Source organism: Wolbachia endosymbiont (group B) of Limnophora tigrina, from assembly GCF_964263235.1.
Taxonomy (GTDB): domain Bacteria; phylum Pseudomonadota; class Alphaproteobacteria; order Rickettsiales; family Anaplasmataceae; genus Wolbachia.
The window spans coordinates 690,466-748,136 of the sequence record NZ_OZ181655.1; the positions used below are offsets into that span (position 1 = coordinate 690,466).

46 protein-coding genes, 4 tRNA genes and 6 pseudogenes (1 of these 56 running past the window's edge) are annotated in these 57,671 nt (G+C 36.0%); 27 read left to right on the forward strand and 29 right to left on the reverse strand.

The genetic code is table 11. The annotated features are described in order from the left end of the window. On the forward strand, positions 1-1,222 hold the 3' portion of the coding sequence (gene mutS / locus ACE38O_RS03500; protein WP_374698253.1) for a DNA mismatch repair protein MutS. It extends 1,289 nt beyond the left edge of the window; only the last 1,222 of its 2,511 coding nucleotides appear in the window; the start codon falls outside the window, past its left edge; its stop codon occupies positions 1,220-1,222. A gap of 165 nt (positions 1,223-1,387) precedes the next feature. Here mutS and ACE38O_RS03505 read toward each other — a convergent pair whose 3' ends face one another. Then, positions 1,388-2,551 (reverse strand): porin, encoded by a 1,164-nt coding sequence (locus ACE38O_RS03505; RefSeq protein WP_374698254.1) that lies wholly within the window; start codon positions 2,549-2,551, stop codon positions 1,388-1,390. 62 nt (positions 2,552-2,613) lie between these two features. Beyond that, the gene (locus ACE38O_RS03510) at positions 2,614-3,429 is read right to left on the reverse strand and encodes a hypothetical protein (RefSeq protein WP_374698255.1); all 816 of its coding nucleotides are present in this window, start codon (positions 3,427-3,429) and stop codon (positions 2,614-2,616) included. 863 nt (positions 3,430-4,292) lie between these two features. Here ACE38O_RS03510 and ACE38O_RS03515 point away from each other — a divergent pair. The 4 genes from ACE38O_RS03515 (at position 4,293) to ACE38O_RS03530 (ending at position 8,695) form a co-directional block, all read left to right on the forward strand. After that, a tRNA-Arg gene (locus ACE38O_RS03515) sits at positions 4,293-4,370 on the forward strand. Between the two features lie 82 nt (positions 4,371-4,452). Continuing rightward, on the forward strand, positions 4,453-5,571 hold the full coding sequence (gene dnaJ / locus ACE38O_RS03520; RefSeq protein WP_374698256.1) for a molecular chaperone DnaJ: 1,119 nt from the start codon (positions 4,453-4,455) through the stop codon (positions 5,569-5,571). Positions 5,572-5,788: 217 nt separating this feature from the next. Then, positions 5,789-7,423 carry a ribonuclease J gene (locus ACE38O_RS03525; RefSeq protein WP_374699076.1) on the forward strand — a complete coding sequence of 545 codons (1,635 nt, stop codon included), beginning with the start codon at positions 5,789-5,791 and terminating at the stop codon, positions 7,421-7,423. Positions 7,424-7,432: 9 nt separating this feature from the next. Next, the gene (locus ACE38O_RS03530) at positions 7,433-8,695 is read left to right on the forward strand and encodes a protein TolB (RefSeq protein WP_374698257.1); all 1,263 of its coding nucleotides are present in this window, start codon (positions 7,433-7,435) and stop codon (positions 8,693-8,695) included. Here ACE38O_RS03530 and ACE38O_RS03535 read toward each other — a convergent pair. Beyond that, entirely contained in the window at positions 8,686-8,874 is a 189-nt protein-coding gene (locus tag ACE38O_RS03535; protein ID WP_374698258.1) for a hypothetical protein, read from the reverse strand. The two genes, ACE38O_RS03530 and ACE38O_RS03535, sit on opposite strands and share 10 nt — an antisense overlap. A 239-nt stretch (positions 8,875-9,113) precedes the next feature. After that, positions 9,114-10,202, reverse strand: a pseudogene (locus ACE38O_RS03540) (IS481 family transposase). A gap of 231 nt (positions 10,203-10,433) precedes the next feature. On the opposite strand from ACE38O_RS03540, the gene ACE38O_RS03545 reads away from it, so the two are divergent. Then, a complete protein-coding gene (locus ACE38O_RS03545) occupies positions 10,434-11,219 on the forward strand; it encodes a hypothetical protein (RefSeq protein WP_374698259.1) in 786 nt (261 codons plus the stop codon). Between the two features lie 327 nt (positions 11,220-11,546). Further along, positions 11,547-11,753: a transposase DNA-binding-containing protein gene (locus ACE38O_RS03550; RefSeq protein WP_374698260.1), complete on the forward strand. Its 207-nt coding sequence runs from the start codon at positions 11,547-11,549 to the stop codon at positions 11,751-11,753. Positions 11,754-11,900: 147 nt separating this feature from the next. Here ACE38O_RS03550 and ACE38O_RS03555 read toward each other — a convergent pair whose 3' ends face one another. Beyond that, positions 11,901-13,139: an IS256-like element ISWpi15 family transposase gene (locus ACE38O_RS03555; RefSeq protein ID WP_374698228.1), complete on the reverse strand. Its 1,239-nt coding sequence runs from the start codon at positions 13,137-13,139 to the stop codon at positions 11,901-11,903. Between the two features lie 301 nt (positions 13,140-13,440). Here ACE38O_RS03555 and ACE38O_RS03560 point away from each other — a divergent pair, with 301 nt between their 5' ends. From ACE38O_RS03560 to ACE38O_RS03570, 3 genes and pseudogenes are all read left to right on the forward strand, one after another. Beyond that, complete coding sequence (locus tag ACE38O_RS03560; RefSeq protein ID WP_374698261.1) at positions 13,441-14,337, forward strand: Rpn family recombination-promoting nuclease/putative transposase; 897 nt, start codon at positions 13,441-13,443, stop codon at positions 14,335-14,337. Between the two features lie 20 nt (positions 14,338-14,357). After that, positions 14,358-15,083 (forward strand): pyrimidine dimer DNA glycosylase/endonuclease V, encoded by a 726-nt coding sequence (locus ACE38O_RS03565; RefSeq protein ID WP_374698262.1) that lies wholly within the window; start codon positions 14,358-14,360, stop codon positions 15,081-15,083. 140 nt (positions 15,084-15,223) lie between these two features. Then, positions 15,224-16,132, forward strand: a pseudogene (locus tag ACE38O_RS03570) (IS481 family transposase); the annotation flags it as partial. A gap of 29 nt (positions 16,133-16,161) precedes the next feature. Here ACE38O_RS03570 and ACE38O_RS03575 read toward each other — a convergent pair. Next, positions 16,162-17,400, reverse strand: a complete 1,239-nt coding sequence (locus ACE38O_RS03575; protein WP_374698228.1) for an IS256-like element ISWpi15 family transposase — start codon at positions 17,398-17,400, stop codon at positions 16,162-16,164. Between the two features lie 208 nt (positions 17,401-17,608). Then, complete coding sequence (locus tag ACE38O_RS03580; RefSeq protein WP_374698263.1) at positions 17,609-18,136, reverse strand: hypothetical protein; 528 nt, start codon at positions 18,134-18,136, stop codon at positions 17,609-17,611. A 428-nt stretch (positions 18,137-18,564) separates the two neighbouring features. Here ACE38O_RS03580 and nuoF point away from each other — a divergent pair, with 428 nt between their 5' ends. Further along, positions 18,565-19,827 carry an NADH-quinone oxidoreductase subunit NuoF gene (nuoF, locus tag ACE38O_RS03585; RefSeq protein WP_374698264.1) on the forward strand — a complete coding sequence of 421 codons (1,263 nt, stop codon included), beginning with the start codon at positions 18,565-18,567 and terminating at the stop codon, positions 19,825-19,827. Between the two features lie 29 nt (positions 19,828-19,856). On the opposite strand, the gene infC is transcribed toward nuoF, so the two are convergent. From infC to nuoI, 4 genes are read right to left on the reverse strand one after another with little or no spacing between them, the layout of a single operon-like run. After that, positions 19,857-20,375 carry a translation initiation factor IF-3 gene (gene infC, locus ACE38O_RS03590; protein ID WP_374698265.1) on the reverse strand — a complete coding sequence of 173 codons (519 nt, stop codon included), beginning with the start codon at positions 20,373-20,375 and terminating at the stop codon, positions 19,857-19,859. A 12-nt stretch (positions 20,376-20,387) separates the two neighbouring features. Then, positions 20,388-22,289 carry a threonine--tRNA ligase gene (thrS, locus tag ACE38O_RS03595; protein WP_374698266.1) on the reverse strand — a complete coding sequence of 634 codons (1,902 nt, stop codon included), beginning with the start codon at positions 22,287-22,289 and terminating at the stop codon, positions 20,388-20,390. Then, the gene (locus ACE38O_RS03600) at positions 22,286-22,468 is read right to left on the reverse strand and encodes a hypothetical protein (RefSeq protein WP_264328416.1); all 183 of its coding nucleotides are present in this window, start codon (positions 22,466-22,468) and stop codon (positions 22,286-22,288) included. Before ACE38O_RS03600 ends, thrS begins: the two co-directional genes overlap by 4 nt. Positions 22,469-22,474: 6 nt before the next feature. Continuing rightward, the gene (nuoI, locus tag ACE38O_RS03605) at positions 22,475-22,957 is read right to left on the reverse strand and encodes an NADH-quinone oxidoreductase subunit NuoI (RefSeq protein WP_038199316.1); all 483 of its coding nucleotides are present in this window, start codon (positions 22,955-22,957) and stop codon (positions 22,475-22,477) included. A 212-nt stretch (positions 22,958-23,169) separates the two neighbouring features. On the opposite strand from nuoI, the gene mnmE reads away from it, so the two are divergent. From mnmE to ACE38O_RS03620, 3 genes are all read left to right on the forward strand, one after another. Continuing rightward, a complete protein-coding gene (mnmE, locus tag ACE38O_RS03610) occupies positions 23,170-24,498 on the forward strand; it encodes a tRNA uridine-5-carboxymethylaminomethyl(34) synthesis GTPase MnmE (RefSeq protein ID WP_374698267.1) in 1,329 nt (442 codons plus the stop codon). Between the two features lie 47 nt (positions 24,499-24,545). Next, positions 24,546-24,633: transfer RNA gene (locus ACE38O_RS03615), tRNA-Ser, on the forward strand. 168 nt (positions 24,634-24,801) lie between these two features. Beyond that, a complete protein-coding gene (locus ACE38O_RS03620) occupies positions 24,802-25,818 on the forward strand; it encodes an NAD(P)/FAD-dependent oxidoreductase (RefSeq protein WP_374698268.1) in 1,017 nt (338 codons plus the stop codon). Positions 25,819-26,378: 560 nt separating this feature from the next. Here ACE38O_RS03620 and ACE38O_RS03625 read toward each other — a convergent pair. From ACE38O_RS03625 to rpmE, 3 genes are all read right to left on the reverse strand, one after another. Beyond that, positions 26,379-27,725 (reverse strand): hypothetical protein, encoded by a 1,347-nt coding sequence (locus ACE38O_RS03625; protein WP_374698269.1) that lies wholly within the window; start codon positions 27,723-27,725, stop codon positions 26,379-26,381. Between the two features lie 92 nt (positions 27,726-27,817). Continuing rightward, a complete protein-coding gene (locus tag ACE38O_RS03630) occupies positions 27,818-28,603 on the reverse strand; it encodes an NAD kinase (protein ID WP_374698270.1) in 786 nt (261 codons plus the stop codon). Positions 28,604-28,641: 38 nt separating this feature from the next. Continuing rightward, on the reverse strand, positions 28,642-28,854 hold the full coding sequence (rpmE, locus tag ACE38O_RS03635) for a 50S ribosomal protein L31 (RefSeq protein ID WP_265032789.1): 213 nt from the start codon (positions 28,852-28,854) through the stop codon (positions 28,642-28,644). Between the two features lie 128 nt (positions 28,855-28,982). On the opposite strand from rpmE, the gene fabD reads away from it, so the two are divergent. After that, a complete protein-coding gene (fabD, locus tag ACE38O_RS03640) occupies positions 28,983-29,966 on the forward strand; it encodes an ACP S-malonyltransferase (RefSeq protein WP_374698271.1) in 984 nt (327 codons plus the stop codon). A 52-nt stretch (positions 29,967-30,018) separates the two neighbouring features. Then, positions 30,019-30,774, forward strand: coding sequence for a hypothetical protein (locus tag ACE38O_RS03645; protein ID WP_374698272.1), 756 nt, complete (start codon positions 30,019-30,021; stop codon positions 30,772-30,774). Positions 30,775-30,788: 14 nt separating this feature from the next. Here ACE38O_RS03645 and gpmI read toward each other — a convergent pair whose 3' ends face one another. From gpmI to ACE38O_RS03660, 3 genes and pseudogenes are all read right to left on the reverse strand, one after another. Continuing rightward, the gene (gene gpmI, locus ACE38O_RS03650) at positions 30,789-32,285 is read right to left on the reverse strand and encodes a 2,3-bisphosphoglycerate-independent phosphoglycerate mutase (protein ID WP_374698273.1); all 1,497 of its coding nucleotides are present in this window, start codon (positions 32,283-32,285) and stop codon (positions 30,789-30,791) included. 33 nt (positions 32,286-32,318) lie between these two features. Beyond that, positions 32,319-32,390 (reverse strand) — tRNA-Asn (locus ACE38O_RS03655). A 127-nt stretch (positions 32,391-32,517) separates the two neighbouring features. Continuing rightward, positions 32,518-33,072: pseudogene (locus tag ACE38O_RS03660) on the reverse strand (IS5 family transposase); the annotation flags it as partial. A 150-nt stretch (positions 33,073-33,222) separates the two neighbouring features. Between ACE38O_RS03660 and gatA the strand changes: the two are divergent. Then, positions 33,223-34,692, forward strand: a complete 1,470-nt coding sequence (gene gatA / locus ACE38O_RS03665) for an Asp-tRNA(Asn)/Glu-tRNA(Gln) amidotransferase subunit GatA (protein ID WP_374699077.1) — start codon at positions 33,223-33,225, stop codon at positions 34,690-34,692. A 552-nt stretch (positions 34,693-35,244) separates the two neighbouring features. On the opposite strand, the gene alaS is transcribed toward gatA, so the two are convergent. Beyond that, positions 35,245-37,854 (reverse strand): alanine--tRNA ligase, encoded by a 2,610-nt coding sequence (gene alaS / locus ACE38O_RS03670; protein WP_374698274.1) that lies wholly within the window; start codon positions 37,852-37,854, stop codon positions 35,245-35,247. 174 nt (positions 37,855-38,028) lie between these two features. Here alaS and ACE38O_RS03675 point away from each other — a divergent pair, with 174 nt between their 5' ends. The 8 genes and pseudogenes from ACE38O_RS03675 to ACE38O_RS03710 all read left to right on the forward strand — a co-directional run. Next, positions 38,029-38,472 carry a PAS domain-containing protein gene (locus ACE38O_RS03675; RefSeq protein WP_374698275.1) on the forward strand — a complete coding sequence of 148 codons (444 nt, stop codon included), beginning with the start codon at positions 38,029-38,031 and terminating at the stop codon, positions 38,470-38,472. Between the two features lie 98 nt (positions 38,473-38,570). After that, positions 38,571-38,777: a 50S ribosomal protein L35 gene (gene rpmI, locus ACE38O_RS03680; RefSeq protein ID WP_015589253.1), complete on the forward strand. Its 207-nt coding sequence runs from the start codon at positions 38,571-38,573 to the stop codon at positions 38,775-38,777. A gap of 20 nt (positions 38,778-38,797) precedes the next feature. Then, positions 38,798-39,163: a 50S ribosomal protein L20 gene (gene rplT / locus ACE38O_RS03685; protein ID WP_374698276.1), complete on the forward strand. Its 366-nt coding sequence runs from the start codon at positions 38,798-38,800 to the stop codon at positions 39,161-39,163. 19 nt (positions 39,164-39,182) lie between these two features. After that, positions 39,183-40,082, forward strand: coding sequence for a methionyl-tRNA formyltransferase (gene fmt / locus ACE38O_RS03690; protein WP_374698277.1), 900 nt, complete (start codon positions 39,183-39,185; stop codon positions 40,080-40,082). 80 nt (positions 40,083-40,162) lie between these two features. Beyond that, entirely contained in the window at positions 40,163-41,674 is a 1,512-nt protein-coding gene (gene purH / locus ACE38O_RS03695; protein WP_374698278.1) for a bifunctional phosphoribosylaminoimidazolecarboxamide formyltransferase/IMP cyclohydrolase, read from the forward strand. Positions 41,675-42,136: 462 nt separating this feature from the next. After that, a pseudogene (locus ACE38O_RS03700) lies at positions 42,137-42,845 on the forward strand (transposase); the annotation flags it as partial. Between the two features lie 72 nt (positions 42,846-42,917). Beyond that, positions 42,918-44,006 (forward strand): annotated as a pseudogene (locus ACE38O_RS03705) (IS481 family transposase). A gap of 30 nt (positions 44,007-44,036) precedes the next feature. Then, positions 44,037-44,466: pseudogene (locus ACE38O_RS03710) on the forward strand (IS4 family transposase); the annotation flags it as partial. Between the two features lie 35 nt (positions 44,467-44,501). On the opposite strand, the gene ACE38O_RS03715 reads toward ACE38O_RS03710, so the two are convergent. From ACE38O_RS03715 to dapE, 5 genes are all read right to left on the reverse strand, one after another. After that, a complete protein-coding gene (locus tag ACE38O_RS03715) occupies positions 44,502-45,251 on the reverse strand; it encodes an alpha/beta hydrolase (RefSeq protein ID WP_374698279.1) in 750 nt (249 codons plus the stop codon). A gap of 1 nt (position 45,252) precedes the next feature. Beyond that, positions 45,253-45,771: a c-type cytochrome gene (locus tag ACE38O_RS03720; protein WP_374698280.1), complete on the reverse strand. Its 519-nt coding sequence runs from the start codon at positions 45,769-45,771 to the stop codon at positions 45,253-45,255. A gap of 125 nt (positions 45,772-45,896) precedes the next feature. After that, a complete protein-coding gene (locus ACE38O_RS03725; RefSeq protein WP_374698281.1) occupies positions 45,897-46,445 on the reverse strand; it encodes a hypothetical protein in 549 nt (182 codons plus the stop codon). A gap of 341 nt (positions 46,446-46,786) precedes the next feature. Further along, on the reverse strand, positions 46,787-46,927 hold the full coding sequence (locus tag ACE38O_RS03730) for a hypothetical protein (protein WP_374698282.1): 141 nt from the start codon (positions 46,925-46,927) through the stop codon (positions 46,787-46,789). A gap of 634 nt (positions 46,928-47,561) precedes the next feature. After that, the gene (dapE, locus tag ACE38O_RS03735) at positions 47,562-48,758 is read right to left on the reverse strand and encodes a succinyl-diaminopimelate desuccinylase (protein WP_374698283.1); all 1,197 of its coding nucleotides are present in this window, start codon (positions 48,756-48,758) and stop codon (positions 47,562-47,564) included. Between the two features lie 42 nt (positions 48,759-48,800). Between dapE and ACE38O_RS03740 the strand changes: the two genes are divergently transcribed. Next, a complete protein-coding gene (locus ACE38O_RS03740) occupies positions 48,801-50,000 on the forward strand; it encodes an iron-containing alcohol dehydrogenase (protein WP_374699078.1) in 1,200 nt (399 codons plus the stop codon). A gap of 178 nt (positions 50,001-50,178) precedes the next feature. On the opposite strand, the gene ACE38O_RS03745 is transcribed toward ACE38O_RS03740, so the two are convergent. The 6 genes from ACE38O_RS03745 to dnaE form a co-directional block, all read right to left on the reverse strand. Further along, a tRNA-Met gene (locus ACE38O_RS03745) sits at positions 50,179-50,251 on the reverse strand. Further along, the gene (gene purB, locus ACE38O_RS03750) at positions 50,251-51,543 is read right to left on the reverse strand and encodes an adenylosuccinate lyase (RefSeq protein WP_374698284.1); all 1,293 of its coding nucleotides are present in this window, start codon (positions 51,541-51,543) and stop codon (positions 50,251-50,253) included. Before purB ends, ACE38O_RS03745 begins: the two co-directional genes overlap by 1 nt. Positions 51,544-51,655: 112 nt before the next feature. Further along, positions 51,656-52,213 (reverse strand): 50S ribosomal protein L9, encoded by a 558-nt coding sequence (gene rplI, locus ACE38O_RS03755; RefSeq protein ID WP_374698285.1) that lies wholly within the window; start codon positions 52,211-52,213, stop codon positions 51,656-51,658. A gap of 7 nt (positions 52,214-52,220) precedes the next feature. Continuing rightward, positions 52,221-52,496, reverse strand: coding sequence for a 30S ribosomal protein S18 (gene rpsR / locus ACE38O_RS03760; protein WP_374698286.1), 276 nt, complete (start codon positions 52,494-52,496; stop codon positions 52,221-52,223). Then, positions 52,496-53,278: a 30S ribosomal protein S6 gene (gene rpsF / locus ACE38O_RS03765; RefSeq protein ID WP_374698287.1), complete on the reverse strand. Its 783-nt coding sequence runs from the start codon at positions 53,276-53,278 to the stop codon at positions 52,496-52,498. Before rpsF ends, rpsR begins: the two co-directional genes overlap by 1 nt. 48 nt (positions 53,279-53,326) lie before the next feature. Continuing rightward, a complete protein-coding gene (gene dnaE, locus ACE38O_RS03770; protein ID WP_374699079.1) occupies positions 53,327-56,737 on the reverse strand; it encodes a DNA polymerase III subunit alpha in 3,411 nt (1,136 codons plus the stop codon). 547 nt (positions 56,738-57,284) lie between these two features. Here dnaE and ACE38O_RS06100 point away from each other — a divergent pair. Then, a complete protein-coding gene (locus ACE38O_RS06100) occupies positions 57,285-57,509 on the forward strand; it encodes a hypothetical protein (RefSeq protein WP_410541998.1) in 225 nt (74 codons plus the stop codon). Positions 57,510-57,671 lie beyond the last annotated feature (162 nt).

The following is a 57,671-nucleotide window of genomic DNA, read 5'->3' on the forward strand; positions in this document are numbered from 1 at the left end:
CGAGAGTGAACTAAGCACAATACATAAAAGTCTTGGTAATCATAAAGACCTGTTTGAGCTTTTAGATAGTGCTGTGCTTAATAACAACCTTAGTTCCTTAAAAGAAGGAGGGTTTATCAATCCAAAATATAACCAGGAACTATCTGAGTTATCCTACATACTAAATAATAGTAATAAACTGATAACCAAACTCCGTGAGTCTTATCGCGACCTAACTGGCATTGCCGCACTCAAAATATTACACAACAATATACTTGGTTATTACGTTGAAGTGTCAGCAAATCACAAAATAACTTCGGACATATTTATTCATAGACAAAGCTTAGCAAATAGCATGCGCTACACTACTAATGAATTGAAAGAACTAGAAAATAAAATTCTTACGGCACGTGATGCTGCAATCGGCTTAGAAGTGAAAATTTTTAGTGAACTGTGTAGTGAAGTCGCTAAAGAATCTGAAAAAATTGCTCTTGCTGCAAATGCTTTGGCAAAACTTGATATTAGAGCCACGTTTGCGGAGCTTGCAGTGCAAAATAATTACGTAAAACCCATTATCGATGACAGTAAAGAGTTCAATATCTGTAGTGGAAGACATCCAGTGGTTGAAGTTAACGATAAATTCATTGCAAATAGCATCAATTTAGCTGGTATACATCTAATTACTGGTCCTAATATGGCTGGAAAAAGCACTTTCTTGAGGCAAAACGCTCTCATTGCAGTTTTAGCTCACATGGGGTCATTTGTGCCAGCAGAGAGTGCGCATATTGGAGTGATTGATAAGATATTTAGCAGGGTTGGTGCAACAGATAATATAACAGCTGGTTATTCTACCTTCATGGTAGAGATGATCGAAACAGCAACGATAGTAAATCAGGCAACAGATCGTTCCTTGGTGATACTTGATGAAATTGGTAGGGGCACAGGAGTGTATGATGGATTATCTATTGCACAGGCAGTGATTGAACATATTCACAATGTAAATAAGTGCCGCGCCATTTTTGCAACTCATTATCATGAATTAACTAAAGTAAGCAAATACTTGAAGAACGTGAAATGTTTTTGTGTAAAAATAAGAGAGTGGAACGGAGAGGTTATCTTTCTACATGAAGTAATTGAAGGCATTGCAGATGAGTCATATGGAATACATGTAGCAAAACTTGCTGGTTTTCCTGATTCTGTTTTAAATAGAGCAAGTGAAGTATTTGAGGAGCTAAAGGCTTAAGAGGAAATTCTGACCTTACCCAGAAAAAGTGGAGAGAACCCTATGATATTATTTTTTGTAACATTGTTATACACGTCATGATAAGGGGGCTGGCAAAATGTGTCAAGTAAGTTTTTCGTTTCTATGTTATCCGCTACTTGGATGACAGGAGGCAATGTAACCTCATTAAAAACTTAATTTCAGTCCAGTCAAAAGCACATAACCAGAGTTGCTATTTTCTACTTCAGGCTCTTTGGTACTAAATTTTACAATATCGAAATAGTATGAAGTGCCCATAAAAAATGGATATTCAAGGCTTAAAGCATATGATGTTAACTCGTTTGCTGCAATATCCCTACCACTATTGAAATATGTTAAGCTCAATTTACGAGAATCAGAATGGTAAGCAATACCTGCATTCATATAATACGTATTATTTATTTCAGGATTACGCTTCTCACCAGATTTACCGCCATTACCATACGAAAAAATGCAATCAAGATCGAACAATTTTAGCTTCAAACCAAAATTCCAGTGCAGTAATTGATTACGACATTCATAATTTTTAGAAGTTCCATCTGAGCAATCAGTTAAATTTTCTCTTGCAAATTCACCAGTTAAGGCAGTAGTAAAATTTATATCGTCTGATAGGCCATTTTTATAGGAAAGGCCAGCAGCAATTAAATTGCTGTACTGTAAGTTATTTTTTCCTGGGACATAACTGAACCCGAGTTGAAAGTTATAGATTTTAGGGGAGATGTAGTTAATTGATGATTGTTTTAACCCTAGTTCGAGTCCATTATAATTACTGTAAATGTTGGGTTTTACCCAAAATACCTTGTCTTTATCATATCCAGGGCCATTATCTCTGTTTTCGTTACCACGCAAATTTGCATAGTTTGTCCAATGATCATTTACTCCTCCAGCAGCTGTATAAATTTTTGAAGTGTTAATTAACATGCTCTGACTAACTAAACTTCTTTTACCATATTCAATTGATCCAAGCACCTGATTTTTAATGATGAAATACCATTCCTCCATGTCTAACTTTTCTATGTCTAACGCTTTTAGGTTTGCAATACCAGAAACTCCTGCCTTAACATTAAACCCCATTTGAGTATTTGGATAAACTTGCTGTAAATAAAGAAAGCGCAAGTATGAATAACTTGAAGTTTTATCCTTAGCCTTAGCATTGAAAGAACCTCTGTTGAAGGCATAGCCGAATCTCAAATCTATTTTTCCGTCTAGTTCTACATAAAATATTTCCTTATCCAAAATTGTTCTAGAGCTAGCACTACTCTGCAAAAATAATGATGAAAGCAGTGCTACCAGGTAGTACCTTAACTTCATAAATAAACTTAAATTTTTATAAAAATTTAAGTTTAAACTCAATATAAATAAAAAACAACTTTTCAGAAGGAGCCGCTGGTAGATTTTGCTGCCCGTTTTTGAGCTATATTCCCATAAATTATTGATACACTTGGTAATTTTCGCTTTAATAACTGCTTATTAATGGCAGAATGTATACGATTAATTATTTTAGACGTACTTTTTACATCGCAGTTAATCAAAACAAAAAGCACTTTATTCTCATCAATATACCCTAGAAAATCATCACTACGGCAATTTTTATAAAAATGTTCTATGATAACTTTCAGTGCATCATTTGTCTCACTACAGCTACTATTTAAGCCAATCACTCCTATAGCTGCATTAATTTGATGTTGAAAGGCAAAATTTAATATAACGTATAACTCTAGAATAGTAGACTCATTGTTTGGTATATCGAATAAGTCATGGTTTTTATATTTTTTACCCATTAGATATTCATCTCTAAAGATTCCTAATTTATGAGACAAGCTGATATCACGTATCAATAGCTCATAATTTATTTTATTACTAGCAAATTGTGCAGTGCGGAAAACTTTTACTTTTGTCTTTATATCTTCTCCCTTAGCATCAGTTAAGGAAAAACCTATCACTTTAGGTAATACATCAAGTAAATCGTATCCATTTTCGGTATACTCTAAATAATTCTTCATGTCGTCAGCTGCTCTTGCACTTAAAATATTGATTAACGGCTTATTAAGTAAATTCCCTTCCTCGTATTTTAACAAATTCCTTGCGGCTTGATTGAGCCCTAAAATTAATACGTTTTTTTTCTTATTATCCTGACAAACAGATACCACAGCATCATCTTTCCTTCTTGCAGTTATGAAATCATCCATACTTTTATTCTATACAGCATATTTATAAGTATAATAAGATTATATTAAAATTTACTTACTTATTAATATGCTTGATTAGATATAGATAAAATGTCACACGGGATGGCTTTGTTAGCTATTTTAGGCGGTAATAAATGGATAGTCAAGCAAAATTACATTTGTAACTTTGCTTGACTTATCCGTTTTTTTTATATCTTTATTACAATCATAACTTCTAGCTCTGAGTTATACCCCTTTGTTACATTGTATTAGATGGAAGTAGAACAAATCACGTTTAGTTGTTCTGAAAGATCTACTATAGCTAACTGAAAAAAGGTTACCCCAGAAGGGATAAAAAGGTATAAAATGGCTTTAGATAAGGTAGAATGATACCAAAGTGAGAATCTGAGGGGACGTGTTTTGAAAGTAGGTAGCTTGTGCTGTTTACCCAGTCTTACCAGTGTGGGGTTTAGCTATCCTTGGCGTTAATTCTCTCGTATGCTTTGCTGGTGGTTTAGCTTTTCATATGAAGCATGAGAAAGAATCAGACAATATTGAGGAGGCTGAAGCAGCAGTTAGGAATTATGCCTCCTTACTCTCTTCCAAGCGCTCCTCCTTATAGTGAATTTAATAATTCTAATGCGGAACAGCAGTTTGAGAATTGTGAGGGGTTCTAAACCCATAACTATACGAACATTGCAATTTCAGATCCCAGTGCCTTGACTACAAATGTTCGTATAGTTGTGAGCTTGACCATAAAATGATTCTTAAGAAAACAAATGCAATTTTTTGCAGGTTTCACGTATGATAAAAATTAACAGTTTTATTTTTAGCCAAATTAATTGAATCAAGCTACAAAACCTGCTAAAGTTAACTTTATAAAAGCACCCTTAGCTCAGTTGGATTAGAGCATTTGACTACGGATCAAAAGGTCGGGCGTTCAAGTCGCTCAGGGTGCACCACATTTTATAGGAAACAGAAGTCACACTTGAAATTAATATATGCAATACCTATTTTTAAAAGTTAAACACTAAACTATTATATATGAGCAAAAAAGACTACTATGATCTACTGGAAGTAGGAAGAAATGCCAGTATTGATGAGATAAAAAAAGCGTATAAAAAATTAGCGTTAAAATATCATCCTGATAGAAATCCTGGCAATCAAGAAGCAGAGGAAAAATTTAAAGAAGTAACAGCTGCATATGAAGTTCTATCTGACTCTGAGAAAAGGGCAAGCTATGACCGTTATGGCCACGAAGGTGCTTCTGGTGGGTTTCAAGGCTTTAGCTCTGCAGGAGATTTTAGCGACATATTCAATGACTTCTTTGGTGGAGGATTCGGTGGTGGTGCAAGTAGATCAAGAGCAAAGAGGAGCACAACAGGAGTGTCTGGAGCAGACCTACGTTATGATCTTGAAATTACCTTAGAAGATGCATTTAAAGGAATACAAGCGCCTATACATTATGTGACAAATGTAAAATGTGACACATGCCAAGGCACAGGTAGCGAAGGAGCAATTAAACCAGTTCAGTGCCCCACATGCCAGGGAAGCGGTAGGATTAGAACTCAACAAGGCTTTTTTACCATCGAAAGAACATGTACTACATGCTATGGGGAAGGAGAAATAATACAAAATAAATGTAAGAAATGTGGTGGAAGTGGACGTAGAAGAGATGAAGTAAATATATCCGTTTCAATTCCAAAAGGCATAGAAGAAGGAGCTAAGGTAAGGATAAGTGGTAAAGGAGAAACTGGAACAAGAGGTGGAGAAAGTGGAGATTTATACGTATACGTGAAAATAATTTCCCATAAAATCTTTGCTAGAAATAAAGCAGATTTACACTGTAAAGTGCCTATAAGAATGACACTAGCAGTGCTTGGTGGCGAAATCGATGTCCAATCAATTGATGGAGCTAAAATAAAAGTAAAGGTCCCTGAAGGCACTCAAACTGGTACCAAACTACGTTGTAGGGAAAAGGGTATGCCATATATGAACTCACATGTTCGTGGTGATTTATATGTACAGGTAATAGTTGAGACTTTAAATCCAAAAAATTTAACTAAAAAGCAAATTGAACTATTAAAAGCACTTGAAGAAGAGGAAAATGCAAGTGTACAACAGCAATCTGAAGGGTTTTTTAGTAAAGTAAAAAAAAAATAAGAAATCTGCTAAATGACATGAAGGAGTAACTGTTTACGGGTTTTCATTTAATCCTGCAATTCTTTGACCTTATTAATGGAAAACTTAACAATAGTGTTGATATCAACATTATTAGCCAACAGAAACTTCTTAGTTCCTTAAAATTATGTAAAAGCAATAAATTTCTTTATTTAAGGTCGAAGTTTTGCTATTCTCAGGTTTTAATAATTTAAATTTAATGAATATAAACAAAAATGAGTTTTTATTTCTTCCGCTTGGGGGAGTAGGAAGAATCGGGATGAATGTTAGCCTATATCATTATCAAGGTAAGTGGATTATGATCGACCTTGGTGTTGGTTTTGCAGATGAAACTATGCCAGGTGTTGAGCTGCTCATTGCTGATGTAGATTTTATTGCTCAAAGAAAAAAAGATTTGCTTGGAATAATAATTACACATGCACATGAGGACCACTGCGGTGCAGTGCCCCACTTGTGGGAAGAGTTGCAGTGCCCCATATATACAACAAAGTTTACGGTTAATTTTCTTAAGGAGAAACTAAAGGAGTTTCGATTAGAAGGTACAGTACCTGTGAAAGAGGTGGACATAAATGGCAGCACAAATTTGGGTCCTTTTACCGTCGAGTTTATAAATATAACTCATTCAATTCCTGAGGCAAATTCAATATTAATTAGCACTGAAATGGGTAGTGCACTCCATACCGGAGACTGGAAATTTGATCCAAAACCTGTTGTTGGATTAATTTCTAATATAGAGCGTCTAAAAGAAATTGGCGATAAAGGTGACCTGCTTGCAGCAATTTGCGATTCAACCAATATATTAAGCAAGCATCACCCTGAGTCAGAAGGTGAAATTTATAATAACATTTATAACATAATAAAGCGGTCTAAAAAATTAGTTGCTGTTTCGCTATTTGCTTCAAATGTGGCACGAATTGAAACGATAAGCCAAGCTGCAAAAGCACTAAATAGAAAAGTAGTTTTACTTGGTAGATCTTTATGGAGAATAGTGAAAGTTGCGCAAGATAGTGGTTATTTAACTGATTCTCCTCAGTTTCTTGAAGTAAAGGAAGCAGTAAATTTTCCAAGGGAAAAACTGGTGCTACTTTGCACAGGTTGTCAAGGTGAGCCACTGGCAGCAACTTCAAGGCTTGCTAATAAGAGTCATCAAGCATTTAAAATGCAGCAAGGTGATACCATGATCTTTTCGTCAAAAATCATTCCTGGAAATGAAACTCGTGCGCACAACATGCTCAATGCCTTTATTGAGATGGGGGTAGAAGTTGTTACTGAAAAAACAGAGCATGTTCATGCTTCTGGGCATCCAACAAGAGAAGAGTTAAAGGAAATGTATTCTTTAATAAAACCGAAGATGTCTATTCCAGTTCACGGCGAATATATTCACACGCATGCACATGTAAAATTTGCTAAAGAGTGCGGTGTGGCAAAAGCAATAATGATTGCACCAGGTGATATTGTTAATTTGGAGAACGGAGAAAAAGTTGATTCAATCAGTGTTGACTACTTTGGTATTGATGGTATGCTGCTACGTCATCCGGAGAGCGGTGTTATAAAAATGCGTAAAAGAATGAGAGATGCCGGAGTTATTGTGGTAACAGCAGTTGTAAACAAGAAAAATAAATTGCTTACTAAACCGAAAGTATTTGTACCTGGTGTTTTTGAAGTGCTAGAAGATGCAGCTATTATACAGAAAATTGTCAAGAAAGTTGAGTCGTTGTTTAGTTTGCAGCCAACAAAAAAAATTAAAAATAAGATTGAAAGTTCAATATTGAGTATCTTAAAGGAATATTTACTAAAAAGACCTATAATTGAAGTACAGATAGAACAGGTATGAAATGAAAGAATGAAGTTATTCGTTCAATTAATATTGCTTGTTTCGTTATTTATTCCTTATTTTACAAAAGCTGCTTTATATGTTGATATAAAAAAAAGCAGTGTTGGTAACATTAGTCTTGTTGTATCTAAATGTACATGTAAAACAGCGCTGGAAAGCGAATTAAGCGAAAATATTGCAAAGGTAATAGGAACAAATTTATCTAATTGTGACTTATTTAATGTAAAACGTGGCGCGGAAGCTGAATTTAAATCTTGGAAAAGCGATACTGTAGTCACAGTAAGTTTAAGCGAAGTATCTGGTAGTGCATTAGAGCTATCATTTCGTTTATTTGACACTTTTACAAAAAGAGAATTACTTACTCAGTCAGTTGTTTTTCCAGCAAAAGACTGGAGAAAAATTGGTCACCTCGTTTCGGATGTGATACATGATAGATTGATTGGTGAGAAAGGGCACTTCAACACAAAAATCACGTATATTGCTGAAGAAAAAGATAGCAATTATAAATCCGTACGTAAAATTGCTGTGATGAATCAAGATGGAAGTAATATAAAATACTTAACAAATGGCGATAGATTTGTGTCAACACCGAGATTCTCACCAAATGGAAAGGGTATTGTTTATATCTCATACGCAAATGGTAAAAGTTATATAGTATTAAAAAATTTAAAAGACCACACTGAATCAATAATCAGCGCATTTGAAGGAGTTATTTCTGCACCAAGATTTTCTCCTGATGGTAAATCTCTTTTAATTTCCCACTCATTGGGTGGTGAAACGAATATATTATCTTTGGATTTAAGTAGTAAACGGACAAAAAAAATTACTAAAGGTTCAGCTATAAGCACTTCTCCCTCTTTTTCTCCAGATCAAAAGTATATGGTTTTTAGTTCCGATATGAGTGGAAGTCAGCAGCTGTATGTTATCGATTTTACTAACAAAAGTAAAAAACCTAAAAGAATTAGTTTTGGAAGTGGAAGATATGCTACGCCTGTTTGGTCGCCAAAAGGAGATCTGATAGCTTTCACAAAGATTCAGTCAGGAAAATTTTACATAGGAGTTATGAAGCCAGATGGCAAAGAAGAACGTCTACTTTCAGAAGGGCATAAAATTGAATCTCCGGCATGGCTACCAAATGGTAGAGAAATCATTTTCACAAGAACAGAATCACCAAGCAACTCTAAACTATATTTAGTAGACTTAGTAAAGAAAAATCAAAAAATGGTTTCCACTCCCACAAATGCTTCTTTACCGGATTGGTCTTATTCTTGAACTACTGAGCTGCATGCTCCACAGCATTGATTTATTGCCACATTAACAAGATATCCCGCTACACCACCTACTATAGTACCAGCGATTCCTGACAACACACCAGTTGCAATTACTCCAATAGCAGCAATTTCAGGTATAATTCCCATTGTAGCCAGTGTGTCTCCTATAGCGCCAAACAATAATGCTGAGCTTATAATTATCCAGCTCCTCCCTGAAGATTGTATAAAGCTAGTAATTTATAGACTCTTCTGAAAGAATTATCTTATTTTAGATCAAAATTTCCCAAAAAATAAATGTAACAAACAAGTTTAAATGGTGCTATATTGGGCCTTAACTTGATGCGTATGGTTTACTTAACACTCCCGGTTAAAATAATTACTTAGCTGTAAAAGACAAGATTTAATGTGACAGACAAGAATTAACTGACAGAAGAATTGAGGTAGTCAAAACTAATATCAGGCTCTTGTTTAATGCTACTAATGTTTTTCTGAAAAGCAATATATTTACTATCAAAAAACGTTTGCATAGGTGTTTTGCCATAGCAATACTTACCCGAGTGAGGCCTTGTCTCATTATAAGAACGCAACCAATAATCAACATCAATCTGTAGATCTTCCAAAGAATTGTAGATTTTCTTTCTAAAGATAATATTGTAACACTCATCTTGCATGGTTCTATGAAATCTTTCACATATGCCATTGGTTTGTGGAGAGTTGGCTTTGGTTCTAGAATGATCGATATTTTCGATTCCCAAATATAACTGATAAGCGTGATTTTCTGGCTTGCCACAATACTCTGTACCCCTATCAGTTAGAATGCGTAATAATGGAATTTTCTGCTCATCAAAAAATGGAATAACTCTATCGTTGAGGAGGTCTGCAGCTGTAATAGCTGTTCTGTCCGTGTAAAGTTTAACCATTGCAACTCTCGAATAAGTATCAACAAAAGTCTGCTGATAAATTAGCCCTATACCTTTGATATTGCCCACATAATAGGTATCTTGAGAACCCAAATAACCTGGATGTTGTGTCTCAATTTCACCATGAGCTTCCCTTTGTTCTTTAACTTTTTCTAAAGCTGTAAGTTGTTCTTCAGTTAAAATGATTCCTTCTTAAGCTACTTTTGTCTCTAGCGCTTTAAGTCTCTTTTTGAGAGTTTCAAGGTCATTTCTTAGCCATACAGACCTTACTCCTCCCTGAGAAATTATTATACCTCTTTTTCTCAGTTCATTTGCAGCTCTTTCTTGCCCATATGCTGGAAATTCTGTTGCTATACCAATCACTGCTCTTTCTATATCGTCGGAAACTCTGTTCGCTAATAGCGGTTTTTTCTTACTTATTTCATGTAATGCTTCCTCTCCTCCATTTTCATATAACTCCTTAAACCGATAAAATGTATCTCTTGAGTATCCCATCACTTTGCATGCTTGAGATACATTTCCTAGTTGTTTTGCTAGCTCTAATAACCCTAGCTTTGGTTTTAGTATTTTTGTTTGTATTGTACTCATTTCTAACACTCCTTTCTTTTATTATTTTATAACTTACTTATTTTAAGTGTCAGATCAAGTACTATTTAATACAGTTGAATTGTATGAGAGATATTATGATCCTGCTGCTTTTGACAGCTTCACTGTAGTTTTAACTAGTGCTGAAGTTGTAAACGCTTTTCATTAATGTTAATTTAATTTTTTCATATACAATGGTAACTGGTGAGAATTTTAACTAAATTAAAAAAAATCATGAGCGACGAAAACCTTTTTGAGGAAGACGATGGTAATATTGAAGAAAATAACGATGATAAAAGAGAGAAAAGTTTAGAAAATGAAAATCAGCAAAATCAAGAAGAACAACACAAAGAGGAAGATAAGCAATACATAATACAGTATATTCAAGACTATTTAAAAGTTTTTGAGGATATTCTAAATCAGATCGACGAAGGAATTGATAATTCGGATAGTTACGAAAGGACTATGCAAATAAAGCGAAGCATAGACAGGCTCATAGAGACTTTATATAGTCAGGCTGCGTCTGAAGATATTGATGCAGAATTTGAAACCACAAAGCATACTCGCGATAAATCAGAATCTATGAAAAGGGTTAGAGAGAAAAGAAGGAAGCAAGTGATAGAAGAAGTATTAAGTAGCATGTTTGCCCAGCAACAAAAGGAGCTAATGAACGCTAAACACTTAAGTCATGGACATGAAACAGCACATGATGATGAAGCAAAGAAACGAGTGAAGTCTTCAATCAGGGGAGTGTTGTTTTCAGTGATTGCTCATAGAATGGATCCAAGAAAGAGGGCAGGAGAAACTGCTGACGATAATGAAAAGCAGGCCCATATATATGGCAGGGAAGCAGTTGGTGGAGCTTTAGGTGCATTGTTAAAAACGTTTTTAACAGCAGTTACTGCCGTTGTGCGCGAAATTGCTAAGCCACTTCAGCATATCAGCAAACAGGAAATATCTTTTGCAAAACAAGTTGAAGAAAGCAGAAACGCAGATTCACAAAAAGGTCGATCTGTGTAGACTTTTCCTTGTAATAATCTTTCGATTCTACTGTCTGTTAATTCATAATTAGGGTTATATAGCTAACTGAAAAAAGGTTACCCCAGAAGGGATAAAAAGGTATAAAATGGCTTTAGATAAGGTAGAATGATGCCAAAGTGAGGATCTGAGGGAACGTATTTTGAAAGTAGTAGACGAGAAAAAAATGACTATGGAGAAGATAAGCAAGAGAAAAGATAATTGAAAAATTTGGCAATATGTGCAAAGACAAAGATACTCTCCGGATTTAAATCCTCACTTTTACCCACAAATGTAAAAAGTGAGTAAGCTAAATAATTTAGGATCAAAATGATAGAAACAAGTACAAGCGTGCAATATACAGATGGCTTAGGGGATAAATGGCTGGAAAGAGAGTTAAAACACATTAATTTGGGAGATATAAGGCTTAATAAAAGACTTATAAAAACAAGTTATTGCATAGAGGGTAAGGCATCTGGTTCAATTAATCAAAGCTGTAGTGGGTGGAAAGAAGCTAAGGGTGCATATAAGCAATGAAAAGCTTGAAGATAAGGAAATTTATTCTTCCCATTATAAAGAAACTAAGGAAAGAATAAAAGGAAACCAGTTAGTCTTTTCAGTTCAAGATACAAGTTATTTGGATTTTGACTGGGAGTGTTAAATAAACTGTGTCAAACCGCATTTTTAGTTCAACTCAATTTTCAATCTGCCAGGAAAGAAAACATCAAGTTGAGAGATAGTTAATGCCCAATCATGTACAGGCATCGTCCACTTTTCCTCTGCCTTCTTTATAGCACAATATACCTGCTTATACAAGGCATTTATGCTGGTAAATGAGCCTTTGGTCTTAGTGAATTTCCTAATTTGCCTATGTAGCCCCTCTATGGGATTGGTGGTGTAGATTATCCTCCTAACTGGACCAGAATACTTAAAATAACCAGACAAGTTTTCCCAATTATTCTGCCAAGATTTTATAACCATAGGGTACTTTGTGCCCCATTTTTCATCCAATTCCAACAGATAATTCTCGGTAATTTCCTTGCTTGAAGCTTGATATACCTTCTTTAAATCGCTCAAAAAACTCTTCGCATCTTTACTGGCCACATACTTCAGTGAGTTGCGTATCTGATGCACTATACACATCTGCACTTCCGCATTAGGAAAGACACTGTTTATAGCTGCAGGAAAGCTTTTCAGCCCATCAACGCAGGCAATAAGGATATCTTCTACTCCTCTTTCTTTGAGGTCATTTAGCACTCCCAACCAGAAGTTAGCTCCTTCACTTTCAGCCAAATAAAAACCTAATACTTCTTTTTTGCCATTTTGATCTATGCCTAATATGTTATACATGCATTTACTTACGCAATGCCCGTCCTCTTTGACTTTAAAAAACATGCCATCCATGAAAACTATCGGATATACAGACTGCAGCGGGCGACTACGCCATTCGTTGATTACTGGTAGCAATTTGTCAGTAATACTTGATATCTCTGCCGCCGATATTTTGTGATCATAAATTTCCTCAACATGTGACACTATATCTCTATAGCCCATACCACTGGCAAATGTGCTCAAAATCTTCGTTTCAAGCTCTGGATGTAAGTTTGTTTGCCTTTTTTTGACTATTTGTGGTTCGAAACTTCCTTCCCTATCTCTTGGCGTCAAAAGCTCAAATGACCCTGCGCTTGTACGTAAAGTCTTTGCATTCCTCCCATTTCTTCGATTATTCTCTTCGCTTTCAGCCGACAAGTGGTTTTCTATTTCACCTTCCAGGCTTACCTCCAGCAACTTTTTTATAAACGGTGTTAATGCTCCATCTCTTCCTGTCAACGGTCTTCCTTCTCGTATAGACGACAGGATATTTGTTTCTAATTCTTTATAATCTACCAAACCGGTAGTTCTGTTTACTACTTTCTGACTCATTGTCAAACCTCCATTTTTTTATATCAATTTATTACTTTTTTTTCGGTTTGACACAGTTTATTTAACACTCCCTTTTGACTCTCATATAAAGACCAAGAGACTAGGCAGTATTTCTAAAGCTTATACAAAGCATAAAATGGGTTTACTGTTGCATAGGACCTCTAAGGTGCGTAGTAGCATTCTAAAGCCATCTATGGGAGACATTTTTTTCATCAACGCATTCAAAACTTAAAAAAATAAAAAACTTGAACATTTCTTCAGAATTGTGTATAATTGTTAATGCTTTTTAGGTTTTTTTCTCATGGCTCTTTCTAAATTTCTTGATGCGCGCAATGATTATGCCTTCAAAAGAATATTTGGCACTGAGAAGAATAAAGATATCCTCATTCATTTCTTGAACGATATTTTAGGCTTTACCGGCTTGGCTGCAATTCAGGACGTTGAATTTCTAGCTACTATTTTAGATCCTGAGATTGCCGCTAAAAAGCAGAGTATTGTCGATGTTCTTTGTAAGGACTCTCAAGGCTCCAGGTACATAATAGAGATGCAGTTCACTAAAACCAAAGGCTTCGAAAAGCGTGCTCAGTATTATGCTGCTAAAGCCTACTCAAGTCAAGCTGACCAGGGAGATGAATATCATAACCTCAAAGAAATTATCTTTATTGCTGTTGCTGATTGTATTATTTTTCCAAACAAGACTGAGTACAGATCAAATCATACTATTCGGGATGAGAATACCAATGAACATGACTTAAAGGATTTCTATTTCGTATTCATTGAACTACCAAAATTTACAAAGACGAAAGAAGACCAACTAGAAAATATAGTTGAAAAGTGGTGTTATTTTTTTCGATATGCAGCAGAAACAAGGGAAGAGGATCTAGATAAAATAGTTGGTAGTGATGCAATAATAAAACGAGCTTATGAAGAGATGAATAAGTTTAATTGGTCAGAAGAAGAATTACTAGCATATGAGCAAAGAAAAAAACGTCTAATGGATGAAATAGCTGCTTTCGCTCAAAAATTTGATGAAGGTGTTAAGGTTGGGGAAGAAAAAGGCATCCTAATCGGTCATAAAAAAGGCAGAAAAGAAAGGGAAATTGAAGTCGCAAAGAATCTACTTAAAGCAGGTGTTTCTATTGATATTATAGCTCAAACTACTGGTCTTACAGTTAATGAAGTCAAAGACTTAAGCTAATTCTATCTTTGGGTGTCTAGATGAACATCTTTATACTAGATGAAAATCCAGCAATTGCGGCTCAAATGTTATGTGATAAGCATATAGTAAAAATGCCATTAGAAACTGCTCAATTATTGAGTAATGTTTTTTCAACAGCATTGAAAGTGCCAAATCCTTTTGTCAGTATCATAAATCAGAATATAGAAGTCCCATATAAACTGACTCACAACAATCATCCTTGTTCTTTGTGGGCTAGGCAATCGAAAGGGAATTTTTGTTGGTTGATAGAGTACGGAAGAGAATTATGTAAAGAGTACACTTGGCGATACAAAAGAAAGCATAAATCAGAGGAAGTAATAAATTGGTGTGATAGTAATAAGGATTTACTCATTTTTCGATCAACTGATATGCAAGCTTTTATACAAGCACTGCCGGATCAGTATAGATGCAGCAGTGCTGTGGAAGCTTATAGGAGATATTATCTCAAGGAAAAGATGAGATTTGCTAAGTGGGAAAATGGCAGAGGAGCACCAGATTGGATAATCTGCTACGTAATACCACAGCTAATACAGCTCATAAATAGAGAAGCCATCCAAATCGGACATGAAAAAGGCATCCTAATCGGCGAAGAAAAAGATGAAATGAAAGCTAAAATAGCAGTGGCAAAAAATTCACTTAAGGCCGTTGTCTCTATAGATGTTATAGCTGAAATCACCGGACTTTCCCTTGACGAAATCAAACAACTTCAGGAAGAAATTGTCTGACATGATCTTTTTAGCTGCTTGTTCACTGTTAGATCCTTTAGTAAGTCATTTTCTTGCCATTTGAATGTGTATTAAATAGGACTTGATCTGACACTTAAAATAAGTAAGTTATAAAATAATAAAAGAAAGGAGTGTTAGAAATGAGTACAATACAAACAAAAATACTAAAACCAAAGCTAGGGTTATTAGAGCTAGCAAAACAACTAGGAAATGTATCTCAAGCATGCAAAGTGATGGGATACTCAAGAGATACATTTTATCGGTTTAAGGAGTTATATGAAAATGGAGGAGAGGAAGCATTACATGAAATAAGTAAGAAAAAACCGCTATTAGCGAACAGAGTTTCCGACGATATAGAAAGAGCAGTGATTGGTATAGCAACAGAATTTCCAGCATATGGGCAAGAAAGAGCTGCAAATGAACTGAGAAAAAGAGGTATAATAATTTCTCAGGGAGGAGTAAGGTCTGTATGGCTAAGAAATGACCTTGAAACTCTCAAAAAGAGACTTAAAGCGCTAGAGACAAAAGTAGCTTAAGAAGGAATCATTTTAACTGAAGAACAACTTACAGCTTTAGAAAAAGTTAAAGAACAAAGGGAAGCTCATGGTGAAATTGAGACACAACATCCAGGTTATTTGGGTTCTCAAGATACCTATTATGTGGGCAATATCAAAGGTATAGGGCTAATTTATCAGCAGACTTTTGTTGATACTTATTCGAGAGTTGCAATGGTTAAACTTTACACGGACAGAACAGCTATTACAGCTGCAGACCTCCTCAACGATAGAGTTATTCCATTTTTTGATGAGCAGAAAATTCCATTATTACGCATTCTAACTGATAGGGGTACAGAGTATTGTGGCAAGCCAGAAAATCACGCTTATCAGTTATATTTGGGAATCGAAAATATCGATCATTCTAGAACCAAAGCCAACTCTCCACAAACCAATGGCATATGTGAAAGATTTCATAGAACCATGCAAGATGAGTGTTACAATATTATCTTTAGAAAGAAAATCTACAATTCTTTGGAAGATCTACAGAGGGAGTGTTAAATAAACTGTGTCAAACCGCATTTTTAGTTCAACTCAATTTTCAATCTGCCAGGAAAGAAAACATCAAGTTGAGAGATAGTTAATGCCCAATCATGTACAGGCATCGTCCACTTTTCCTCTGCCTTCTTTATAGCACAATATACCTGCTTATACAAGGCATTTATGCTGGTAAATGAGCCTTTGGTCTTAGTGAATTTCCTAATTTGCCTATGTAGCCCCTCTATGGGATTGGTGGTGTAGATTATCCTCCTAACTGGACCAGAATACTTAAAATAACCAGACAAGTTTTCCCAATTATTCTGCCAAGATTTTATAACCATAGGGTACTTTGTGCCCCATTTTTCATCCAATTCCAACAGATAATTCTCGGTAATTTCCTTGCTTGAAGCTTGATATACCTTCTTTAAATCGCTCAAAAAACTCTTCGCATCTTTACTGGCCACATACTTCAGTGAGTTGCGTATCTGATGCACTATACACATCTGCACTTCCGCATTAGGAAAGACACTGTTTATAGCTGCAGGAAAGCTTTTCAGCCCATCAACGCAGGCAATAAGGATATCTTCTACTCCTCTTTCTTTGAGGTCATTTAGCACTCCCAACCAGAAGTTAGCTCCTTCACTTTCAGCCAAATAAAAACCTAATACTTCTTTTTTGCCATTTTGATCTATGCCTAATATGTTATACATGCATTTACTTACGCAATGCCCGTCCTCTTTGACTTTAAAAAACATGCCATCCATGAAAACTATCGGATATACAGACTGCAGCGGGCGACTACGCCATTCGTTGATTACTGGTAGCAATTTGTCAGTAATACTTGATATCTCTGCCGCCGATATTTTGTGATCATAAATTTCCTCAACATGTGACACTATATCTCTATAGCCCATACCACTGGCAAATGTGCTCAAAATCTTCGTTTCAAGCTCTGGATGTAAGTTTGTTTGCCTTTTTTTGACTATTTGTGGTTCGAAACTTCCTTCCCTATCTCTTGGCGTCAAAAGCTCAAATGACCCTGCGCTTGTACGTAAAGTCTTTGCATTCCTCCCATTTCTTCGATTATTCTCTTCGCTTTCAGCCGACAAGTGGTTTTCTATTTCACCTTCCAGGCTTACCTCCAGCAACTTTTTTATAAACGGTGTTAATGCTCCATCTCTTCCTGTCAACGGTCTTCCTTCTCGTATAGACGACAGGATATTTGTTTCTAATTCTTTATAATCTACCAAACCGGTAGTTCTGTTTACTACTTTCTGACTCATTGTCAAACCTCCATTTTTTTATATCAATTTATTACTTTTTTTTCGGTTTGACACAGTTTATTTAACACTCCCTGCAAACGTTTTTTGATAGTAAATATATTGCTTTTCAGAAAAACATTAGTAGCATTAAACAAGAGCCTGATATTAGTTTTGACTACCTCAATTCTTCTGTCAGTTAATTCTTGTCTGTCACATTAAATCTTGTCTTTTACACTTCAGCATAGGTGAATGGGGTGTAAGTCATTTCCTTGCCATTTGAATGTTTTATCGTTATTCTTTTTTTGACAATCTCTTTCAAGATACCATTTTCCTCAGAGGTTTTTAACACTGCTCTCATAATGTCATTGTCTCTACGTGATATAGCATCTGTAAGTATTGTATGAGTTTCTTCCCGACCATCTGAATGTTTTGTGGTCATCTCTTCATTCAGAACTTCCTTTAATAGTTTTTGTTTTTTGGCTTCTTCTAAAAGATCTTTTACAGCTTGATTATTTTTATGACTTATAGCATAATGTAGTAGTGACAACGTCTCCTCTCTACCATGATACTCGTAAGTTATTTTTGCTAAAAGAATCGTGCTTGCGTTATAGCTGGACTTTTTGAATATTCCATTTTTGAACTTTTCGGCAACACCTTCTCCTTCTTCTATTTTTCTTGCTAGTTTTTGTATATTCTTTCTATCTTTATTTGTTAACTCATATATGTCACATACTAATGTCAGTTTTGACTTTTTCATAATGTTTTTCCCCTATTAAGATTTATTGATTTAGTTGTAGTAGTTGCAGTTGCTCACTCCATAGCTTCGGTATCTTCAATAAGCTATGTTTTATTGTTTAAAGTATCTTCGGCTTTGTTGCATATGTAGATGGCAAATTCGAAGATAGGCAGAATTTTAAGTTAAGCAAAGTAAGATTGAAGGAAGCTATAAAAATTAGAAAACTTGGTTGAAATTAGTAACGACAAAAAATCTTTTATTGACTCAATTCTATTTTATTCTACAAATTTGCTTTAATTTTTCTTGTAAGTTCTCAACTGGGTGTGTATCCTTACGTGAGTAAAGATTGATAAAATGCATTCTATATCGCTAATTTTGTCAAATTGACAAGCAAGCGTGAGAGGAGTTTTTTTTTAGTGTTACTCCTTCACTCACAAATTTTGAAAAACATGCTAAAAGAACAAGACAAAATATTCACCAACCTAAATGGTAAAGGAACTCCACTACTTGAGGGTGCAAAAAAACGTGGTAGTTGGCAAAAAACAAAAGAATTGCTAGATTTAGGATCAGAAAAAATCATTGATGAAGTAAAGAAATCTGGCTTAAGAGGTCGAGGGGGTGCAGGATTTTCTACCGGCCTTAAATGGAGCTTTATACCTAAAAATCCTTCAAAAGAACAACCAACATATTTAGTAGTCAATGCAGATGAGTCAGAGCCTGGTACGTGTAAAGATAGAGATATATTACGATATGAGCCACATAAGTTACTTGAGGGAATTCTCTTAGCCGGCAGAGCGATTAACGCATCAGTTGCTTATATTTATATCAGGGGTGAGTTTTATAATGAATATTTAGTTCTAAAAAAGGCACTTGAGGAAGCCTATAAAGAAAACTTAATTGGAAAAAATGCCTGCAAATCAGGTTATGATCTTGATGTGTTTATCCATAGGGGTGCAGGAGCTTACATATGTGGGGAAGAAACAGCTCAACTCGAATCAATTGAAGGAAAAAAGGGCTTTCCTCGCATGAAACCTCCATTTCCCGCAGGTGTTGGACTTTTTGGCTGTCCAACCACAATAAACAACGTTGAAACTATAGCCATGGTTCCAGATATTCTAAATCGCGGAGGAGAATGGTTTGCATCTCTTGGTAAACCAAATAATACTGGTACTAAGATTTTTTGTATTTCAGGACATGTAAACAACCCGTGTAATGTTGAAGAAGAGCTCAGAATTCCACTACGTGAATTGATTGAAAAATACGCAGGTGGAGTGCGAGGGGGTTGGGATAATTTACTTGCTGTAATACCTGGTGGGTCTTCAGTGCCATTAATTCCAAAATCTATATGCGATACTATTGAAATGGATTTTGATTCATTAAGAACCGCACAATCAGGGCTTGGTACTGCTGCTGTAATAGTGATGGATAAATCAACTGATATAATAGCTGCAATAGAGAGGTTATCACACTTTTACATGCACGAGTCCTGTGGGCAATGCACACCATGCCGTGAAGGTACTGGATGGATGTGGAGAATTATGAAGAGGATGGTGACAGGAGATATTAAGCCTGATGAAATAAATAAGCTGCTTGACCTTACAACTCAAATAGAAGGACATACAATTTGCGCGCTTGGCGATGCTGCGGCTTGGCCGATTCAAGGATTAATCAGACATTTTCGCCATGTAATCGAAGAGAGGGTAATAATTTAAACTCTACTTATACTTCTTAAGCCGTTTTGCTACTTAGCAACCAGAGTTAAAAAATATTGATTTCCTTCTCTTTTAGGTGCTAATTCTACCTTTGCGATATCTTCAGTGTCTCTAATTAGCCGTTCTAATTTTTCCAGTCCAACTTCAGTGTTTATAAGCTCTCTCCCTCTAAATCTCATTGTAACTTTAATTTTATGTCCATGCACAAGAAAATCCATTGTTTGACGCAATTTTGTTTCGTAGTCGTGATCACCAATATTGGGACCCAGTTTAACTTCTTTTATAGTTAATGCTTTTTGTTTCTTTTTTGCTTCACTTGCCTTCTTTTTTGCATCATATTTTTGTCTGCTGTAATCCAGAACTTTACATACTGGAGGAGTTGAATCAGGTGCAATTTCCACCAAGTCTAAACCGACATTCTGAGCAGATGCCAAAGCTTGTTCTATTGGCACAATTCCGACCATTTCACCATTATGATCAACTAAGCGTACCTCCTTAGCTGTGATGAGTTCATTAATTCTATTTTTATTGTTCTTTTTTATTTGCAAACTTTAACTCCCTTAACTTAAATTAATACTTTCTAATAGCAATTTAGCAGCTTTTTCATAAGAAAAAGACTCCTGTTTTTCCGATCCTAAATTTCTCACCGACACAGCCTTACTTGTAACTTCATTTTTGCCTATAATCCATAATATAGGAACCCTGTTTGAACTATGCAAACGTATCTTATAACTAATTTTTTCATTGGTCAAATCAGTCTTGACTCTCACACCTTGTTCTTTTAAAACGTTGCTGATTTCTGTGGCGTAACCGTCAGCTTCATTTGTAATGGTCAGAATAGCAAGTTGCGTTGGAGCAAGCCAAACTGGAAATTTTCCTGCATAATTTTCTATTAAAATTCCAATAAAACGCTCAAAAGTCCCAAGAATTGCCCTATGTAACATGACAGGGTGATGCTTGTGCCCATCTGCTCCTATATAAAAAGCTTCAAGCCGCTCCGGTAAAATAAAATCAACTTGCAACGTTCCGCATTGCCAATTTCTTCCTATTGCATCTTTCAAAACAAACTCTAACTTTGGACCATAAAATGCACCTTCGCCAGGGCTCAATTCATAATTCAAACCCGCTTCTTTAACGGCTCCAAGCAGCGCTTTTTCAGCTCTATCCCACATTTCATCATTCCCTGCCCTAATATCTGGACGGTCTGAAAATTTCACAGAAATTTCATTGAACCCAAGCTCTGAATATACTTCTTTTAAAAGGTCGCAAAACTTTACAGTCTCAGAATTAACTTGTTCCTCCATACAAAAAATGTGTGCATCGTCTTGCGTAAAACCACGCACTCGCATCAGTCCGTGCAATGAACCTGAGCTTTCATTCCTATGGCACGTACCAAATTCTGCCATACGCATTGGTAGATCACGATAGCTCCTGGTGTGAGAGTTAAAAATCTGCACATGACAAGGGCAATTCATGGGTTTTATTGCTAGCTTTTTACTTTCAGATTCATCAATGATAAACATATTTTCACGAAACTTATCCCAATGACCTGATTTCTCCCATAGCTCCTTGCTTACTAAAATGGGGGTTTTTACCTCAAAATAACCATTATTTATTAATTTCTTTCTGATGTAAGACTCAAGAACGTTATATAAAATATATCCTTGTTCATGCCAAAAAATTTGTCCCACAGCTTCCTCTTGAATATGGAACAAGTCCATATCCTTGGCAATTTTGCGGTGGTCGCGTTTCTCTGCTTCCTCCAGACGTTCAAGATAAGTATTTAATTCATCCTTATTTCTCCATGCGGTGCCATATATTCGCTGCAACATTGGGCCCTTAGAATCACCACGCCAGTATGCTCCTGCAACTTTCATAAGCTTAAACGCTTTAACTCTGCCAGTTGAAGGAGAATGTGGACCGCGGCACAAGTCAACAAAATCGCCTTGCCTGTAAACAGTTAGGTTTTCACTTTCTGGTATGGAGGAAATAATTTCAACCTTATATTTTTCGTCTATACCACTAAAGAAATCTATTGCCTGCTTACGAGTCCAAACTTCTCGAACAAATCTGTGGTTACTTTTTATAATTTCCTTCATTTTTTTTTCTATTGCAGCAAGATCGTCCGTGGTAAAGGCACGACCTGTAGCAAAATCATAGTAGAAACCATCTTGAATTGTTGGCCCGATAGTAACCTGAATATTAGGAAAGAGTTCTTTCACTGCCTGGGCCATTATATGAGCAGCATCATGCCTTATTACATCTAAACCTGCTTCGTCACTCAGTTGTATCACCTCTATCTCTGCATCAGATTCAATTTCACGTGAGAGATCATACAACTCACCGTTTACTTTCAATGCAACTGCTTCTTTCAAAGCATCCGGTTGTAATATATCAAAGCCAGTGACTCTACCACTGTATTCTTTTACTTTTTGTTCGGTTGAAAAGGTAACTTTTATCATTCATCAGACCTTTTGTCATCCCAGTGCGTGACACTGGGATCCATGTTTCTTTTTTTTCTAGATTCCAGCGTCACGCGCTGGAATGACACCAAAAGGTGAGCTACTGATCTTTCACTTAAATAACAGTTGTACAAAAGATCTATTACATACTTGCTGTAAGAAATTTTAATTGTTGACATACCTAGTTAATAATACGGTCTATTCTTTTTTAACCTGAGTGCAATTGCGTCTTCCCAAACTTCACCATTACGCAATAACTTTTCTTTATTGTACATTAGCTCCTCTCTTGTTTCAGTAGCAAATTCGAAGTTAGGACCCTCCACAATTGCATCAACTGGACATGCCTCTTGGCAAAGTCCGCAGTATATGCATTTTGTCATATCGATATCATAGCGCGTGGTGCGACGACTACCGTCTTCTCTTTCCTCTGCTTCAATAACTATTGCTTGAGCAGGGCAGATAACTTCGCATAATTTACAAGCTATGCATCGCTCTTCACCGTTTGGATACCTACGCAACGCATGCTCACCACGAAACCTTGGACTTAAAGGGCCCTTCTCCATAGGATACCTCAAAGTAACCTTTGGCTTAAACATATATTTTAATGTAATAACAAACCCTTTAATTAACTCTACAAAAGACCAATACCAAGCTAATTTCTTGAGCATAAAATATTTAAAACCTATGTTGATAATTATAAATCATATTATCAGTTTTCAAAATAAATATTTTCACCTGAGTGACCTTTACAGTTTTTTCATATAATATGCTCATCAATATGATAGTGTTGTATTACTATAAATTGACAAGATAGATAAAAATTTTGGATATTTTCAAATTAGGTATTTTGGTTTCTTAAATTGCTAAGTAGTTTATATAAATGACAAACACAAATGAAACTATTTTCGCTTTATCGACCGTATTGGGTAAGTCAGGAGTTGCAGTAATCAGAATTTCAGGCAACTACGCGCTTAAAGCTTTAAATCATTTTCATATTAAGAAAGAAATTAAACCAAGATTTGCTACTTTAGTTGATCTATATGATGATTCCAATCAATTGATAGATAATGGAATCATCATTTATTTCCCTGCTCCAAATAGTTTCACTGGCGAGGACGTTATAGAGTTACAAGTGCATGGAAGCAAGGCAGTCATAAAAATCATCTTGGAGGAATTATCAAAAATTTTCGTTATGGCCAGGCCTGGAGAATTTTCACTTAAGGCTTTTCTAAATGGTAAATTCGACTTGACGCAAGTAGAAGGGATTGCAGACTTAATTGATGCTGAGACGAAAATGCAAGCTAAACAAGCGATTAAGCAGATATCGGGAGAATTGGAGAGACTATACAGCAATTGGAGGCAAAGATTAATAACGATACAATCCAAAATCGAAGCATATATAGACTTTCCAGAGGACATTTGGGCAGAAAAAAGTGAATTGAAAAAAATTAATAATGAAGTGCAAGCTCTCGTGCAGTTGATACAAGAGCATTTAAATGATAATAGACGGGGCGAAAGGTTGCGTGAGGGTTTACATATTGTAATAACTGGTGAACCAAATGTCGGTAAATCAACTCTGTTTAATTTCTTAGCCAAGCGTGATATTGCTATTGTTTCTGAATATGCAGGCACAACAAGAGACGTGCTTGAAGCTCATATTGACATTGGCGGATACCCTATCATTCTCTCTGATACTGCTGGAATTCGTGAAAGTTCAGATCCAATAGAATCAGAAGGCATAAGTCGAGCAAAAAAGAGGTCTTGTGAAGCTGATTTAAGAATAGAACTATTTCCTTTTGAACAACGTTATAATATCAATTGCAACGTTGTAAATAGCGATACTATTTATGTATTGAGCAAAGCTGACGATGCAATTAATGACAGAAATATACTGATTGGCGGTGTAGATTTTCTACCTATTTCTATTTTAAAGGGAATAGGTACAAACAAGTTGATCTCTCTCATAAAAAAGAAGGCAGAGGAAAAATTTGGGCATGATAGAGACACTCCTGTGATTACTCGGCAAAGACATAGGAATCACATGCAGAAAGCACTGGAACATTTACAACGTTTTAATATCGATAATCCAATTGAGTTGATATCTGAAGATTTGAGGCTTGCTGCATTTGAACTTGGTGCAGTGATTGGGGTTATTAATGTTGAGGAAATATTAGATAGCGTGTTTAGCAACTTTTGCGTGGGCAAGTAAAGCTTTTATAGATTGCTTAAAATTAAATGTTGTGATAAAAAAGAAATGGACGGATGGCCGAGCGGTTTAAGGCACCAGTCTTGAAAACTGACGTACGTGATGAGCGTACCATGGGTTCAAATCCCATTCCGTCCGCACAGCATCCCGCTATGTTAGCTGATTTTTAGAGCTTATTTGGACTATGTGGTTCATAACGCTGGAAATCTTATCTAATCTAGCCACATCTTTTAAAAATACATCCCTTTGTAAATTGACCTTATTAGCGAAGAAAGCTAATATCTATAAATAGATTACCATCTGAATATGAAAACCGATATAGTAATAATAGGTGCAGGGCCTGTTGGAATATTCACTGCTTTTCAAGCGGGAATGCTTGACATGGAATGTCATATAATAGATGTTTTGAATCAAGCAGGGGGACAATGCACAGCTCTTTACCCAGAAAAGCCAATATATGATATACCTGGTTATCCTGTAATTACTGCCCAAAAATTAATTGAGCAATTAATGGAGCAAGCTTCACCATTTGAGCCTGTTTACCATTTAAGTCAAAAAGTGGAAAAGATTTCAAATAACGAAGGGGGAAACTTTACTATCATAACGAGCATGGGTACAGAGGTAAAATGCAAAGCCGTTATCATTGCTGCAGGTAACGGAATGTTTGAACCTAACCGTCCACCCTTAAGTGGTATATTAGAATATGAAAATAAATCTGTATTTTACAGTGTAAATAAAATTTCTGATTTTCAGGACAAAACTATAGTCATTGCAGGGGGAGGTGATTCTGCAGCTGATTGGACTGTAGAACTTTCTAAAGTTGCAAAGAAAATTTATGTGATACATAGAAGAAAGGAATTTCGCTGCACTCCTGAAACTAGAAATAAATTAGAATCACTTGAAAATGATGGAAAGATAGAACTGGTAGTGCCATATCAATTACACGAACTAGCAGGAGGTAATGGGCAGTTGAGCGCAGTGATAGTAAAAAACATTGCCTCTAAGGAAGAAAAAGAAATATCCGCTGATTTTTTGCTGCCATTTTTTGGATTGTCAATGAATCTTGGTCCAATAAACAATTGGGGTATACAGTTAGAACATAGCCGCATAGTTGTTGATCCGACTACCTTAAAAACCAGTAGAGATAGAATATATGCAATCGGAGATATAGCTATTTATTCAGGCAAACTAAAGTTAATATTAAGTGGTTTTGCCGAGAGTGCTATGGCTTGTTACGACATATACAAAGTAATCCACAACTCTCCAGTCAATTTTCAATATTCAACTTCAAAGGGAATTCACGGGAAAGAAAAACTTACTTGACAAACTCCGCCAGCTCCCTTATCATGATAATGAAGGTATTCAGTTATCTTCATCTGTGCAGATTAAACAGCAAGAAAACAACGTAGTTAGCGTCTTATTTTTAATTTTTTGCACTATGTGCACCTTATGTCTTCACAACATTTCTGGGTTTTTACCTACATAAGCTGAAACGCGCTTATAAGTCGTTTAAGACAGTATAGTACGCCAATTTGCAGGATTAGAGAGTGACAACTAGCTAACACGGGATTTCTTTTGCCTTTTTTTCTGCCTAGTAAATTTCTTAAACATTTTAGCTAAGGTTAGTTGCACTTAAAAGCAGCTAAATTGCAGTGTTTAAGACTTAAAAAACGCCAAATACTGAAAATAGATAATGACCAGGGCTTCTTTTGCCTTTTTTTTATTTGGTAAATTTCTTAATGTTTGTAGCTAAACGACAACCGTCATCCCGCTACGTGTTAGCGGGATCTATTGCCGAGATACCGCGAATGAATCGCGGTATGAAGGTTAATTATTCTGCGGCGGTATGACGTAGGGTTGCACTAGCTATATCATGCATTTTATTAACCGACACTATAAACAACATCCTTACAATTATGAGATTGAACCACAACTTGCTCAAGCGTTAAGCTGCTGCGTTTAGCGTCTTTACTGTGGTTTTCTCCAAGAACATTTGTTCTTTCTTGTTTTATTTCTTCAATGAATTTCTTGTTAACGCTTTCAGTGTTAATCTTTTCCTGAGAATATATAAGGTTAGTGCAATTTGTTTTTCTATAATAATGCACGCCAAGACATATAATTGATAATGCAAGTATACCAGAACCTATAAGTAATGATAACCCTATGTTATTAATCAAAGGGTTTTGGTAAAATTTTTGTATATTATTAACACCGCCTTCCGCATACAGCAATAAAGGAAGTGCTATATTTGCAGCAACTACACCGTTCAGTAATGCAGTAAATAGTGGCCTATTGTTAATTACTGATTCTATTTTATTAGTTCTACTAACTACTTTTTCGTCAATGTTAATGAAGTTGTTTTTAGCTTCCCAAGCATTAAGTACAAAATTTGAATGAGTGCCATTGCTATATTCCAGTCTTACAGATTTTATAGCTTTACCTTCTGGCTGATGCTTTAACACCTCATCTAAAATTCCATCCGCATTTTTTTCTTGAGTTTTATGCTCTGCAGTATCTCTAAATTGCCTTATTGCAAAAAGTATTGGACTAATTGCAAGCAACGCAGCAAGTGCGATAACTGGTATAGTGATATATTTTGGGCTATTTGTAATAAATGCAATAAATTTTGCTTTATCTTGTAAATATACTAAAGCTGCGGACGTGCTGAGTATAATAGCAGTGGTAGTAAAAATTATAAAGCCTTTCTGCTGAATGGCATATTGCGCTTTTGGCCAGAATCTGTTTTTTTGCAGTTTAAATTTGCTATCTGTAGTTTCAGAGCCATCTGTTTTATATGATGGTGGAAGGGTTGAAGGTGTATCACTATGCTGACTGAACTTTTCAAAAAGATTTTTCTCACTTTCATTCCTATCCCAAGAGTTATCAAATACTGTTTCTTGTGAAACTGATTTTCTCATTCCTGAGCTTTGATTATCTATTTCACTGTCTAAACTCTTTTTCGAAAATTTTGTATCTGGGTTTATAGTTGCATAAATAGGTTCTTCTGGTTCATTACCAGATGATTCTCCTAAACCTGAGCTTGTGCTTTCCGTGTCTTGAGGCAAATAAACATGAGTTTGCTCATCTTTTGTTTGTGATGGAGAAAATGGTAGTACTTGACTACTAAGATCAAGCGAATTTCTGTCTGGTGTTATTCCACCATCTTCATCTATTGGTGTATGGGAAGTTAATGTGACTTTACCCTTATCTGTGTTTACTGATCCATGCATATTCACTCCAAAATTAATTACTATGTTGCGTTAATTACGCTATAGTTATTAAGATGTAGTAAATACCAATTTACGAATAACTCTAGAAAAGCTTAATATAAGAATTGTCTATCAAAGATCCTTTCATTGAGTGAGTCATCTTTGTCAAAAAGCAGAGTGATTGTATTTTCGTGATCTTTTTGCATTTTTATCTGCGATATATCATGAAACTCCTTGTAATCTGATACTACAAGTGCTGGACGGTTTTTTGTGTCGTTGATGTCAATCTGCACAATTGTGTCGTTTGAAATCAGTGCTCCATTCCAATGCCTTGGGTAATAGCTATTGATAGAGGTCAGTGCAAATAAATTTGAATTAAGTGGTAAGATCGGCCCACCAGCAGAGAAGTTATATGCAGTGCTGCCTGTAGGGGTGGACAATATTATTCCATCTCCTCTGAATTTTTCTACTTTTAGCTTATCATTAATAGTAATATTCATTTCTACTATTTGGTTTGCTTTTCTAAAAACGTATACTTCGTTTACTGCTATGTAATGATACCTCTTGCCACTTGTATCTGTGGCTTCCATTTTTAGCAAAGTTAACTGAGTCGGGACTGCATGTTCTATATGATCAATTAGATCTTTAAAGCATTTATTCATCAAAAACCCAACATTGCCAGTGTTTACTCCGTATACGTGTGTGTTTTTGTTTTCTATAATGTAATTATGCAAGGTGCGTAGCATAAAGCCATCACCGCCAACAACTATCAGTAGATCAATTTCGGACTTATTTTCTTCTGTTATATTGATAAAATTAAGTTTCTTTAATAGTTTAGATACTTCCTGCGATTTTGGTGATTGAGAAGCAACATAGCCTATATTTTTGTATTTATGCATGCTTCAGTAAACTCTCTAAAACTTAAAGAGGAGGAAAATTAGAAAATGCTTCCATATTTATCGTTAAACTTAGCTAATTTGCTAGTTTTACTTGCTGACCCGCTTGTCAAACTTCCAGTCCATGCAGGGTGAGTGAGAGGATCCCTATCAAGTTTTATCTTATCACCTTCCTTTCCATAAGTGGAACGAGTTTCAAACTCTTGACCATCTGTCATGACTATAGTAACCTTATGATAATCAATTTCTGCCATTGTTGCTTATAAACTTTTAGTCAGTTAATATTCTAGTGAACTTAATTCACTAAGTCAATCATTATTCTAAAATATTGACAAAAAATAAACAAAGTAGTATATTTAATAAGGAATAAATAATAACTATCATGATTTTTGCTTTCCCTGGTCAGGGCTCTCAGTTTGTAGGAATGGGAAAGAGCTTATATAGTGAGTTTTCCGTTGCAAGACAAGTATTTAATGAAGTGGATAGCATATTGGGTAGAAAGCTGTCTCATTTAATCTTCAACGGTCCTATTGAAGAATTAACCATTACAGAAAACGCTCAGCCAGCTATAATGGCAGTGTCAATCGCGACGCTACGTGTTATCGAGCATGTGTTTGGTGAATCTCTTTTTTCTGGTCATAATGTTAAATATGTTTGTGGGCATTCAGTCGGTGAATATACAGCGCTATGTGCTGCAGGGGCATTGACTCTTGAGTCTGCAATCAAGCTGCTGAAAGTTCGCAGCGAAGCAATGCATGAAGCTTCTTTGAAATGTGAAGGGGGAATGGTTGCATTGCTTGGAGCGGAGCTAAACGAAGTGGAAGATGTTTTAAAATCAGTCCAGATTGATAGAGTTTGTGAAATTGCAAATGATAACGGTGGTGGGCAAATAGTTATAAGTGGTACTAGAGAGGGTCTTGAAATATTACCCGATTTGCTCAAGAACTTGAACATCAAGAGATTAGTTAAGTTACAGGTTAGTGGACCTTTTCACTCATCTCTTATGAAACCTGCTGATGAAAAAGTTTTGGAATTTTTGGAGGGTATTAAAATAACCCGTCCTATAGTTCCTTTGATATCAAATGTTACAGCTAAAGAGGAGAATGATCCCAAAGTTATAAAAGCTTTACTTGCTAAACAAGTCATAAGCAGAGTGAAATGGAGAGAAGTGGTTTTGTATATGGCAAGCCGTGGCATTAACAAATTTGTTGAAATTGGCCCTAATAAAGTTTTATCTAATCTAGTTAAAAGAATTGACCAATCTATCAGTACAAAAAGTATAGGTAATATTGGTGATATTGACGGCTTCTTTAATGAATCATTAATATTGACAGCAAAGAATTTAAAAGTAAAAGCGTATAGCTAGCATAAAGTAAAAATTGGGCTATTTATTTGCTTTTATTATTGATAGCAGCAAAATGTCAAACATCGACACTAAAGAATATGATCTAACGTTAGGTGATACCACAGTTAAGCTTTTTATTAAAAGTAGCGATACAAGTGGAATCAATTTTATCAATGTGCATCAAAATGAAGTAACTTCAAAAGAAGCTGGCGAGCGTATAATCCAGCAGTTTGGTGGAAGAATGCTGTACATTACCCATGGTGATGGTACCCCACGCAATGTAGAATTTTACTTAAATGGTGAGCGGTATGAATTCGATCCCAATCGCATGTTTGATGATGTAGGTGCAGAAGCTAGCTTAAGAGAGTTTGGCAATTTTTCAGAAGATGCTTTGAGAATCATTAGAAACTTTGCGGAAAAAATTTTAGACTTTTTGCTTCCTAATCAGGATCATGTTATTGCTCTACATAATAACTATAACTCTCCTAGTTATTCATTCAAAAGCTATTTTTCTCCACCACTTTCTCATGATGTACTAAAGATTTATCCAGAAGTATGTCCAAAAAGCGGAACGGGTGAGTTTTTCTATACGACAGTTGAAAATTGGTTTGATGCTTTAAAACAGAAAGAAATTTTCAATATAGTATTGCAAAATAATAAAGCAGTTGAAGATGATGGTTCTTTATCTGTATATGCAGGAGAAAACAATATTCGATACTCTAATGTAGAAGCTGAACATAATCATTTAGAGCAGCAAATAGATATGCTATCTGCTATGCACAGTGTTTTGTTTCCTAATACGAACCAACCCTTAACAGTAGAGTTATAGTAGCATAAGGTGTACTATACAATCAACGAACTACCTGTCATTTCATCAGGTTTCTTAATTCCAAGTAGCTGTAAAATGGTAGGGGCAATATCAGATAACCTTCCGTCTCTTAGTTTTAGATTATCGCAAGACACAATAAATGGCACTTTATTTAGAGTGTGTGCTGTATGAGGTGTATTATTTTCTTCATCGAACATACATTCCACATTACCATGGTCTGCAGTAACAATTAATGCGGTGTTGCTTGACTTTTTAACAGCACTCAGCACTTTCGCAAGACAATCATCTACAGCTAGCACAGCTTTCTCGGCTGCTTTTATATTACCTGTATGCCCTACCATATCAGGATTAGCGTAATTTACAACTATCAGTGCGAATTCTTGGGAGTGAATTTTTTCTACAAGCTTTTCTGTGAGCTTGAAGGCTGACATTTCGGGCTGCAAATCATAAGTTTGAACTTTTGGTGAGGGAATGAGTATTCTTTCTTCGCCAGGAAAAGGTTCTTCTTTTCCACAATTGAAGAAAAAAGTCACATGAGCGTATTTCTCAGTTTCGGCAATGCGTAATTGTTGCAATTTATTGTCTTCTATTGTCTGTCCTAGAGTGTTAGCAAAAGATATAGGAGGAAAAATATAAGGAATTTTGAGATCTTCTTTATATTTCATCATGCTTAGAATTGAAGAGAATTTTGCTATTTCAGTATAGTTTGTTTTACCAAGCAAAATACTTGCTAATTGTATCATTCGATCAGCACGAAAGTTAGCCAACAGCACTCCATCTTCTGGTTTTATACCTTGATAGTCACCTATTACTGCGGGCCTGACAAACTCATCAGTTATGTTATTTTGATAATTTTCATCAATCAACGATACTGCATTATCATGACGAGGTGCCTTTGCAAATGCAATAGCCTCATAAGCTTCAGTTGTTCTCTCCCACCTGTTATCACGATCCATAGCATAGTAACGCCCAGAAACAGTAGCAATTCTTATGTCATTTCCCTTTATACTCTTTATAAATTCTTGAATGCATTTTTTTCCTGAATTTGGTAATGTGTCTCTGCCATCTAAAAATGCATGTATCACCACTTTGATTCCATGCTGTGATATTTTATTTGCTAAAGTCGAAATATGCTTTTGATGCAAATGAACACCGCCATCTGACACTAATCCCATTATATGACATACTCCGTTCTTACTTTTTAGATTACTAATAAAACTTTGTAGATTTACATTGTTTTCTATTGTTCCAATCTCTTGATTAATGCGCTGAAGGCTTTGCATTACTACTCTACCACTGCCAATATTCATATGGCCAACTTCTGAATTACCTATTTGACCACCAGGTAACCCAACATCAGTTCCACAGGCGGACAAACTGCATTTTGGATAATTAGAGCTAATATATTGCCAACAGGGTGGATTTGCGTTGCTAATAGCATTATATTTACTGCTTTCTACTCCATTTCCCCAGCCATCTAGTATACATAAAACAACTGATTTAATGCCCATATAAGATTAACACTAGAATTTCATAGAGAAGAGCTCCCCGGGCCGGATTCGAACCAGCGACCAATTGGTTAACAGCCAACTGCTCTACCACTGAGCTACCGAGGAATAAACCGTCTTTAATTTATCACGTTGAACGTTGATTGTAAACGTTTTTTGTATACTTTGTAAGAGCCTGTTCAAATTCACTTCGCTTTATTACTTCAACAGTTGCACCAATAATATCTTTTATTTACGTTGCAAAATTCTCTCCTGTATAGCCCGCATCAACCAGTATATTTTTAACTCCAGAAAGGTTTTCTTTTGCATTGTTGACCATTCTCACAGCACTGCTGCGGTCAGTTGTTCCTGCAGTTGTTACATAAATTGCATGTGGTAAACCTTGAGTATCAACTGCGATATGGCCCTGAGATTTTTTTACCAGCGTCATAGCCTTTTTCTTCAGCAGTATCTGCGTTCTTTACACTCTGAGCATCAATTATGCAAAAGCTGTTTCCGACCATTGTTTTGTCGCAACTATTTTTTTTAACACGCGCTCCAAAACACTTTCTTTACTTCCGTTTGGTTTTTCACTCCATTTTTTAAAATAATCATAACAATTGCGCCATTTTGGAAACTCTTTTGGTAGCATCCTCCACTGACAAACGCTTTTCAGGATGTATAACACTCCACAAAACACATCATACAAATCAAGTTTTCTTGGTTTTATTTTTTTTCTACAGGACTCTAGATCTGGTAAAATAATCTCAAATCTTTCCCGACTTATGTTACTTGGGTATAAACTCCTCATATATCCTAATTTATATACATTATCTCTTAGTTTATTCCTTTCTTGAGATTATGTACAGGTTCTTAGCTATATTTCTAGCTGTAACTATAAATGTATGGATTTTTTATCGTGCCATGTTATAATTAACGTCTTGCTAAAAATTAAATATTGATGAATGAACTAAAAAAGTTAAGTATTACACAAATGCATGACGGGCTCAAAAAAAGGAGTTTTTCCGCTGTTGAACTCGTGGAGGCGCACATCAGTGCGGTTGAAAATGAGAAATTAAATGCATTTATAACAAAAACCCCAGAGATAGCAATGAAAGCTGCTAAAGCTGTAGATGAACATTTCTCTAGGCAAAAGGATGATTTAATCTCGCCGCTCATGGGTATACCAGTTGGCATCAAAGATCTATTCTGTACAAAAGGAATAAAAACAACAGCATGCTCAAAAATGCTGGAAAATTTCGTTCCGACTTACGAATCTACAGTGTCTGACTTGCTTTTAAAAAGTGGAGCAGCCATGCTCGGCAAGCTTAATATGGATGAATTTGCTATGGGTTCTGCGAACACAAACAGCTATTTTGGCCCTGTTGAAAATGTGTGGATTAGAAAAAGTGATGGGGAAAAAGTTGTTCCTGGTGGATCATCTGGTGGATCTGCAGCATCGGTTGCTGGATTTTTATGCGCTGGAGCGTTAGGAAGCGACACCGGTGGATCTGTACGCCAACCAGCAGCTTATTGTGGAGTAGTTGGAATAAAGCCAACTTATGGAAGATGCTCGCGTTTTGGTATGATTGCATTTGCGAGTTCTCTGGATCAAGCAGGAGTCATTACTCGTTCTGTCTCTGATTCAGCATTAATGCTGGAAGCAATTTGTGGCTATGATAAAAAAGATTCAATATCGAGCGAAAAGCCAGTGCCTAAATTTTCTAGCTTTATAAATGGTGATGTCAAGGGTAAGTGTATTGGTATACCAAAAGAATATAGGATGGATGGAATTTCAGAGGAAATAGTTCATAATTGGGAAAGAGTTGCTTCCTATTTAAAAGAAAATGGCGCTGAAGTTGTTGACATTACTCTGCCGCATACTAAATATGCAATACCGGTCTATTATTTAATCTGTTCTGCTGAAACTTCATCCAATCTTGCTCGTTACGATGGTGTGCGTTATGGATTAAGGGTTGATGCTGATACCCTTGAAGAAATGTATTCACTAACAAGAGCAGAAGGTTTTGGTAAAGAGGTGAAAAGAAGAATTTTAATTGGCGCTTATGCGCTTTCTTCAGGTCATTATAATGAATATTACGAAAAAGCGCAGTGCATTAGAGCATTAATCAGAAATGATTTTATAAAAGCGTTTGAAAAAATAGATTACATACTTGTGCCATCTGCTCCAACAGAAGCTTTTGGCTTAAATGAAAAGCCAGATCCGCTAATTATGTGCATCAATGATGTGTTTACCGTGCCAGCAAGTCTTGCAGGATTGCCTGCTATTTCTGTTCCTGTTGGGCTTTCCAATGAGGGTTTACCACTTGCCTTGCAAGTGATTGGAAATTATTATGACGAAGCTGGAATATTAAATGTGGCAAGTGTGATAGAGCAAAATTGCGGCAGAATAATTAGACCTCTTGCATAATCTATTTTCTGATAGTAATTTTTGCATTAAAATTTGCTTATGCTAATCAACGTACTCTATGGTTCCATTTTTAGATGAATAGTAAAAACAGGGCATATTAATCTGTTTACAAAATTTTCGTGTAACAGTTCACACTTAATTAAACAGACTAAATTCTGTAATTTTTGGATGTTGAAAAATTTACCTTACGTTGTCATTCCAGCGCATAACGCTGAAATCTGGATTTATAGAAACGGATTAAACGAAAAAACTTGCTTGACAAGCTCTAAGTAATTCGTCATTCCGCTATGTGTTAGCGGATGAGATACTGTGACGGTATGACGTAGGATTGCTGTCATCCCGCTACTTGTTAGCGGGATCTATGCTGGGAGATACCGCGAATGAATCGCGGTATGACGGTTCGTGGCAGGATGACGGTTAAGAAATTCGTCATCCCGCCACTTGTTAGCGGGATCTATGCTAAGAGATACCGCGAATGAATCGTGGTATGATGGTCTGCGGCGGGATGACGGTTCGCGGCAGCATCGTCGTCATTCCGCTATTTGTTAGCGGCTAAGAGATACCGCGGCGGTATGACGTAGAGTGCTTAGAAGCGGTTATTTTGCTATAAATGGCTGTAATGGCATCATCTATTTTATTGCTATCACAGCCTGTTTGTGCAAGTTCAGCATTCCCACCACAGTTCTTTTCAACTGCTATTGATATTAGTTCTTTTGCGCTAATCTTATTGATTAAGTCTTTACTTACTTTAATAATCAAGACTGTTTTATCTTTTTCTGTTGCCGTGAAAGCTATTACCGTTTTTGGTTTTTGTTGCTGCAAAACAAACTCTCTTATTACATTTGCTGGAATATCAGTGAAAGTGTGGCTTATAAAATTTATTCCATTTATTTCAGTGCTTTTTATATTCTCTGCACTCACAAGCTTTTTATATAGGTTTCTTATTTTGGTTTCGGATTTTTTGTGTTCTTGACTTAAAACACTTAATCTGCTTGTTATTTCACTTACTGGCACTTTTACGAATTCTGCAACTTTTTTTAAGCTAATTTCATTATCACGTACATAATTAATTGCTTCTTGACCAGTTAAAGCTTCAATTCTTCTCACTCCAAAAGCAACAGAACTTTCTGTTACTATCTTAAATAAACCGATTTCTCCAGTATGTTCAACGTGCGTGCCACCACATAGCTCTTTCGAATCTCCAATATTTACAACTCTAACCTGATCACCATATTTTTCACCAAACAACGCCATGGCTCCTTCGTCTATTGCCTGATTCATGCTTTGAATTTTTGTAGATACAGAAAGATTTTCTCTGATTAGAGAGTTTACCATATCCTCTACCCAGAATAACTGATCTTGAGTCACTTGAGTGTTATGGCTGAAGTCGAATCTCAGTCTATCTGGTGCAACTAGGGAACCTTTTTGTGTAACATGATCACCTAAGATTCTTCTCAATGCAAAGTGCAGAAGATGCGTAGCCGAATGATTTCTTCTTAAGGTTTGCCTTCTTTCCTTGTCGATGCTTGCTGTAACTACATCACCTTTACAGATTGAACCAGATTTGACTACGCACCTGTGCAAATATAGATCGTTAATCTTATTAGTATTTTCCACTATTGCTGTACTGCCATCAGATTTTGTTAGACTTCCAGTATCTCCCACCTGTCCACCTGACTCACCATAAAAAGGTGTTTTATCAAGTATAATGGTTATCTTTTCTCCCTCCTTTGCAGAATCAATTACTTCATTTTTAGAGGAAACTATAGCTAGTATTTTCGCATCACTTACTTCATTGAACTCATAACCAACAAATTTTGTTTTGCCAAATTTATTGATCAAATCAAACCATACTTGCTCAACAGATTTTTCACCAGATCCAGCCCATTTAGCACGTGCTCTCTCTTTTTGTTCTCCCATTGCATCATCAAAACCCTTCTGGTCAAAATTTATTTTTTTCTCTTTTAAAACATCAAGTGTAATATCCAAAGGAAACCCATAGGTATCATATAGCTTAAATGCTGATTCTCCAGGTAAAGTATCGCCCGATTTTAAATCTGTAGTGAATTTCTCCAGAAGATTGATACCTTTCATCAAAGTGTCTTTAAAGTTTTCTTCCTCTGATTTTAACGTTGTTTCTATTAAGCTTTTGGCTCTGACTAATTCAGGATAAACATCTCCCATATAAGCCGAACTCGTGCTATCTATCAGCGCCGGAAAAATGCGATGGAGTAGAGAATCATTATATCCAAGCAGGTGGATATAACGCGCGGCTCTCCTAATTAATCTGCGTAATACGTAATTCCTGCCCTCATTTCCAGGAAGCACTCCTTCTGCGATGAGAAATGCAGCCGCGCGAAGATGATCTGCTACGATCTTATGCGCTATTTTATTTTCCGTTCTTCCACAGTACTCTTGAGATTTATTGATCAGAGCAGAAAATAGATCAATATCATAGTTATCATGGACATTTTGCATTACAGTAGCTATTCTCTCAAGACCCATTCCAGTATCGATGCATTTTTTTGGCAATTTGTGTAAATTACCTTCTTCATCTTTGTTAAACTCCATGAATACCAGATTCCAGATTTCAACAATTCTATCGTCGTCTTGTAAATTAGGACTCCCATGGTCATAAAAAATTTCAGAACATGGACCGCATGGACCAGTGCTTCCCATACTCCAAAAGTTATCATCCGTTGTAATTCTTATGATTTTATCACTTGAAAAGCCACTTATCTTACGCCAAATCTCGTACGCCTCATCATCAGTATGGTAGACGGTTATGGATAGTCTGTTTTTATCAAGAGATAACTCCTTAGTGATAAATTTCCACGCAAATTCTATCGCAGTTTCCTTAAAGTAATCACCGAAGCTAAAATTTCCGAGCATTTCAAAAAATGTGTGATGCCGAGTTGTATAGCCAACATTTTCAAGATCGTTGTGTTTACCGCCTGCTCTTAGGCACTTTTGACTTGAGACAGCACGTTTCATTTCAGTTTTTTGAGCACCAGTGAAAATATTTTTAAACTGCACCATACCAGCATTTGTGAACATGAGCGTTGGGTCATGTTCTGGAATCAAAGGAGAAGCAGAAACCTGCTCGTGGTCATTACTTAAAAAAAATTTTATAAATCTTTCTCTGATTTCACTTAACTTCATTATTTTTATTGAGATTATTCATGAATAATAAGCTGCAATGGAAATAAAATCAATTACAATACCACCTCTCTCTAGATCTCAGAACTTCTAGTGACATGCACCTTGTGGTAAGGAAAAATCAATATATTCACGATAAATTTACCTCATATCTGTGTTTTATATGTGGAAATTGGAATGGAAATTTATGTAGGCAAAGAAAAAAGAATAGCAAATGTGGTAACTGAGCACTGGAGTGATATAAAAGGATCAGACAGAGATTGGCCAGAAAGGCACGAAATAGACACTGCAGAAATAATGGAGTCATGGCAGCATTGTTTTATCATTGAAGTCAAGGATCAAGGTTATATTTGTGAAAATGCAGGAGAAAAGGCTGTTGAATTCTATGGTTTTGAGAAAAAGACGCGCATTGATAATAAGTATGCAATTGATGCACCATTTTTGCGACTATATAAAATAGATGCAGTTATTGATAAACTTGATGCTGTAATAGAGAGTAAATGCCCAATCAATGAAGAGGAAGAAAGTGAAAGTGTTAAAATGAGGCAAGTATTGTTGCCACTTGGGAATAAAGAAGATATAACACACATATTGGGCGTAATTACTTTTAAACTCCTTTAATGTACAATTTTAATTTGATTCTTTAGTAAAATTATTTATACTACTACTTAATTACTATTAAAGAACTAGATAGTAGTGCTTATAAATTTGTTTGGAATATGAAGAAAATAAAATTAAAAACTAAATCTTCTGTTAAAAAGCGCTTTCACCTTACAGCTAAGGGTAAAGTCATTTCTACTCAGTCAGGCAAAAGGCATGGCATGGTAAAGAGAAGCAAATCTAATATTCGTAATCAGCGCGGTACAACGATTCTTGGTAAATCTGACTCGCGTATAGTTAAGCTTTATATGCCTTATGGTATTTAACAAAATGGAGGTAAAATAAAATGGCTCGGGTAAAACGTGGAGTTACTACTCACGCTCGTCATAAAAAGATATTGAAACTGGCAAAGGGTTATAGAGGACGTGCAAAAAGCTGTTATAGAATTGCATTACAAAGAGTTGAAAAAGCACTGCAATATGCTTACAGAGACAGAAGAAATCGTAAACGTGATTTCCGTAATTTATGGATAATACGTATTAATGCAGCAGTAAGAGAGCATGGGCTTACTTATGGTAGGTTTATTCATGGTCTTACACTTGCTGGAATTGATTTAAATAGAAAAATTCTTGCTGAGATGGCCGTTAATTATAAGGATGATTTTGCCAAATTAGTAGAAACCGTAAGTGGTAAATTAGCGGAGAATTCTTAAAGCAAAAACACTTAAAAGCATGAGAATTATTTTCATGGGATCACCAGGATTTGCTGTTAATTCTCTGAGCTTGTTACTGAAATCAAAGAGCGAAGTGGTAGCAGTATACACCAAGGCTCCAAAACCTTTAGGACGTGGACAGAAGCCAACGAAATCTCCAGTACATGTTATCGCTGAAGAAAGTAACATAGAGGTATGCACTCCTACTTCTCTAAAATCTCTAGTGGAGCAAGAAAAATTTAGAAGTTTCAAACCAGACGTTGCAGTTGTGGTTGCATATGGATTGATACTTCCAAGAGAAATCTTGAATATTCCAAAATATGGTTGTATTAATATTCATCCTTCATTACTGCCAAAGTGGCGTGGTGCAGCTCCGATACAGCACACAATTTTAGCCGGAGATCAAGAAACCGGGGTTAGCATTATGCAATTGGATGAAGGATTAGATTCCGGCCCTATTTTAAAACAGGAAAAATTTCTTATCGAAAAGAACGATAACTACAAGACATTGCATGATAAATTGTCTGAATTAGGCAGTGATTTACTGCTGAAAGTGCTAAACAAAATTGAAAAACAGGTTCCCTTAAAACAGAACGATAATGATTCATGTTACGCTGACAAAGTGGAAGACTATAAAATTTATGCAAGTGATGCTTGTGAGGTTGCTTATAGAAAGGTTAAAGCGTTTTACCCAAAAGCGTTCATCAAGATAGAGAATAAACGTATCAGGATACTTGATGCTGACTTTGAAGCTCTCGCTTCAGAACAAGGTAAGATTGTTAACGATAATATGCACATAAGTTTAAAAGGTGGCACTTTAATTCCTAAAGTTGTACAAATGGAAGGGAGAAATCCTTGCAGTATTGAAGATTTTATTCGTGGCTTGAAATCAAGCATGGTAAAAAAATTTATAGAATAGACTGCTTTAAATTAGTGTAGAAATGTAATAGCTAAATTTCCTTTTCTTAGATATAATCTTAAAAAACTTTCTGTACAAAAATGAAAATAAAAAGAGCTTTAATATCAGTATACGACAAAACGAATATAATTGATCTTGCATCGTTTTTAATGCAGCAACAAATAGAAATTCTCTCAACGGGAAATACTTATAAAGCACTATCTGATGCCGGAATAAAAACACAAGAGGTCTCAGATTACACACAATTTCCAGAGATACTAGGTGGTAGAGTGAAAACTTTACACCCTAAAATTCATGGAGGAATACTTTGCAATAGAGAAAAGCACAAAACGGAAATGCAAAATCTAGGTATTGAGCCAATAGACCTGCTTATAACTAACCTATATCCATTTTGGGAGACGGTGAATAGCGATTCAAGTGAAGAGCAAATCATAGAGCAAATAGATATCGGTGGAGTGGCGCTGATTAGAGCTGCAGCAAAAAATTTTCGTTTTACCTCAGTTATTTCTAGCATTCAAGACTATGAAGCACTAAAAGTTGAGATGATAAAAAATAACAATGAAACAACATTGGAATATAGAAAACATTTAGCAACCAAAGCATTTGCTCTCACTGCACACTATGATTCTAATATTCACAGTTGGTTTTTATCCCAGAGTAAAAATAATGAGTTGCCAGAGTTTTTTGCACTATATGGACATAAAGTACAAGAACTCAGGTATGGTGAAAATCCCCATCAAAAAGCTGCATTTTATAGTAATCAATTTACCAAATATCCGCTAGAAAAAATACATGGGAAAGAGTTGAGTTATAATAATATAGTAGATATAGAGTCCGCACTTAACATAATTTCTGAGTTTAAAGAGCCTGCAGCAGTGATAATAAAGCACAATAACCCATGTGGAGCTGCTGTTGGCAATAGTGCTTTGGAGGCATATGAAAAAGCTCTATCGTGTGATGAAATAAGCAGTTTTGGTGGCATAGTAGCTTTAAATCAGGAGATAGATTTAAAGCTAGCAGAAAAATTAAGCGAGATATTTTTGGAAGTAGTGATAACACCGTCAGTAAATAGTGAAGCGCTAAAAGTTTTGCAAAGAAAGAAAAATCTGAGAGTGATTATTCACAAATCTTTTCAGCAAAGCGCGAAATACCAAATCAAAAATGTTATTGGTGGGTTTTTGGTGCAAGAAAATAATGACCACACAATAAAAGCAGAACAAGTAACAGAATGCACTACAACAGAAAAAGAAAAGGAAGATCTTATTTTTGCCTGGAAAATATGTAAACATGTGAAATCCAACGCAATAGTTATAGCAAAAGATGGTTGTGCTATTGGCATCGGTGCAGGGCAAACAAGCAGAATAGATAGTGTGAACATTGCAGTAAAAAAAGCAGGTGAAAAATATAAAGGTGCAGTGCTTGCTTCAGATGCATTTTTTCCATTCCCAGATAGCATAGTAGAAAGTGCAAAACATGGAATTACAGCTATAATTCAGCCTGGTGGCTCGCTGAAAGATCAAGATGTGATAAAAGCTGCAAATGAAAATAAAATTGCTATGTTTTTCACTGGCGTTCGCAGTTTTTTCCATTAGGCTTTGTGTCTTATGGCTAGAGATTTTTCCATATCATACCACCATAACTGTACGAACGTTGTGATTTGAGTCCACAAGGGAGGATCTCATTCAAGTAGCCTCCTTTCCCTGTCATTCCAGTGCCATGACTACTTGGATCCAGATTGGATACTGAGTTGGTGAGTATAAAAGTATAGCTAACGCTGTCATACCGCCGCGGTATCTCAGCCGCTAACACATAGCGGAATGACGAGGTTATCGTCTTATCGTCATGCCACCGCGAACCGTCATACCGCCGCGGCGCTAACAAGTAGCAACTGTTCTCCCAATGGCGTCAACTTAAGGAAAAATATCAGCGATAGTGTATAAAATTTCTCTCTAAATTTTTTATCATTAAATTATCCAAAGAGTGCAATAAACAGCACTTTTGTTTCTGTTTTATTTCAACAAAGAAGTCTAAAATGTATCCTTTTTAGGTGAAACATGCAGAAAGGAAAAAATCTTATTCTACAAATTAAAAATATAATATACTCGAAAGCTTTTCAGAGAATCCATTGTGTTGAGTTTCACGCGAACAAGAAAACTCCCTTTTACGACAGTATTTTCTATAGTTAGTTAAAAAAAGTTTGGAAATAGAATGTGAACTTATGGAGCCGTTGACATGTAAAACTCCACCCTCAAAGCAAGCTTTTTCTAAAGCAAAATATAAATACAGGTTTTCAAGAATTTAAGCATCCAAACAGCCTATCAAGATGAGCCTGAGCTGGAGAGGCTATAGGCTTATTGCAGCAGATGGTTCTGGTATTCGATTACCGAGCTCTGAAGAAATTGTATCCGAGTTTGGCCGTTTTAAACCAAATGGAACAACAGGCACCATTGGCAATTTGTTTGTTGATTTATGTACTTCGCTGATTTGCAGTGCTCGCCTTGCGGCTTGGAATATAGGCGAACAAACGTTGGCGGAAGAGCAATTGCCCGAATCAAATGCGTTCATTAAATCAAATTATTTATCTATGATCGTCTTCATTAAAATTCATTCAGCAGCATTATGAATTGAAAGTAGACTTTATTTTTCGCTTGCAAAAAAGAAATTATAGCAAGCTATGGGAACGCTGGTGAATTAGATTTTGATTTTGTGCTAGAAAATAAAATGAAAGGACAAAAAGTAAGAGTTATAGCGCTTACATTAGCTGTATTAAATAGGACTTGATCTGACACTTAAAATAAGTAAGTTATAAAATAATAAAAGAAAGGAGTGTTAGAAATGAGTACAATACAAACAAAAATACTAAAACCAAAGCTAGGGTTATTAGAGCTAGCAAAACAACTAGGAAATGTATCTCAAGCATGCAAAGTGATGGGATACTCAAGAGATACATTTTATCGGTTTAAGGAGTTATATGAAAATGGAGGAGAGGAAGCATTACATGAAATAAGTAAGAAAAAACCGCTATTAGCGAACAGAGTTTCCGACGATATAGAAAGAGCAGTGATTGGTATAGCAACAGAATTTCCAGCATATGGGCAAGAAAGAGCTGCAAATGAACTGAGAAAAAGAGGTATAATAATTTCTCAGGGAGGAGTAAGGTCTGTATGGCTAAGAAATGACCTTGAAACTCTCAAAAAGAGACTTAAAGCGCTAGAGACAAAAGTAGCTTAAGAAGGAATCATTTTAACTGAAGAACAACTTACAGCTTTAGAAAAAGTTAAAGAACAAAGGGAAGCTCATGGTGAAATTGAGACACAACATCCAGGTTATTTGGGTTCTCAAGATACCTATTATGTGGGCAATATCAAAGGTATAGGGCTAATTTATCAGCAGACTTTTGTTGATACTTATTCGAGAGTTGCAATGGTTAAACTTTACACGGACAGAACAGCTATTACAGCTGCAGACCTCCTCAACGATAGAGTTATTCCATTTTTTGATGAGCAGAAAATTCCATTATTACGCATTCTAACTGATAGGGGTACAGAGTATTGTGGCAAGCCAGAAAATCACGCTTATCAGTTATATTTGGGAATCGAAAATATCGATCATTCTAGAACCAAAGCCAACTCTCCACAAACCAATGGCATATGTGAAAGATTTCATAGAACCATGCAAGATGAGTGTTACAATATTATCTTTAGAAAGAAAATCTACAATTCTTTGGAAGATCTACAGATCGATGTTGATTATTGGTTGCGTTCTTATAATGAGACAAGGCCTCACTCGGGTAAGTATTGCTATGGCAAAACACCTATGCAAACGTTTTTTGATAGTAAATATATTGCTTTTCAGAAAAACATTAGTAGCATTAAACAAGAGCCTGATATTAGTTTTGACTACCTCAATTCTTCTGTCAGTTAATTCTTGTCTGTCACATTAAATCTTGTCTTTTACACATTAGCCAATGGGGAAACAGAGGACTTCACTTTTTGACCGAGACTTTGGAAGATATCAGCAAAGCTTATGTGTTAAGGTGGCATATAGAGGAGTGCTATAAACGACTCAAAATAGGTGCAGAATTAGAGAATTTTTCTGGCGTAAATTTAGAGGCTGTATTACAAGAATTTTGGGCAAACTTAGTCATGTGTAATATATTGTCGCTTCATATGTATGATGCACAAGGGCCTTCCCAGACCAAATTACTGAGTATCGTTTAAATTTTTCAGTTTTATTTGGTGTAATGAGGCAGAAACTCTATCAGGTACTTATTGCGCCAAAAAACTTTCAAGCCCTTTTTAAGTATACGTGCTAAAGTTAACAGGACAGCCGCAACAAGGTAGATAAGCCCAAACGCCATCATGTCTTTAGGAGAGTTTGCTAATGTATGCTCTTAAGTTGACGCCATTGTGTGAACGGTTACCTATATGTTTTTGCTGGCAAAAATTCTCTAATGGTCTTAAATAAAACTTTCAGTGAGTGATTGTCAGACATGTTGTGCTCTGCTGATTTCATCAAGTATACTTCAACATCGGTTGACTTAATTTTTTCAGCTAAATTCAATGAAGTTTGATAAGGAACATCTTTATCATTAATGCTATGCAATAAGCGCACAGGACAGTTTATATCTATTGCTTCTCTGTTTAAAAGAAGGTTCTTTCTGCCATCTTCGATCAAATTTTTAGTTATTTTGTATGTACAATGCTCTGAAGTAAAATCTATTACACCTTTAGAACCTAGTTCTTCTTTTTGCTTGCCTGACAATTGCTTGAATATCAAATCTTCAGTAAAATCAGGAGCAGACGATATGCCGATTAATGCTGCAATTTTTTCTGGAAATTGAAGGGCAATGAGCAGCATCAGCCATCCTCCCATACTTGAACCTATAATTATTTGTTTATCGCTAGTTAATTCACTTATCACTTTAGCACAATTTTCTTGCCAATCACTTATCGTGTAATCAATAAAATCACCACTTGAATGACCGTGACCAAAATAATCAAATAGCACAAGTGCTATATCGTTTTCTTGGCAAAATTTGTAAATAGCAGTTGCTTTAGTTCCATCCATATTAGATGCAAATCCACCGAAAAAAACTACAGAAGCTTTCTTTCCTTGTAGCTTTCGATATGCTATGCGACCATTATTTCCATCATTACAATAATCCATACTACTTTGGCAAAGCAACCGGGTTATCACTCAATTGACGCAAATAACTAACTAGATCTGCAATTTCTTGTGGATTGGAAATACCTGCAAATGCCATACGCGTACCTTTTATATAGGCTTTTGGGTTCTTTAAGAAAGCAAATAGCTCCTCATACCCCCATTTTCCACCTCTTTCAAGCACTGCTTTTGAGTAATTGAATGAGTTACCAAGATGAGCCTTTTTGTTTCCAACTACGTTCCATAAGTTTGGTCCTACTTTATTCATTCCACCTTTCTCAAAACTATGACAGGCTATACATTTCTTCGCTGCTGACTTGCCTTTTTCAAAGCTAGCATTCTGCATGAGCGCTCCAATATCGAGCGCCACTTGCTCAATTTTTTGCTGAGGCTCAGCAGCTACTATCGTTTGGTGTTCAATCTTATATTCTTCTGGACTGTAAAGCATATCAACTACGTTACTAACTATCATAATTATTAATCCAGAAAGTAAAATCGATGCTGCAATCTTATTAAGCTCCATAGTTAATCTTTATCAAGTAATGTTACTAAAATTATGCGAATATTTTCGCAAACAGCAAACAATTACCTTAATCTCACCAAAGATGAAAGTCTCTACCACTTAAAATAAGCTTCTTTCCATTCTGTTTAAGCAGGTCCATACGCACAATCATCTGGCATAATACATTCATGTATACTTCCTGCAAATATTGATGCAACAGTTATACCTGTAACTACTCCTGTGGGTAATGCAATGACTCCTATTCCTGCACCTGCTGCTATTGCCCACCAAGTTGCAAAGATACCAGGAAGAACAGCATTTGCGATTACAGCAAGACCAACTCCAGTTGCTATGCTAGTGACTGTCATAGGAATAAAGAGAGGCATAAGTGCTGCTATTACACGTTTTTTCACAAAGCCTTCTTCCTTTTTCAATTTGTTAATCTCATTGCGAAAGCAATAGCGTGCTCCTATAGCCACAAACGTTAGTAAAGCCGGAAATACAGCACCAACTACTCCACCTATAACTAAAGGTGACAAAGCTGTGAAACTGAGCCCTAATCCTGCAAGTGCTCCTATTACAGCACCCACTCCTACAACAGCTCCTACAGCTATTCTTGCGCAAAACTGGAGCCCATAAGCCTCATCTATTTTTTTATTAAGAGTGTAACCATAATCATATTTTCTACCACTCATATAACCTCCTTATTGAAAAGCATATAATAAAATTTTTATGTCAAGCCGTCAAGTACCAAAAGTATATAATTATTTTCAAAAGATCGAAGAAACAACAGACTTCTTGCATAACCTAGGTGCCTCCATAATGGCAGCTTAAGTAACCTCTATGATGTCATCCAAGTAGCGGGATGACGAATTACTTAACCGTCATCCCGCGATTCATTCGCAGTATCTCACAAGTAGCGGGATTATCGTCATGCCGCCGCGAACCGTCATACCGTCACGGTATCTCAGCCGCTAACAAGTAGCAGAATGATGGTTTTCAGGGTGTCATCCAAACTGGTTCCTTTATGACGATGTCATCCCAGTGCCCAGACACTGGGATCCAGGAATTTTAATTGGATACCAAACAGTTGGTATAATAGAAACTGGATTCCAGTGTCAAGCACTGGAATGACACCTTCCTTGTTTCCTGGATCCAAGTAGTCAGCTACTTGCATGACACCATCATAGGGTGAAACTGGATTCCAGTGTCAGCTACTTGCATGACACCTTCCTACCCAGTTCATGTTAGCTGCAAACATTAAGAAATTTACCAAATGAAGAAAAAAGGCAAAAGAAGCCCCATGGTTGGCTAGTTACTTACATTATACTTTTAAATATGGCGTTTTTTTACTCTAAATGCTTAATAACCTCGACTTAGCTGCTTTTAAGCTGCAACTAACCTAAATTATAAACGTTAAGAAATTTACTAAGTGGAAAAAAAGGCAAAGAAACCCTAGGGTAGCTAGTATTCAAATTCTCCCTTGTCTATTTGACGTCTTTTACTGTCTTAAACGCTTTATAAGCGCGTTCAGCTTATTTAGATAAAAATCTAGATGTAGATGAAGTTTTGTAAAGACATACAGTATCTATATACTGCAAAAAATTAAACATAAGACACCGATACATTAAGTAATCCTTACCTTTTAATCTGCAGATTGGCGAAAGCAAATACAATAACTTCAGTTTCATGATAAGGGGACTGGCGGAGTTTGTCAAGTGGTTTTTGTAGCTCTCATGGTTTTTGGATTCTAACGTCACACGCTGGCAGTTGTTACTCAAACAACAGTTATGCAAGAGATCTGATTACATCTAAGCTAACAATGGACCACTAGATATATTACTAACTACGTTGACCTGACTCAATATTTTATTAGTGGGATTGAAATAATTTTCTATAAATTCCTTATATATAGCTGTTAATTTGTGTATATCATTTACTAATACGCATTCGTTTATCTGATGTGCGGTTTTGTTGATTATACCAAATTCAATCACTGGACAAACATCTTTGATAAACGCAGCGTCAGATGTGCCACCACTTGTGCTCAGCACAGCATCAATACTGGTAACTTTATTTATCGCATCAAGCATAATATCAGTATTTCTATCAGGAGTAGAGAGGAAAACGTCCCTGCTGCTATGCATAGAAAGTTTATAATCGTTAGTTACACTGGAGCATATTTCATCAATCAGCTTATATAAGCCATCAGGTGTCTGTGTATTGTTATATCGAATGTTAAAACGTGTAGTTGCTGAGCCAGGTATTAGATTGCTAGTATTATTTCCAACATCGATAGTAGTAACTTCGCAATGTGAAGGCTGAAAATATTTATTACCATGATCAAAAGTAGTATTTTTTACCTTACTCAATATCGATATTACCTTATATATTGGATTATCTGCTAGGTCTGGGTAGGCAACGTGCCCTTGTTTTCCATGGCAAATTAATTCAAATGTTACAGAACCTCTTCTGCCTATTTTTATGGTATCACCTAATTTCTCACTACTGGTTGGTTCTGCAACTACACAAAAATCTATCTTTTTTTGCTTACTTTTCATCCATTCCAAAATTGCCTTTGTTCCATATTCTTCCATGCTTTCTTCAGCACTGGTAATCAATGCACTTATCGAACCATTGAATCGAAACTTCTCTGCAATCAAATTTACCATAGCAGCAATAAACGCAGCTACTCCGCTTTTCATATCAGCGGCACCTCTTCCATATAACATTCCATCTCTAACTTCTGGATTAAATGGACCAAATGCCCAATCTTTTAACTGACCCGGTGGTACAACATCAACGTGCCCAGCAAAGCACAAATTTGGTACTCCATTTATATATTTCGCATAAAGATTTTTAACTTTATCACCAAATTCTAAAATCTCACAATCAAAGCCGCTCTTCTTGAAGATTGTTGCTATATGCTCTATTGCCCCGCCGTCCCTTGGTGTTATACTCTCAAAAGAGATCAATTTCTTAGTTAGCTCCACGGGGTCAATTTTCATGTCAACCTTAAAATAATTATATTGCTATATTGTAAACACTCTATGCACTATTTAAAACAAATATTACATCAAGCCGAACAAACTTTTCTAAGAAAAGTAATAACAGATTACCACCTTGCTGATAATATCTATGAAATATGCACACGACACGGAAATGACATCTTTCTAGTTACAGATGAAAACACAGCAAAACTTTTAAATAAAAACGTATTTAATCAAATCTCCAATTTAATTATCCCCGGCAATTCCACCGCCTCTCTTGAAACTGTAAATTTAGTTAGAAGCAAAACAAAAGATAGCGACTTAATAGTTGCATTCGGTAGCGGCACCGTTAACGACATCTGCAAATATGCAAGCTACCTCGAGAAAAAAGATTATATATCGTTCCCAACAGCCGCTTCCATGAATGGATATACATCCGCAAATGCTTCAATATTAGTAAATGGATACAAAAAATCGTTCAAAGCACATCTTCCAAGAGCGATATATATAGATATAGACATACTTACCAATGCACCACTGCGCCTCACATTAAGCGGATTTGCAGATTTCATTTGCCGTTCGACAGTTCAGGCTGACTGGCTACTATCTCATTTGTTGCTTGGCACAGAATACAATGAATTACCTTTTACACTTGTTCGCGATTTGGAGCAAATTTTGCTAAGAGAGTATACGGCGCTTACTAAAAGAAGTAGAAAAGTGGTCCTATTACTTATGGAAGTTCTACTAATTTCAGGACTTGGAATGGTAATATCAAAAGGCAGCTATTCTGCAAGCCAAGGAGAGCATATGATAGCTCACGCAATGGAAATGGTAACAAGAGATCATTCCTCACTACATGGCGAAAAAATTGCTGTTACGACGATTACCATGGCTAATTTGCAGGAAAAGATATTATCAATACAAAACCCAATTATCAACCCGACCACTTTAGATGTAAAACATATAACTCAGTGCTTTGATAATATCGAATTTGTAAGAACTTTTGAACAGAAGCAAATTATGCAGCAAAAAATCCAAGAGATTATTTGTAAAGAATGGACTAATATTTCCAATTTAATTAAGCAAAATTTACTACCTGCAAAATACCTGCAAAAAATATTTGAAGATCTATCAATTCCGCACTTACCAGAGCACCTCAGTTGGAATAAAGAACAATATTGTAAAGTGGTCGATCTTGCGTTTGCAACAAGAGATAGATTCACCTTTCTTGACTTAGCTAATTGCATAGAAGAAAGTTAAGTTTTGTAGTGAAATTCTGTCATTTAAAGAGATCATAGGCCAAAAGCTAAACCCTTTTCACAATCTCTTATCCATTGTCCTCTAAACTGTACACCTAACTGGGTATACAACTCATTCCAAGTAGTTGACACTGGGTTTCACCAATAGCACTATCTTGCTAAACATAGTTTAGTTCGAGTGGCTGAGGAGGGACTTGAACCCCCGACCAAGAGATTATGATCCTCCTGCTCTACCAACTGAGCTACTCAGCCTAATTGAAAAACTTGCTATATATGTGACCTACATGCTTTGTATAATATTTCAAATCAAACAAAGATTCAAGTTTTTCCGAGTTAATAACCTTAAGTAAAGGTTTATCTTGTTTCAATTCGGCCAGAAAATCACTGTTGTTTTGTTTCACTTTCATTGCATTGCTCTGAACAATTTTATACGCCTCTTCCCTCGCCAAACCACTATTTACTAACTCAAGCAATACACGCTGTGAGAAAACTAAACCTTTTGAAGAATTTAAGTTCTTTTCAATGTTTTCCTTATTGATTACCAATTTATCTATCAAATCTGTTAATCGCACTAAAGCAAAATCCATTGTTATACAAGCATCAGGAGCAATGCATCTTTCCACAGACGAGTGTGATATATCACGTTCGTGCCACAATGCAACATTTTCTAACGCAGGAAAAACATAACTGCGTATTAAACGTGAGAGTCCCGTCAGATTTTCACTTAAAATAGGATTACATTTGTGTGGCATAGCAGAGCTTCCCTTCTGCCCAATGGAAAAATGCTCAGAAATTTCGCCGATTTCAGTTCTTTGCAAATGACGAATTTCAATTGCAATATTTTCTATTGAGCTTGCAATCACTCCCAAAACCGAAAAGAACATGGCATGTCTATCACGAGGAATGACTTGAGACGATATGGTTTCAGGTATGAGTCCCATTTCTTTCGCTACATACTCTTCAACAAACGGATCAACATTTGCAAAATTACCTACTGCACCTGATATTTTACAAATTGAGATCTCTTTTTGCGCGCTAATTAATCTCTGATAATTGCGTTTAAATTCAGCATAAAATCTAGCAAATTTTAATCCAAGAGTTGTTGGTTCTGCATGCATTCCATGACTGCGCCCAACACAAACAATATCTTTATAGTCCTCAGCTTTTTTTTTCAATACTGCAAGTAAATTTTTTAGATTCCCGAGTAAAATATCACATGACTCTTTCAACTGCACCGCAAGGCATGTATCCAAAACATCAGAACTTGTCATTCCATAGTGGAGATAATGAACATCAACTCCCGCTTTTTCAGCAACATATGTCAGAAAAGCTATAACATCATGTTTTACAATGGATTCAATTTCGTTGATACGTTCAATATCAAATTCAATAGCACCAGAGAGCTTCTGAGCAACACTATTTGGAATCACTCCTAACTCTGCTTGAGCTTCACACGCTAATTTTTCTATTTTAAGCCATATATTAAATTTATTATTTTCCTCCCAAATGGAAGACATTTCTTTTTGGCTATAGCGCGGGATCATTAAATGACCCCCGTCTTATCTTTGAACATGCTAGATCCCAGTGTCACGCACTGGGATGACACCAGCTTAGCCATGGCAGACATTTCTTTACGGCTATAACGAGGGATCATCTTTAATCAGCTTCACCACCATCAGTAGCTTCTTTATTCGCACCTTGCCCTGCCTCTTGTTGCTGCGACTTCTGATTTTGCAATTTTACTTGCCTTAGCTCATTTGCATCTGTTTCGGATTTCACGACGTATATAGTAATTGGTACTACTACTTCACTATGTAATTCTACGTTTACTTGGTATTCACCCAAGTTTTTGATGCTTATTCCACCAAAAGATAAACTACGATGATCTATCGCACGTCCTTCTTGTAGTAAAACTTTCGCAATTTCACGTGTTGTTACAGAACCAAAAATTTTACCATCCTCTGAAGCTTGCTTTATCAATACCACAAACTTATCATGTAGTGACAATGCAAGCTCTTTTGCTACATTTAATCTTTTTATATTCTCTTCTTCCAGTAATAAACGTTGCTCCTCTAGCTTTGTTAAATTTTCCTTGGTAGCTTTCACCGCTTTTCTTTGTGGAAAAAGAAAATTACGTGCATAACCTGGTTTAACTTTGACAACTTCACCAAGCTTACCTAAAGTCCTTATATTTTCCTTTAAAATTATCAACATAAATTACCTAAACTTTTTTAGTATAGTAAGGAACAAGAGCTAAAAAACGTGCCCTTATGACTGCTAAGCGTAACTTCCTTTGTTTTTTTGCACATACGCCTATTAACCTTCTAGGTAATATCCTACCATAGTCAGAGGTAAACTTGGATAATAAATCTGTATTCTTATAATCTATGTCTTCATCTTTAGACGCAGCAAGAGGGCAAACTTTAGAACGCCTAAAGCCAGTCCTATTATTTACAGATACGTAAGAATTATTAAAACTATTTCGTCTTTTTATCATTATGCGCTTTGCTCCTCAATTTGTTTATTCATCATATAAGATTTACCTTCAAAAAATTTATCAACCTGCACAGACAAGTGGCGAATAACGTTCTCATTAAGTTTCATTCTACGCACAAATTCATCCAGAATGCTTGCAGTAGAACTTATGCACATTATACAATAATGACCGCTCTTCATCTTATTTATTGGATATGCAAAATCCAAAAGACCCCAATGTTCATACTTGATTAATCCCGATGCTTCAATGTTTTCCAAAAGCATCTCCAATGCTTTGCTCGATTGAGTTGGACCGTTTATTCTAAAATCTTTCAAAATATCTTGAAAAATCTTTATTAGATGTTCTGAAATATTTCTCTTCAAAGCATTTACTGCATTATGGATAAACGCACTTTTAGTAATTTGCTCACTGCCTCCTAGAAATTTTATAAAATCTTGCGTTATTCCTAAATCTTTTAGGTCATCTTTCAACTCTTTATCGATTTTTGACTTCACTTCTTTCAAATTTGAAAGATCTTCTTCCAATTCAACCCATAAAATTTTTGTAAGATCTTCCAAGAAATCAGAGTAAGCAACTAGACCTTCTTTAATGTTTTCAGCACGCGTTTCTAACTCTTGTTTTGTAAGCGTACTATTTTGCCTTTCCATAAGACTCTTGATTTTCTGGAAAATAACATCTGCTTTAATATTTTTCAATGAAACAGCTAGCTCTTGGACCATCTCCTCTACTTCTTGCTGTAACAATCCTTGTTGTGCTATAAAAGTAAATTCATAAAGATTCACTATATCTTCCTTTAATACCGATTAAATACTTCATTATATAAAGCTTTTTTATATAAGCAAGTTATTTGTATTAATTTCTACGCCTTTAATCCAGCTTAAGTTAGATATTTCATAAATAACTTGAGGAGCAATTGAGTATGCACCTGGTAATAAGATGCTCACTTTATGTTTTTCGAGAAGAAGTTTTAGCATTATTTTGGTTCTGCCTTCATCTTTCAATATTGTGTTTAATTCCATAGCGGCTTTTTGCGAATCCGTGCACTCAGTGGTGAGAACTAATTCCTTTGTTGTAGAAGTGATCCTTTTTGTAAACTCAGATATATCCTTGCCTGATAATCTTGTCGTATTTTCCGAAGCTTCAAGATCAATTATCACAAATGTTCCTGGTGAAAATAAATCTCTTTTTTCTTCTATTATTTCATTATTATAAAATGCTATTTCAGAAACGTTATGGGGATCAGAAAGTGTGAGTATAACAAACCTTCCACGCTCTGAAGTTCTCATACGTGCATTTAATATTACCCCAGCAGTTTTTGCTGTTCTATTTTCTCCGATAAACCCAATATTTAACTTTTCCAGAAGAATTCTAAATTTTTCAAGTGGATGATTAGTTAAATAAAATCCTAGTGAAAATAACTCATGCTCTAATTTTTCCTCTTCATCAAAATTTTCCACATTCTCAAATTTCGGTTTGAGGACATCAAGACTACCAAACAAAGCAGCTTGACTTGATTCCCTATCCTGTTTGTTTTTATTTGCAAAGTAAATCAGCATGTCCATTGACTCATATAGCTGCTTTCTGTTCTTATGCACGCTATCGAATGCCCCGGATTTAATTAGGCTTTCTAGCGCCCTCTTATTTATTATATGACCTGAATTTTGAATGAATTCCCATATGTCCTTATAAGCGCTTGAACGTGTGTTCACTATTCCTTCTGCTATAGAAAAACCAACATTCCTCAAGGCAGCAATACCATAACGTATGCACTCACCCTCTATTGAGAATTCAGCTTGAGACTTGTTTATATCAGGTGGAAGAACGGTAACGCCACTAAACTTTGCTGCATGATAAAATAAATTCAGTTTATCTCTATCATCAATATTTAGATTCATTAGTGCTGTAAAAAATTCTAATGGATAATTAGCTTTAAGGTAAGCCGTTTGATAAGATATAACCGCATATGCAGCTGCGTGAGATTTATTAAATCCATAACCAGCAAATTTTGCAACAAGGTCAAAGATATAACTTGCCCTGTCATAATCAACGCTATTCTTTGTTGCCCCTTGGATGAAAAGTTCACGTTGTTTATCCATCTCTTCCTTAATTTTCTTACCCATGGCACGTCTCAGCAGATCTGCTTCTGCTAAGCTATACCCGGAAAGAATACGGGCTATTTCCATCACCTGCTCCTGGTAGATTATTACCCCAAATGTTTCTTTTAACACTCCTTCAAGTAACGGATGAATATAATCTGGCTTTTCAAGTCCATGCTTTCTTGCAACATAAGTTGGAATGTTATCCATCGGCCCTGGACGATAAAGAGAGATTAAAGCGATAATATCTTCAATGCAATCTGGCTTTAATTTGATTAAAGCTTCTCTCATTCCCGAACTTTCAAGCTGGAACACTCCAATTGAATCACCGCTAGAGAGCATCTCATAGGTTTTTTGATCATTCAAAGGAACTGAAGAAATATCGATCTTTTTTCCATCACGATTAATTAAACGACATACATGATCTATTAGTGTTAGCGTACCAAGTCCAAGAAAATCAAATTTTATTAACCCAGCTTTCTCCACATATTTCATGCTGTATTGAGTGATTGGCAGAGCCGAATTTGGATCGTAGTACACAGGAACAAAATTTTCCAACTTTTGATCACATATTACAATTCCAGCAGCATGAGTTGAAACGTGACGATATATTCCTTCGAGCTTTAGTGATATATCAAGAAGCTTTGCAATTACCTCATCACTATCTCGTTCTTTCTGCAGGTTTTGATCAAGCTCTATCGCTTGCGATAAAGTTACAGGATTTACTGGATTAAATGGAACCATTTTAGATATTTTATCCACTTGAGAGTAAGGCATTTGCAATACTCTACCAACATCACGCAATACTGCCCTTGCTTGCAATTTTCCAAAAGTGATTATTTGAGCAACATAACCGTACTTTTTCTGAACATAATCAATAACCAGGTCTCTTTTTTCCTGGCAAAAATCAATATCAAAGTCAGGCATCGATACACGATCAGGATTCAAAAATCTTTCAAATATTAGGCCAAACTTTATTGGATCAAGGTCTGTAATCTGTAAGCTCCAAGCAACAATTGATCCAGCACCAGAGCCTCTTCCTGGACCAACTGGAATGCCATTTGCTTTGCTCCAGCGGATAAAGTCAGAAACTATTAGAAAGTAGCCAGCGTAGTTCATCGAAGTTATTACGCTTAGTTCGTAATTTAGCCGGTCGTAGTATTGCTTAAAATCAACATCATGGGTGTTATCCCAGTGCTTGACACTGGGATCCATATTTCTTTTTTCCTGGATTCCAGCGTCACGCGCTGGAATGACAGAAGAAGATTGTGCAATGCGTAATTCTAATCCTGCAACTGCCTGCTCCCTCAGTTCTTCATTCTCAGTTTTATTCTCTCGACAAGGAAATTTAGGCAAGATAGGCTGCCTGCTTCTTGGCATGTAAGAGCACCGCTTAGCTATCACTAAAGTGTTATGAATTGCTTCGGGAATGTCGCTGAACAGTTCCTCCATTTCTGCCACAGATTTGAAGTAATGCTCGGTAGTTAACTTCTTTCTGTTATTCTCCAGGGCATAACTCCCCTCCGATATGCACGTTAATATATCATAAGCTTCATAGTCAGACCTATTTGTAAAGAATACGTCATTTGTTGCAACCAGTGGTACATTGCGCTGATAAGCAAAATCTATTAAAGCTTCTTCAAGCTCTAGCTCTTTATTTAATCCATGACGCTGCAATTCAACATATAAATGACCATCGAATGCTGAAAGCAGTTTTTCAATCGTTTCTTTATCTTGCCCCAACAATAGTTGAGCCAAACATCCACCGGTTAAAGCGATCAGACCCGTACTTAAATTTAATAGCTCATCAAAATCAACGTAAGGAATATCGCTGTTATTCTTGCGCTTTTTAAAAGACTCACTCACCAAAGTGACTAAATTAGTGTACCCTTGCTCATTTTTTGCAAGCAATAATATAGGTAAATTTTGTTCTGAATGTTTAACTATAATATTGCATCCTATTATTAGCTGTATTCCCCTACTTGCTGCATATTCTGAAAATTCGAGCGAGCCAAACAAGTTGCCTGAATCAGTAATTGCAACCGCTGGCATTTTATTTCGCAAACAAAGGCCTATCAGCTCCTCAATTTTAACCGAGCTTTCAAGCAGCGAATAAACACTATGAACACGTAAGTGTATGAACATAAAAAACTTTAGATCAACAAAAAAGGATAACATTAATTTACTCATGAGAACATAATTTTCATGAGAACAAAAGCCTATAAGATTTCTCAAATCTAAGGTTAAGATACAAAAAACTTCCTTGACAAACTCCGCCAGCCCCCTTATTATGAAACTGAAGGTATTCAGTTATCTTCATCTGTGCAGATTAAACAGCAAAAAAACAACGTAGTTGGCGTCTTATTTTTAATTTTTTGCACTATGTGCACCTTATGTCTTCACAACATTTCTAGGTTTTTACCTATATAAGCTGAAACGCGCTTATAAAGCGTTTAAGACAGTATAGTACGCCAATTTGCAGGATTAGAGAGTGACAACTAGCTAACGCGGGGTTTCTTTTGCCTTTTTTTTTGTTTGGTAAATTTCTTAAATATTTGCAGCGTAGGTTAGTTGCAATTAAAAGCAGCTAAATTGCAGTGTTTAAGACTTAAAAAACGCCAAATACTGAAAATAGACAATGACTAGGGCTTCTTTTGCCTTTTTTTTTGTTTGGTAAATTTCTTAAATATTTATGGCTAAACGACAACCGTCATCCCGCTACGTGTTAGCGGGATCTGTGTTAAGAGATACCGCGAATGAATCGCGGTATGACGTAGGGCTACAGGTGTCATCCCAGTGCTTGACACTGGGATCCAGCTTTTTGGTAATTTTACCGAAAATGTTTGCTCGTTTACAATCAATTTTCCTGGATCCCAGTGTCACGCACTGGGATGACATTATAGGGGCACTGGGATGACAAAGAAATAGGCACTGGGATGACAAGAAAGGAGCACTGCCATTATAGAGTAAAATGAGATCCCAGTGTTGGCTACTTGGATGACATCATAGGGGCTACTTTCATGACATCATTCTTTTTCCTGGATCCAAGTAGTCAAGCTACTCGGATGACACCTTGACA

Bases quoted from the DNA above. Each gene is read 5' to 3' on its own strand.
- ACE38O_RS03505 (WP_374698254.1), bottom strand. From the start codon at position 2,551: ATGAAGTTAAGGTACTACCTGGTAGCACTGCTTTCATCATTATTTTTG.
- ACE38O_RS03510 (WP_374698255.1), bottom strand. From the start codon at position 3,429: ATGGATGATTTCATAACTGCAAGAAGGAAAGATGATGCTGTGGTATCT.
- dnaJ (WP_374698256.1), top strand. From the start codon at position 4,453: ATGAGCAAAAAAGACTACTATGATCTACTGGAAGTAGGAAGAAATGCC.
- ACE38O_RS03525 (WP_374699076.1), top strand. From the start codon at position 5,789: ATGAATATAAACAAAAATGAGTTTTTATTTCTTCCGCTTGGGGGAGTA.
- ACE38O_RS03530 (WP_374698257.1), top strand. From the start codon at position 7,433: ATGAAGTTATTCGTTCAATTAATATTGCTTGTTTCGTTATTTATTCCT.
- ACE38O_RS03545 (WP_374698259.1), top strand. From the start codon at position 10,434: ATGAGCGACGAAAACCTTTTTGAGGAAGACGATGGTAATATTGAAGAA.
- ACE38O_RS03550 (WP_374698260.1), top strand. From the start codon at position 11,547: ATGATAGAAACAAGTACAAGCGTGCAATATACAGATGGCTTAGGGGAT.
- ACE38O_RS03555 (WP_374698228.1), bottom strand. From the start codon at position 13,139: ATGAGTCAGAAAGTAGTAAACAGAACTACCGGTTTGGTAGATTATAAA.
- ACE38O_RS03560 (WP_374698261.1), top strand. From the start codon at position 13,441: ATGGCTCTTTCTAAATTTCTTGATGCGCGCAATGATTATGCCTTCAAA.
- ACE38O_RS03565 (WP_374698262.1), top strand. From the start codon at position 14,358: ATGAACATCTTTATACTAGATGAAAATCCAGCAATTGCGGCTCAAATG.
- ACE38O_RS03575 (WP_374698228.1), bottom strand. From the start codon at position 17,400: ATGAGTCAGAAAGTAGTAAACAGAACTACCGGTTTGGTAGATTATAAA.
- ACE38O_RS03580 (WP_374698263.1), bottom strand. From the start codon at position 18,136: ATGAAAAAGTCAAAACTGACATTAGTATGTGACATATATGAGTTAACA.
- nuoF (WP_374698264.1), top strand. From the start codon at position 18,565: ATGCTAAAAGAACAAGACAAAATATTCACCAACCTAAATGGTAAAGGA.
- thrS (WP_374698266.1), bottom strand. From the start codon at position 22,289: ATGATAAAAGTTACCTTTTCAACCGAACAAAAAGTAAAAGAATACAGT.
- ACE38O_RS03600 (WP_264328416.1), bottom strand. From the start codon at position 22,468: ATGTCAACAATTAAAATTTCTTACAGCAAGTATGTAATAGATCTTTTG.
- nuoI (WP_038199316.1), bottom strand. From the start codon at position 22,957: ATGCTCAAGAAATTAGCTTGGTATTGGTCTTTTGTAGAGTTAATTAAA.
- mnmE (WP_374698267.1), top strand. From the start codon at position 23,170: ATGACAAACACAAATGAAACTATTTTCGCTTTATCGACCGTATTGGGT.
- ACE38O_RS03620 (WP_374698268.1), top strand. From the start codon at position 24,802: ATGAAAACCGATATAGTAATAATAGGTGCAGGGCCTGTTGGAATATTC.
- ACE38O_RS03625 (WP_374698269.1), bottom strand. From the start codon at position 27,725: ATGCATGGATCAGTAAACACAGATAAGGGTAAAGTCACATTAACTTCC.
- ACE38O_RS03630 (WP_374698270.1), bottom strand. From the start codon at position 28,603: ATGCATAAATACAAAAATATAGGCTATGTTGCTTCTCAATCACCAAAA.
- rpmE (WP_265032789.1), bottom strand. From the start codon at position 28,854: ATGGCAGAAATTGATTATCATAAGGTTACTATAGTCATGACAGATGGT.
- fabD (WP_374698271.1), top strand. From the start codon at position 28,983: ATGATTTTTGCTTTCCCTGGTCAGGGCTCTCAGTTTGTAGGAATGGGA.
- ACE38O_RS03645 (WP_374698272.1), top strand. From the start codon at position 30,019: ATGTCAAACATCGACACTAAAGAATATGATCTAACGTTAGGTGATACC.
- gpmI (WP_374698273.1), bottom strand. From the start codon at position 32,285: ATGGGCATTAAATCAGTTGTTTTATGTATACTAGATGGCTGGGGAAAT.
- gatA (WP_374699077.1), top strand. From the start codon at position 33,223: ATGAATGAACTAAAAAAGTTAAGTATTACACAAATGCATGACGGGCTC.
- alaS (WP_374698274.1), bottom strand. From the start codon at position 37,854: ATGAAGTTAAGTGAAATCAGAGAAAGATTTATAAAATTTTTTTTAAGT.
- ACE38O_RS03675 (WP_374698275.1), top strand. From the start codon at position 38,029: ATGGAAATTTATGTAGGCAAAGAAAAAAGAATAGCAAATGTGGTAACT.
- rpmI (WP_015589253.1), top strand. From the start codon at position 38,571: ATGAAGAAAATAAAATTAAAAACTAAATCTTCTGTTAAAAAGCGCTTT.
- rplT (WP_374698276.1), top strand. From the start codon at position 38,798: ATGGCTCGGGTAAAACGTGGAGTTACTACTCACGCTCGTCATAAAAAG.
- fmt (WP_374698277.1), top strand. From the start codon at position 39,183: ATGAGAATTATTTTCATGGGATCACCAGGATTTGCTGTTAATTCTCTG.
- purH (WP_374698278.1), top strand. From the start codon at position 40,163: ATGAAAATAAAAAGAGCTTTAATATCAGTATACGACAAAACGAATATA.
- ACE38O_RS03715 (WP_374698279.1), bottom strand. From the start codon at position 45,251: ATGGATTATTGTAATGATGGAAATAATGGTCGCATAGCATATCGAAAG.
- ACE38O_RS03720 (WP_374698280.1), bottom strand. From the start codon at position 45,771: ATGGAGCTTAATAAGATTGCAGCATCGATTTTACTTTCTGGATTAATA.
- ACE38O_RS03725 (WP_374698281.1), bottom strand. From the start codon at position 46,445: ATGAGTGGTAGAAAATATGATTATGGTTACACTCTTAATAAAAAAATA.
- ACE38O_RS03730 (WP_374698282.1), bottom strand. From the start codon at position 46,927: ATGCAAGTAGCTGACTACTTGGATCCAGGAAACAAGGAAGGTGTCATT.
- dapE (WP_374698283.1), bottom strand. From the start codon at position 48,758: ATGAAAATTGACCCCGTGGAGCTAACTAAGAAATTGATCTCTTTTGAG.
- ACE38O_RS03740 (WP_374699078.1), top strand. From the start codon at position 48,801: ATGCACTATTTAAAACAAATATTACATCAAGCCGAACAAACTTTTCTA.
- purB (WP_374698284.1), bottom strand. From the start codon at position 51,543: ATGATCCCGCGCTATAGCCAAAAAGAAATGTCTTCCATTTGGGAGGAA.
- rplI (WP_374698285.1), bottom strand. From the start codon at position 52,213: ATGTTGATAATTTTAAAGGAAAATATAAGGACTTTAGGTAAGCTTGGT.
- rpsR (WP_374698286.1), bottom strand. From the start codon at position 52,496: ATGATAAAAAGACGAAATAGTTTTAATAATTCTTACGTATCTGTAAAT.
- dnaE (WP_374699079.1), bottom strand. From the start codon at position 56,737: ATGTTCATACACTTACGTGTTCATAGTGTTTATTCGCTGCTTGAAAGC.
- ACE38O_RS06100 (WP_410541998.1), top strand. From the start codon at position 57,285: ATGGCTAAACGACAACCGTCATCCCGCTACGTGTTAGCGGGATCTGTG.